The 52,723-nt window shown below is 64.9% G+C and carries 60 protein-coding genes (1 of these 60 only partly in view); 21 read left to right on the plus strand and 39 right to left on the minus strand.

The genetic code is table 11. The annotated features are described in order from the left end of the window. The 4 genes from QQK18_RS27060 to QQK18_RS27075 all read right to left on the minus strand — a co-directional run. A protein-coding gene (locus QQK18_RS27060; RefSeq protein WP_284343537.1) for an ATP-binding cassette domain-containing protein crosses the window boundary here: on the minus strand, nt 1-656 show its 5' portion. 85 nt of this gene lie to the left of the window's left edge; only the first 656 of its 741 coding nucleotides appear in the window; its start codon is at nt 654-656; its stop codon lies beyond the left edge, outside the window. 174 nt (nt 657-830) lie between these two features. Continuing rightward, nucleotides 831-2,138: a xylose isomerase gene (gene xylA / locus QQK18_RS27065; RefSeq protein WP_284343538.1), complete on the minus strand. Its 1,308-nt coding sequence runs from the start codon at nt 2,136-2,138 to the stop codon at nt 831-833. After that, nucleotides 2,135-3,601, minus strand: coding sequence for a xylulokinase (gene xylB / locus QQK18_RS27070; protein ID WP_284343539.1), 1,467 nt, complete (start codon nt 3,599-3,601; stop codon nt 2,135-2,137). Before xylB ends, xylA begins: the two co-directional genes overlap by 4 nt. Before the next feature lie 89 nt (nt 3,602-3,690). Continuing rightward, entirely contained in the window at nt 3,691-4,731 is a 1,041-nt protein-coding gene (locus tag QQK18_RS27075; RefSeq protein WP_284343540.1) for a LacI family DNA-binding transcriptional regulator, read from the minus strand. Between the two features lie 136 nt (nt 4,732-4,867). Between QQK18_RS27075 and QQK18_RS27080 the strand changes: the two genes are divergently transcribed. Next, nucleotides 4,868-5,881 (plus strand): aldose epimerase family protein, encoded by a 1,014-nt coding sequence (locus QQK18_RS27080; protein ID WP_284343541.1) that lies wholly within the window; start codon nt 4,868-4,870, stop codon nt 5,879-5,881. Nucleotides 5,882-5,886: 5 nt separating this feature from the next. Beyond that, nucleotides 5,887-6,426 (plus strand): DUF1697 domain-containing protein, encoded by a 540-nt coding sequence (locus QQK18_RS27085; RefSeq protein WP_284343542.1) that lies wholly within the window; start codon nt 5,887-5,889, stop codon nt 6,424-6,426. Nucleotides 6,427-6,749: 323 nt separating this feature from the next. On the opposite strand, the gene QQK18_RS27090 is transcribed toward QQK18_RS27085, so the two are convergent. Continuing rightward, entirely contained in the window at nt 6,750-7,082 is a 333-nt protein-coding gene (locus tag QQK18_RS27090; protein ID WP_284343543.1) for a hypothetical protein, read from the minus strand. A 168-nt stretch (nt 7,083-7,250) separates the two neighbouring features. Here QQK18_RS27090 and QQK18_RS27095 point away from each other — a divergent pair, with 168 nt between their 5' ends. Then, nucleotides 7,251-7,976 carry a helix-turn-helix transcriptional regulator gene (locus QQK18_RS27095; protein WP_284343544.1) on the plus strand — a complete coding sequence of 242 codons (726 nt, stop codon included), beginning with the start codon at nt 7,251-7,253 and terminating at the stop codon, nt 7,974-7,976. Nucleotides 7,977-8,008: 32 nt separating this feature from the next. On the opposite strand, the gene QQK18_RS27100 is transcribed toward QQK18_RS27095, so the two are convergent. Further along, nucleotides 8,009-9,418, minus strand: coding sequence for a helix-turn-helix domain-containing protein (locus QQK18_RS27100; protein ID WP_284343545.1), 1,410 nt, complete (start codon nt 9,416-9,418; stop codon nt 8,009-8,011). Nucleotides 9,419-9,576: 158 nt separating this feature from the next. Here QQK18_RS27100 and QQK18_RS27105 point away from each other — a divergent pair, with 158 nt between their 5' ends. From QQK18_RS27105 to QQK18_RS27120, 4 genes are all read left to right on the plus strand, one after another. Further along, nucleotides 9,577-9,804: a hypothetical protein gene (locus QQK18_RS27105; RefSeq protein ID WP_284343546.1), complete on the plus strand. Its 228-nt coding sequence runs from the start codon at nt 9,577-9,579 to the stop codon at nt 9,802-9,804. Between the two features lie 106 nt (nt 9,805-9,910). Beyond that, on the plus strand, nt 9,911-11,206 hold the full coding sequence (gene aceA / locus QQK18_RS27110) for an isocitrate lyase (RefSeq protein ID WP_284343547.1): 1,296 nt from the start codon (nt 9,911-9,913) through the stop codon (nt 11,204-11,206). A 122-nt stretch (nt 11,207-11,328) separates the two neighbouring features. After that, nucleotides 11,329-12,444: a cyclopropane fatty acyl phospholipid synthase gene (gene cfa, locus QQK18_RS27115; RefSeq protein WP_284343548.1), complete on the plus strand. Its 1,116-nt coding sequence runs from the start codon at nt 11,329-11,331 to the stop codon at nt 12,442-12,444. An 84-nt stretch (nt 12,445-12,528) separates the two neighbouring features. Then, nucleotides 12,529-13,443, plus strand: a complete 915-nt coding sequence (locus QQK18_RS27120) for a phosphotriesterase family protein (protein ID WP_284343549.1) — start codon at nt 12,529-12,531, stop codon at nt 13,441-13,443. Here QQK18_RS27120 and QQK18_RS27125 read toward each other — a convergent pair. Both QQK18_RS27125 and QQK18_RS27130 read right to left on the minus strand, forming a co-directional pair. Then, nucleotides 13,440-14,150, minus strand: coding sequence for a DNA alkylation repair protein (locus QQK18_RS27125; protein WP_284343550.1), 711 nt, complete (start codon nt 14,148-14,150; stop codon nt 13,440-13,442). The two genes, QQK18_RS27120 and QQK18_RS27125, sit on opposite strands and share 4 nt — an antisense overlap. After that, nucleotides 14,150-15,670, minus strand: coding sequence for a YifB family Mg chelatase-like AAA ATPase (locus QQK18_RS27130; protein WP_284343551.1), 1,521 nt, complete (start codon nt 15,668-15,670; stop codon nt 14,150-14,152). Before QQK18_RS27130 ends, QQK18_RS27125 begins: the two co-directional genes overlap by 1 nt. Nucleotides 15,671-15,875: 205 nt before the next feature. Here QQK18_RS27130 and QQK18_RS27135 point away from each other — a divergent pair, with 205 nt between their 5' ends. After that, nucleotides 15,876-16,712 carry a glycoside hydrolase family 25 protein gene (locus QQK18_RS27135; protein ID WP_284343552.1) on the plus strand — a complete coding sequence of 279 codons (837 nt, stop codon included), beginning with the start codon at nt 15,876-15,878 and terminating at the stop codon, nt 16,710-16,712. Between the two features lie 883 nt (nt 16,713-17,595). Here QQK18_RS27135 and QQK18_RS27140 read toward each other — a convergent pair. The 7 genes from QQK18_RS27140 to rsmI all read right to left on the minus strand — a co-directional run bounded on the left by QQK18_RS27140 (nt 17,596) and on the right by rsmI (nt 22,077). Then, entirely contained in the window at nt 17,596-18,222 is a 627-nt protein-coding gene (locus QQK18_RS27140) for a MarC family protein (protein WP_284343553.1), read from the minus strand. Between the two features lie 84 nt (nt 18,223-18,306). Continuing rightward, nucleotides 18,307-19,149, minus strand: coding sequence for a DUF4037 domain-containing protein (locus QQK18_RS27145; RefSeq protein WP_284343554.1), 843 nt, complete (start codon nt 19,147-19,149; stop codon nt 18,307-18,309). A gap of 92 nt (nt 19,150-19,241) precedes the next feature. Further along, nucleotides 19,242-19,439, minus strand: a complete 198-nt coding sequence (locus tag QQK18_RS27150) for a DUF2283 domain-containing protein (RefSeq protein WP_284343555.1) — start codon at nt 19,437-19,439, stop codon at nt 19,242-19,244. After that, a complete protein-coding gene (locus tag QQK18_RS27155) occupies nt 19,436-19,690 on the minus strand; it encodes a DUF4258 domain-containing protein (RefSeq protein ID WP_284343556.1) in 255 nt (84 codons plus the stop codon). The genes QQK18_RS27150 and QQK18_RS27155 overlap by 4 nt, the downstream gene beginning before the upstream one ends. 38 nt (nt 19,691-19,728) lie before the next feature. Next, on the minus strand, nt 19,729-20,676 hold the full coding sequence (gene gshB / locus QQK18_RS27160) for a glutathione synthase (protein ID WP_284343557.1): 948 nt from the start codon (nt 20,674-20,676) through the stop codon (nt 19,729-19,731). A 98-nt stretch (nt 20,677-20,774) separates the two neighbouring features. Further along, entirely contained in the window at nt 20,775-21,161 is a 387-nt protein-coding gene (locus QQK18_RS27165; protein WP_284343558.1) for a YraN family protein, read from the minus strand. After that, a complete protein-coding gene (gene rsmI, locus QQK18_RS27170) occupies nt 21,130-22,077 on the minus strand; it encodes a 16S rRNA (cytidine(1402)-2'-O)-methyltransferase (RefSeq protein ID WP_284343559.1) in 948 nt (315 codons plus the stop codon). Before rsmI ends, QQK18_RS27165 begins: the two co-directional genes overlap by 32 nt. 55 nt (nt 22,078-22,132) lie before the next feature. On the opposite strand from rsmI, the gene QQK18_RS27175 reads away from it, so the two are divergent. Continuing rightward, the gene (locus QQK18_RS27175; RefSeq protein ID WP_284343598.1) at nt 22,133-23,416 is read left to right on the plus strand and encodes a penicillin-binding protein activator; all 1,284 of its coding nucleotides are present in this window, start codon (nt 22,133-22,135) and stop codon (nt 23,414-23,416) included. A gap of 71 nt (nt 23,417-23,487) precedes the next feature. On the opposite strand, the gene hemW is transcribed toward QQK18_RS27175, so the two are convergent. From hemW to rph, 4 genes are read right to left on the minus strand one after another with little or no spacing between them, the layout of a single operon-like run. Then, on the minus strand, nt 23,488-24,639 hold the full coding sequence (hemW, locus tag QQK18_RS27180; RefSeq protein WP_284343560.1) for a radical SAM family heme chaperone HemW: 1,152 nt from the start codon (nt 24,637-24,639) through the stop codon (nt 23,488-23,490). Beyond that, a complete protein-coding gene (locus QQK18_RS27185) occupies nt 24,636-25,289 on the minus strand; it encodes a non-canonical purine NTP pyrophosphatase (protein WP_284343561.1) in 654 nt (217 codons plus the stop codon). Before QQK18_RS27185 ends, hemW begins: the two co-directional genes overlap by 4 nt. Beyond that, nucleotides 25,286-25,480: a hypothetical protein gene (locus QQK18_RS27190; protein WP_284343562.1), complete on the minus strand. Its 195-nt coding sequence runs from the start codon at nt 25,478-25,480 to the stop codon at nt 25,286-25,288. Before QQK18_RS27190 ends, QQK18_RS27185 begins: the two co-directional genes overlap by 4 nt. Beyond that, nucleotides 25,477-26,193 carry a ribonuclease PH gene (gene rph / locus QQK18_RS27195; RefSeq protein ID WP_284343599.1) on the minus strand — a complete coding sequence of 239 codons (717 nt, stop codon included), beginning with the start codon at nt 26,191-26,193 and terminating at the stop codon, nt 25,477-25,479. The genes QQK18_RS27190 and rph overlap by 4 nt, the downstream gene beginning before the upstream one ends. A 154-nt stretch (nt 26,194-26,347) precedes the next feature. Here rph and hrcA point away from each other — a divergent pair, with 154 nt between their 5' ends. Then, entirely contained in the window at nt 26,348-27,424 is a 1,077-nt protein-coding gene (gene hrcA, locus QQK18_RS27200; protein WP_284343563.1) for a heat-inducible transcriptional repressor HrcA, read from the plus strand. Nucleotides 27,425-27,480: 56 nt separating this feature from the next. After that, the gene (grpE, locus tag QQK18_RS27205; RefSeq protein ID WP_284343564.1) at nt 27,481-28,083 is read left to right on the plus strand and encodes a nucleotide exchange factor GrpE; all 603 of its coding nucleotides are present in this window, start codon (nt 27,481-27,483) and stop codon (nt 28,081-28,083) included. Between the two features lie 63 nt (nt 28,084-28,146). On the opposite strand, the gene pncA is transcribed toward grpE, so the two are convergent. From pncA to QQK18_RS27220, 3 genes are read right to left on the minus strand one after another with little or no spacing between them, the layout of a single operon-like run. Continuing rightward, nucleotides 28,147-28,785: a bifunctional nicotinamidase/pyrazinamidase gene (pncA, locus tag QQK18_RS27210; RefSeq protein ID WP_284343565.1), complete on the minus strand. Its 639-nt coding sequence runs from the start codon at nt 28,783-28,785 to the stop codon at nt 28,147-28,149. Nucleotides 28,786-28,813: 28 nt separating this feature from the next. After that, nucleotides 28,814-30,607: an aminodeoxychorismate synthase component I gene (gene pabB / locus QQK18_RS27215; RefSeq protein ID WP_284343566.1), complete on the minus strand. Its 1,794-nt coding sequence runs from the start codon at nt 30,605-30,607 to the stop codon at nt 28,814-28,816. 42 nt (nt 30,608-30,649) lie between these two features. Then, nucleotides 30,650-31,279 carry an alpha-ketoglutarate-dependent dioxygenase AlkB family protein gene (locus tag QQK18_RS27220; RefSeq protein WP_284343567.1) on the minus strand — a complete coding sequence of 210 codons (630 nt, stop codon included), beginning with the start codon at nt 31,277-31,279 and terminating at the stop codon, nt 30,650-30,652. 230 nt (nt 31,280-31,509) lie between these two features. Here QQK18_RS27220 and dnaK point away from each other — a divergent pair, with 230 nt between their 5' ends. Beyond that, the gene (gene dnaK, locus QQK18_RS27225; RefSeq protein ID WP_284343568.1) at nt 31,510-33,423 is read left to right on the plus strand and encodes a molecular chaperone DnaK; all 1,914 of its coding nucleotides are present in this window, start codon (nt 31,510-31,512) and stop codon (nt 33,421-33,423) included. 347 nt (nt 33,424-33,770) lie between these two features. Continuing rightward, on the plus strand, nt 33,771-34,910 hold the full coding sequence (gene dnaJ, locus QQK18_RS27230; RefSeq protein ID WP_284343569.1) for a molecular chaperone DnaJ: 1,140 nt from the start codon (nt 33,771-33,773) through the stop codon (nt 34,908-34,910). 122 nt (nt 34,911-35,032) lie between these two features. On the opposite strand, the gene QQK18_RS27235 is transcribed toward dnaJ, so the two are convergent. Further along, nucleotides 35,033-36,037 carry an adenosine kinase gene (locus QQK18_RS27235; RefSeq protein ID WP_284343570.1) on the minus strand — a complete coding sequence of 335 codons (1,005 nt, stop codon included), beginning with the start codon at nt 36,035-36,037 and terminating at the stop codon, nt 35,033-35,035. Nucleotides 36,038-36,123: 86 nt separating this feature from the next. Then, entirely contained in the window at nt 36,124-36,735 is a 612-nt protein-coding gene (locus tag QQK18_RS27240; RefSeq protein ID WP_284343571.1) for a TetR/AcrR family transcriptional regulator, read from the minus strand. Between the two features lie 78 nt (nt 36,736-36,813). Between QQK18_RS27240 and QQK18_RS27245 the strand changes: the two genes are divergently transcribed. Continuing rightward, nucleotides 36,814-37,263 (plus strand): DUF2214 family protein, encoded by a 450-nt coding sequence (locus QQK18_RS27245; protein WP_284343572.1) that lies wholly within the window; start codon nt 36,814-36,816, stop codon nt 37,261-37,263. Here QQK18_RS27245 and nth read toward each other — a convergent pair. Continuing rightward, on the minus strand, nt 37,260-37,940 hold the full coding sequence (nth, locus tag QQK18_RS27250) for an endonuclease III (protein ID WP_284343573.1): 681 nt from the start codon (nt 37,938-37,940) through the stop codon (nt 37,260-37,262). The two genes, QQK18_RS27245 and nth, sit on opposite strands and share 4 nt — an antisense overlap. A 50-nt stretch (nt 37,941-37,990) precedes the next feature. Between nth and QQK18_RS27255 the strand changes: the two genes are divergently transcribed. Together QQK18_RS27255 and QQK18_RS27260 are read left to right on the plus strand one after the other, a co-directional pair. Continuing rightward, complete coding sequence (locus QQK18_RS27255; protein ID WP_284343574.1) at nt 37,991-38,497, plus strand: DUF2244 domain-containing protein; 507 nt, start codon at nt 37,991-37,993, stop codon at nt 38,495-38,497. Between the two features lie 23 nt (nt 38,498-38,520). Then, nucleotides 38,521-39,390 carry a bifunctional helix-turn-helix domain-containing protein/methylated-DNA--[protein]-cysteine S-methyltransferase gene (locus QQK18_RS27260; RefSeq protein ID WP_284343575.1) on the plus strand — a complete coding sequence of 290 codons (870 nt, stop codon included), beginning with the start codon at nt 38,521-38,523 and terminating at the stop codon, nt 39,388-39,390. A gap of 129 nt (nt 39,391-39,519) precedes the next feature. Here the strand turns inward: QQK18_RS27260 and QQK18_RS27265 are convergent, their stop codons facing one another. After that, on the minus strand, nt 39,520-40,134 hold the full coding sequence (locus QQK18_RS27265; RefSeq protein WP_284343576.1) for a 2,3-bisphosphoglycerate-dependent phosphoglycerate mutase: 615 nt from the start codon (nt 40,132-40,134) through the stop codon (nt 39,520-39,522). A gap of 24 nt (nt 40,135-40,158) precedes the next feature. Next, on the minus strand, nt 40,159-40,965 hold the full coding sequence (gene dapB, locus QQK18_RS27270; protein WP_284343577.1) for a 4-hydroxy-tetrahydrodipicolinate reductase: 807 nt from the start codon (nt 40,963-40,965) through the stop codon (nt 40,159-40,161). 316 nt (nt 40,966-41,281) lie between these two features. On the opposite strand from dapB, the gene QQK18_RS27275 reads away from it, so the two are divergent. Beyond that, the gene (locus tag QQK18_RS27275) at nt 41,282-41,632 is read left to right on the plus strand and encodes a VOC family protein (RefSeq protein ID WP_284343578.1); all 351 of its coding nucleotides are present in this window, start codon (nt 41,282-41,284) and stop codon (nt 41,630-41,632) included. Between the two features lie 10 nt (nt 41,633-41,642). Here the strand turns inward: QQK18_RS27275 and pyrF are convergent, their stop codons facing one another. Together pyrF and QQK18_RS27285 are read right to left on the minus strand one after the other, a co-directional pair. Further along, nucleotides 41,643-42,380, minus strand: coding sequence for an orotidine-5'-phosphate decarboxylase (pyrF, locus tag QQK18_RS27280; RefSeq protein WP_284343579.1), 738 nt, complete (start codon nt 42,378-42,380; stop codon nt 41,643-41,645). A 32-nt stretch (nt 42,381-42,412) separates the two neighbouring features. After that, nucleotides 42,413-42,766 carry a DUF4260 family protein gene (locus QQK18_RS27285; protein ID WP_284343580.1) on the minus strand — a complete coding sequence of 118 codons (354 nt, stop codon included), beginning with the start codon at nt 42,764-42,766 and terminating at the stop codon, nt 42,413-42,415. Nucleotides 42,767-42,906: 140 nt separating this feature from the next. On the opposite strand from QQK18_RS27285, the gene QQK18_RS27290 reads away from it, so the two are divergent. Beyond that, nucleotides 42,907-43,359, plus strand: a complete 453-nt coding sequence (locus QQK18_RS27290; protein ID WP_284343581.1) for a MarR family transcriptional regulator — start codon at nt 42,907-42,909, stop codon at nt 43,357-43,359. 15 nt (nt 43,360-43,374) lie between these two features. Here the strand turns inward: QQK18_RS27290 and QQK18_RS27295 are convergent, their stop codons facing one another. The 10 genes from QQK18_RS27295 to hisB form a co-directional block, all read right to left on the minus strand. Then, on the minus strand, nt 43,375-43,980 hold the full coding sequence (locus QQK18_RS27295; RefSeq protein WP_284343582.1) for a histidine phosphatase family protein: 606 nt from the start codon (nt 43,978-43,980) through the stop codon (nt 43,375-43,377). Further along, entirely contained in the window at nt 43,980-44,531 is a 552-nt protein-coding gene (locus QQK18_RS27300; RefSeq protein ID WP_284343583.1) for an NADPH-dependent FMN reductase, read from the minus strand. The genes QQK18_RS27295 and QQK18_RS27300 overlap by 1 nt, the downstream gene beginning before the upstream one ends. Before the next feature lie 109 nt (nt 44,532-44,640). Continuing rightward, complete coding sequence (coaA, locus tag QQK18_RS27305) at nt 44,641-45,591, minus strand: type I pantothenate kinase (protein WP_284343584.1); 951 nt, start codon at nt 45,589-45,591, stop codon at nt 44,641-44,643. 2 nt (nt 45,592-45,593) lie between these two features. Further along, on the minus strand, nt 45,594-45,914 hold the full coding sequence (locus tag QQK18_RS27310) for a phosphoribosyl-ATP diphosphatase (RefSeq protein WP_284343585.1): 321 nt from the start codon (nt 45,912-45,914) through the stop codon (nt 45,594-45,596). Between the two features lie 89 nt (nt 45,915-46,003). After that, nucleotides 46,004-46,804: an imidazole glycerol phosphate synthase subunit HisF gene (hisF, locus tag QQK18_RS27315; protein ID WP_284343586.1), complete on the minus strand. Its 801-nt coding sequence runs from the start codon at nt 46,802-46,804 to the stop codon at nt 46,004-46,006. A 92-nt stretch (nt 46,805-46,896) separates the two neighbouring features. Continuing rightward, nucleotides 46,897-47,220, minus strand: coding sequence for a hypothetical protein (locus QQK18_RS27320; RefSeq protein ID WP_284343587.1), 324 nt, complete (start codon nt 47,218-47,220; stop codon nt 46,897-46,899). 2 nt (nt 47,221-47,222) lie between these two features. Continuing rightward, nucleotides 47,223-47,954 carry a 1-(5-phosphoribosyl)-5-[(5-phosphoribosylamino)methylideneamino]imidazole-4-carboxamide isomerase gene (gene hisA, locus QQK18_RS27325; RefSeq protein ID WP_284343588.1) on the minus strand — a complete coding sequence of 244 codons (732 nt, stop codon included), beginning with the start codon at nt 47,952-47,954 and terminating at the stop codon, nt 47,223-47,225. Between the two features lie 160 nt (nt 47,955-48,114). Then, on the minus strand, nt 48,115-48,768 hold the full coding sequence (hisH, locus tag QQK18_RS27330) for an imidazole glycerol phosphate synthase subunit HisH (RefSeq protein WP_284343589.1): 654 nt from the start codon (nt 48,766-48,768) through the stop codon (nt 48,115-48,117). Next, nucleotides 48,765-49,130, minus strand: a complete 366-nt coding sequence (locus QQK18_RS27335) for a DUF2628 domain-containing protein (protein WP_284343590.1) — start codon at nt 49,128-49,130, stop codon at nt 48,765-48,767. The genes hisH and QQK18_RS27335 overlap by 4 nt, the downstream gene beginning before the upstream one ends. Nucleotides 49,131-49,361: 231 nt before the next feature. Further along, nucleotides 49,362-49,949: an imidazoleglycerol-phosphate dehydratase HisB gene (gene hisB / locus QQK18_RS27340; protein ID WP_284343591.1), complete on the minus strand. Its 588-nt coding sequence runs from the start codon at nt 49,947-49,949 to the stop codon at nt 49,362-49,364. A 166-nt stretch (nt 49,950-50,115) separates the two neighbouring features. Here hisB and hslV point away from each other — a divergent pair, with 166 nt between their 5' ends. The 3 genes from hslV to hslU all read left to right on the plus strand — a co-directional run bounded on the left by hslV (nt 50,116) and on the right by hslU (nt 52,584). Continuing rightward, nucleotides 50,116-50,676: an ATP-dependent protease subunit HslV gene (gene hslV, locus QQK18_RS27345; protein ID WP_284343592.1), complete on the plus strand. Its 561-nt coding sequence runs from the start codon at nt 50,116-50,118 to the stop codon at nt 50,674-50,676. Then, complete coding sequence (locus QQK18_RS27350; RefSeq protein ID WP_284343593.1) at nt 50,673-51,173, plus strand: GNAT family N-acetyltransferase; 501 nt, start codon at nt 50,673-50,675, stop codon at nt 51,171-51,173. Before hslV ends, QQK18_RS27350 begins: the two co-directional genes overlap by 4 nt. Nucleotides 51,174-51,270: 97 nt before the next feature. Then, nucleotides 51,271-52,584 carry an ATP-dependent protease ATPase subunit HslU gene (gene hslU, locus QQK18_RS27355; protein ID WP_284343594.1) on the plus strand — a complete coding sequence of 438 codons (1,314 nt, stop codon included), beginning with the start codon at nt 51,271-51,273 and terminating at the stop codon, nt 52,582-52,584. Nucleotides 52,585-52,723 lie beyond the last annotated feature (139 nt).

Raw genomic sequence — 52,723 nt, forward strand, 5'->3', positions numbered from 1 at the left:
CCGCGGCGCATGACGATGACCCGCTCGCAGACGGCAAAGACGTCCGGCATGCGATGGGAGATGAGGATGACGGTAATGCCGGCATCCTTGAGGCGATGAATGAGGCTGAGGACCTCGGCCACCTGCCGCACCGAAATCGCCGCGGTCGGCTCATCCATGAGGATGAGCCTGGCATCGGCGAGCCGCGTGCGCGCGATGGCGACGGCCTGGCGCTGGCCGCCCGACATCAGCCGCACGAGATCGTCGGCGCGCGTTTCGGATTTCAGCTCGGCAAAGAGCTCGGCGGCACGCGCGTTCATGGCGTTGTGCCGCAGGAACCGGAACGGCCCGACGTTGTATTTGAGCTCGCGCCCGAGGAAGATATTGGCGGCTGCGGTGAGGTTGTCGGCGAGCGCCAGATCCTGGTAGACCGTCTCGATACCGAGCCGCCGCGCCTGCGCCGGGCTGTCGATGTGCTCGCGGCTGCCTTCGAAGGTCAGGTGCCCGGCCGTCGGCTGGTAGATGCCAGAGACAATCTTGACGAGAGTCGATTTGCCGGCCCCGTTGTCGCCCATCAGGCCGACAACTTCTCCCGGCTGAACCGAAAAACTCACATCATGCAGGGCACGAATGGCGCCGAAATCTTTCGAGACGCCGTGGAATTCAAGCAAACTCACCGAGTTCCTCCCAGAATATCGGCTCGGGAAGGCCAAACATATCAGATATGTTGCGGCCTTCCTGCTGTTTGACCATTTGCCCGGGTCAACTGAACTGCCTTCAGCGCAGTTTTTTATTGAGGCAAAACTAAGTCAGGAGATGCACGGAGTCCAGTTGCCTCGTGAACCGACGTGTCAGACAAAACGGTTGACGAGGTTTTCGAGGTATTCCTGACGTCCCGAGCGCGGCTGCGGGTTGATATTCTCGGCCTCGACCCAGGCGGCAATCTCCTCGAGCGTGCGTTCGCCCCGCAGCATCGCTGCCGCACCTTGCTGCTGCCAGCCAGCGTAGCGCCCGTCGAGCAGGCTGTCGAATTCACCGTCCTCGATCAGCGCCGCGGCTGCCTTGAGGCCACGGGCGAGGATGTCGAGGCCGCCGACATGACCGTAGAGCAGGTCCGCAGGATCGAGCGACTGACGGCGCACCTTGGCGTCGAAATTGAAGCCGCCACTGCCGAGGCCGCCTTGCTTGAGGATGTAGTAGAAGGCGAGCGCCATCTCGCCCGGATTGTTGGGGAACTGATCGGTATCCCAGCCCGACTGCAGGTCGTTGCGGTTGGCATCGACCGAGCCCAGCATGCCGAGCGAGGACGCGATGGCGAGCTCATGCTCGAAGGAGTGGCCGGCAAGGAAGGCGTGGCCGACCTCGATGTTGCACTTGACCTCCTTTTCCAGCCCATAGCGCTGCAGGAAGCCATAGACCGTGGCGACGTCGTAGTCGTACTGATGCTTGGAGGGTTCCTGGGGCTTGGGCTCGATGAGGATGGTGCCCTTGAACCCGATCTTCTTGGCGTGGTCGATGACGAGATGGAGGAAACGGGCCATCTGGTCGGCCTCCTGGCCGACCTTGGTGTTGAGGAGCGTCTCATAGCCCTCGCGGCCGCCCCAGAGCACGTAGTTGGCGCCGCCCAGTTCGTGGGTCAGTTCGAGGACGTTCTTCACCTGGCCGGCGGCATAGGCGAAGACCTCCGGATCTGGATTGGTGGCGGCACCGGCCATATAGCGGCGATTGGAGAAGAGGTTGGCCGTGCCCCAGAGGAGCCTGGTGCGGCTGGTTTCCATCTTGCGGGCGAAGATCTCACCGATCGCACGCACGTTCTTGTTGCTCTCGGTGAGCGAGGCGCCTTCGGGTGCGATGTCGACGTCGTGGAAGCAGAAGAAGGGCACGTCGAGAAGGTCGAAGAACTCGAAGGCGACATCGGCCTTGAGCCTGGCGCCCTCCATGCCCTTGTCGTACCAGGGCCGATCGAAGGTGCGGCCGCCGAACGGATCGCCGCCTTCGGCCGCGAAGGTATGCCAATAGGCAACTGCGGGCCGGATATGGTCTTCCATGCGCTTGCCGGCGACGATTTCGTCCTTGTTGTAGTGGCGATAGGCCAGCGGATTGGCACTCTGCGGCCCCTCATATTTGACGGGCGAGATGTCTTTGAAGAAGTCGGTCACGAACGGGTCTCCTCGATGGCGGGGTAAAGGGCGCGGTAGCGCGCGTATGCGTCGTCATAGGCCGAAGCGAGGGTCGCATCGGGTGCGATGACGGTCTTGATCCTGGGCATCACCATGATATCGGCGGGGGCAGCCCCGGTCGCGGCGCAGAGCCCGAGACGGGCAGCGCCGAGCGCACCGCCGAAATCGCCGTCCTCGGGCAGGGCGATCTCGGTTTTGAGGTTGGCGGCGATGATCTTCAGCCACAGGGCCGAGCGCGAACCGCCGCCGACGGTGAGAAGGCGGCCAATCTGCGTTCCAGCGTCCTCGAGCACGCGCTGGCAGTCGCGCACGGCAAAGGCAACGCCTTCCATGACCGCCTGGGCGAGCCGGGCGGGGTTGGAAAGGTGCGAAAGACCGACAAAGGCGCCACGCGCCGCTGCGTTGTTGTGCGGCGTGCGCTCGCCCGAAAGATAGGGCAGGAAGATCTCCTCGCCCGGTCCCTTGAACCCGGCCTCGGCGGCGCCGGCGAGATCGGCAGCCCTCTGGCCGGTGATCTTGGCCAGCCAGTTGAGGCTGTCGGTCGCTGACAGGATTACACCCATCTGATGCCAGGTATCGGGGATGGCGTGGCAGAAGGCGTGGACGGCGCCCGCGGTATTGGGGCGGAAGCGATCGTTGGAGACGAACAGCACCCCCGAGGTGCCGAGAGAGACGAAGCCTTCGCCCGGGCGGATGACGCCGATGCCGCAGGCCGAGGCGGCGTTGTCGCCGGCACCGCCCGCGATCACCACCTCGCCGGTCATCCTCCAGCGCTCGATGAGTTCTTTCTTGAGCTCACCCGAGCGCTGCGAGCCTTCAACGAGGCGCGGCATGTGCGAGCGGTCGAGCCCGGTGACGGCAAGCAACTCGTCGGACCAGTCGCGTTTGGCCACGTCGAGCCAGAGGGTGCCGGCCGCATCCGACATGTCCTCGACATGCTCGCCTGTCAGCAGCAGGCGCACATAGGCTTTGGGCAGCAGGACCTTGGCAACTTTCTCAAAGATCGCCGGTTCGTGCTTTCTGACCCAGACGAGCTTGGGCGCGGTAAAGCCGGGCATGGCGATATTGCCGGCGATCAGCCGCAACGCCGGGAGGGCGGCCTCCATCTCGGCGCATTCGGCGGCGGAACGTCCGTCATTCCAAAGGATTGCTAGGCGCAGGACGTTGTCATCGCGGTCGAGGAGCGTTGCACCATGCATGTGGCCGGAAAGGCCGATGCCGCGCACCGACGCCACCGCATCGGGATAGAGCTTGGCGAGTGCATCGACGGCCTCGAGGGTCGCCCGCCACCAGTCGGCAGGATCCTGCTCGGACCAGCCGGGGTGCGGGCGCACCGGCTCCCGGCTGGCCGCGGTCGCCTCCCCCAACGTCTCGCCATTCTCGCCGATCAGCAGCGCCTTGACGCCCGACGTGCCGATGTCGATACCGAGATAGGCGCTCATGAGGTACGTACCTCAAGATCGTCTACAGCAAAGCGCATCACATCCTCCCTTCGCCCTTGGGGCCTCGCCCTGTAGTGAACGGGCGCTTCTTAGCGCAGATTGTCGCGCAGGAAAATGCCGATTTCAATGGGCTCGGCGTCGGCAGGGCCCATGCCACCGAGCGCCAGGGCGCGGGCGGCGGCGATGGCGGTGCGGATTTCTCCGTCCGGATTCTGGTCGAGCACGACGTCGATCGCACCGGACAACAGGCCTGCGCGGGTCGGGGCGCTGAGCTCATGGGCGACGACGCGGATGCCGCCGGCCCGGCCGGATGCATCGAGCGCCGCCACAAGCCCGGCATTGCCGGCGCCCAGGTTGTAGAGGCCGGCAAGCTCGGGGTTGGCGGCGATGAGTTCGGCGGCGCGCCGACGGGTTTCCTCGGTCTCGTCGTGCCCTTCGACAGGCTCGAGCAGCTCGAGATGCGGAAAATCGGCTTCCAGCACCGCGCGGAATCCATCGAGCCGCTCGCGGTGGTCGCGCAGGTGCATGGAGCCGGCAACGACCGCAATTTTGCCGCGAGCGCAAAAGCGCCCAATGAGCGAAGCGGCGGTGCGGCCGGCGGCGACGTTGTCGATACCGACGAAATGGCGGCGGGCGGAACCGGGTAGGTCCGACACCAGGGTCATGACGACGATGCCACGCCGCGCCGCTCGCTCGACGGCGGCAACGACAGGCTCGTCTTCGCTGGCAACGATCACCGCGCAGTCCCAGACCTTGGCATCGAGCGCATCGAGCGTCTCTGCGAGCGCCTGAGGGTCGAGGGCCGGCACCCGCCGCGCCTCGACATGCATACGCTCGGCGCGGGCCAGAGGCGCGCGGCGGCCGACCGCCTCAGCGAGGCTTTCCATGAACTCGTTGGTGCCGCCCGGGATGAAGAACAACAGATTGAGATCGCGGGCACGGGCCAGGAGCGAGGCGGAAAGGTCGCGGTGGAAGCCCAAGGCGGCAACCGCCGCCTCCACCTTCTCGGCGGTCGCCGGGCGCACACCCGGCCGGCCATTCAGCACCCGGTCAACGGTTGCCAGCGACACACCGGCGGCGTGGGCGACGTCGTGGACCGTGGCGCGGCGGCGGACTTCGATCTCGTTCATGCGGCCTCCCGTTCCGCTTACCGGCCCAAACTCGGCGCGGGGAACCGAAAGGTCAAGAGCATCGGCCTAAAACCGGCTTCCCCTTTTTCAATACAAGTTCTAAAGGTTTGCCCCGCATGACGAGGAGGAAACGGGTATGGGCATCGCGGTTACGACGTTCGGCGACTTCAACGGCAAGCGGGTCGACCAGTTTCACCTCACGAGCGACACCGGCGTCGAGGTCGACATCATCGGTTATGGTGTCGTCGTGCGCGACTGGCGGGTACCGGTCGCGGGAAGCCCGCGCAGCGTCGTTCTGGGCTTTGACACCTTCGATGCCTACCCCGAGCACAGCCCGCACCTGGGCGCGCTCGCCGGGCGCGTCGCCAACCGCATCAAGGACGCCTCGTTCGAGCTCAACGGCAAAACCTATCGGCTGCCTGCAAACGAGGGGGCGCTGCACCTCCATGGCGGACGGGAGGGGCTCGGCCACCAGGTCTGGCAGGGTGAAGCGGACGAAGCCAACAACACGGTGCGCTTCACCCATTTCAGCCCGGATGGCGCCATGGGCTATCCCGGCAACGTCAACTTCGAGGCCTACTACACGCTTTCGGGAAACCGGCTGAAGCTCGAGCTGCGCGCAACCACCGATGCGGCAACGCCCATCAGCCTCGTCCAGCACCAGTATTTCAACCTCGGGACCACCGAGACCGTGCTCGACCACATGATGCAGGTCAATTCCAGCGCCTATACCGAACTCGGCAAGGACGACCTCTGCCCAACCGGCGCGATCCTGCCCTCGCGCGGCACGCCATACGACTTGCGCCAGCCGCGCACCATGCGCGATGCGGCCGGCAATCCGGTCGATTATGATATCGGCCTGGTGCTCGACAGCGGCCGCAGCTTCGATGAACCGGTGGCGACGGTTGTCGGTCCCGACCAGGCGCTGACGCTGAAGCTCTGGACCGACCGGCCGGGCCTACAGGTCTACAATGGCGTGTGGACGGACATTCCCGTCCCCGGCCTCAACGGCAAGCACTACGGCAGGCACTCCGGATTTTGCCTAGAGGATCAGGCATTCGCCGATGCGGTGCACAATCCGCACTTCCCCAACGTCATCCACTCGCCCGAGCGCCCCTACAACCACTGGTGCACGATCGAGATCGCCTGACCGCGATGGAGACCTACATTGCGCTGATCCGGGCGATCGGCCCGCTGACCCACCCCAAGATGCCGATGGCAGGGCTGCGCGAAGCCTGCGCCAAGGCGGGTTTTTCCGACGTTTCGACGGTGCTGGCGACAGGTAATGTGCTGTTGCGCAGTGGCGAAAGCCGAGAAACAACGCTGAACAAGCTGCGGGCGGTTATAGACGGCTTCGGTCTCGACAATGCGGTTGTCCTGCGCACCCCGGCCGAGCTCGCCGAGACCGCCGCCGCCAATCCCTTCCCGGATGCGCTCGATCACCCCAGCGACTATGCCGTGTTCTTTCTTGCCGAACCGGCAAAGGACGCGAGGTGGATCGCCAGTCACACCGGCTCGGAGCGGCTGCACCTCAGGGGCATGGACCTTTATGTCGACTATCCCGAGGGCGTGACCGGTTCGAGGCTGATGCCTGCCAGGATCGAGAAGCGCCTTGGTGTGGTGACGACCTTCCGCAACTGGAATACGCTCACCAAGCTCCTCGCCGCTGCCGAAAAGCTTGCCGGCGCCTCCTAGTGGCTCAGCACAGGGGTTGTGACGGCGTTTGATCGAAGTGGCATTTGGCGCGAGGCCACAGAGTAGTGTGGCTTGATCGCCGCGTTGCCGACATGGGCATCCGACAGCTACCGCACTCAGTCTCCGTGCATGTTGCTCCGTGCATGTTGCACGTTCGGCCTGGGTCCTCGCGTCGAGGCGCGAGGATGACAGCGATGGGTGGCCTTGGTGGTCGGCAGAGCCCATCGGCTTGGTCTGGGGCGATGGTGCCAAGATGCCAAGACGCTGCGGCGGCTTTGGCAAGAAGCTTCACCACCCGCGATGGTAGGGGGCACCTTCTGGCCCTACAAATCCCGGACGCGCTGACTGCGGATATCCGCGGCTTCCAGAGAGACCTTTTGAGCTGGCGATGTCCACCGGCTCACCGGGCGACGCGAGAACGCTCGCCAGAAACGCTCATTCTCGATTGCCAGATGAATATCCTGGCGCTCGATGCCAAGATCGACGAGGCGGGCTTGGCTCATCTCGAGCAGAGCGACGAGCGCGCGCCTGCGGGCGCGGGCCGCGCGCCAGGCAGCAGACCACCCGGCGACGACTTTCAATGCGCGGTGGGCCGGGGCGGTGGGCCGCTCAGGTGAATAGAGGACAATCGATTCGGGTTTGACATGCTCGGTCATGGCTCCTCTCCTCGACGGTTCGGCGAAACGTTGTCGTCACCGGAGAAAGAACTTAGCGCGAGGCGCTGACAGGGCCTGTCAGCAGTGGCAGAGTCCCATTGCAATGGGGTTCCCCAGCCGCCTCATCTGCGGTTATTTCGGGCCGTTACGAAGCGAGTCGGAGGCGACATGGACAAGACCGAGCGGCTCTTTGCGGTCATGGATGCGATGAGGCGCCACCGGCGGCCGGTTACGGCGGCACAGCTCGCCGAGGAGCAGAACGTGTCGGTGAGAACCCTCTATCGCGACGTGCAGACGCTGATCGGGCTCGGCGCGCCTATCGATGGCGAGGCGGGCGTCGGTTACATGCTGCGGCCGGGCTTCTTCATGCCGCCCCTGATGTTCACGCCCGAGGAGCTGGAGGCACTGGTCCTCGGCGCACGCTGGGTCGAGGCGCAGCCGGACGACGGCCTGGTCAGCGCCGCACGCAATGCACTGGGCAAGATCGCCACCGCTTCGCCCGAGGACCTGCGCGACCGCATCGCCGATACCGGTCTCTGGCCGGTGATGATGCGCGGACCCGCGGCGCCAAAGCCCATGCTAGCCGAGATCCGCAGGGCGATGCGTTCGGAAAAGGCCGTGCATATCGCCTATACCGACGAGAGCGGACGCGAGAGCGAGCGCGACATCTGGCCGGTGCAGCTCGCCTATTACGAGGGCAAGCAGATCATTGCCGCTTGGTGCTGCCTGAGGCAGGCCTTTCGCAATTTCCGTACCGACCGCATCGTCTCCCTTTTCCCGACCGAAAACCGCTACGGAAAGCGCCGCACGGTCTTAGCGCGCGAATGGGAGGTGGAGTGGCAGCGCCAGCATCCGGATTGGGCCATGGAGCCGGACGTGCGGCCGACTCACTGAAGTGCGGGCGCGTTTGTCGGGCGACGCCCCAACTAACTCATTCGCGCATAAAGACTCTCCGGCCTCACGTCCTCGTCGAGCCGGAAGCGATGATCGGCCGGCGGGTGCGCCCGCTGGCCGCATTCCATGCGCGGGCAAATGCGGCAGCCGACGCCGACGGGCACCACCTGATTGTCGCTCGTCAGGTCAATGCCGTCCGAATAGATCATGTCCCGGGCATGGAGGATCGAGCAGCCGATGCCGATCGAGACGTAGCGGGGTTGGGCGTTGTAATGGTGGTCGCCCTTGGCGATGGTGCGTGCGATGCAGAAGTATCGTTGCCCATCCGGCATCTGCGAGACCTGGATGTTGATGCGCTCGGGCGACAGGAACGCGGAATAGACGTTCCAGCGCGGGCAGGCGCCCGAATGGCGCGGGATGTGGATGCCCGAGAGCGAGAAGCGCTTGGAGATGTTGCCGGCGATGTCGGTGCGCACGAGATGCAGCGGGATACCTTGGGCGCCTTTGCGCTGCAGCGTCGTCATGCGGTGGCAGACCTGCTCGAAGCTGGCACCGAACCGGCGGCCGAGCCGCTCGATATCATAGCGCGTCTCCCGGCAGGCCTGGATGAAGGGCCCATACGGCATCATCAGCGCGGCGGCGAAATAGGCCGAGAGCACGTTGCGCGCAAGGATGGCGGCGTCACCCTCGGGCAGGTCGGCCTCGCCTATGATCGCGGCGATCTCCCGGTCGGCTGCCATCTGGCCGAGCTGGTGGGCAACGAGGAAAGTGGCTGATTCGGCAGGCAGGATATCGGAGACGACGAGCCGGTTACGGGTGGCGTCACGCTGGCGGGCAATGCCGTGGGGCAGGGACCCTAGCCGCACTTCGAGGCCGAAGACGTTGAAGAGGTAGCTCCTCAAACCGTAATCGAAATTGTCGACGCTCGCATCGATATCGGCGCGGATGCGATTGGCGGCCTCTTCGAGAGATGGGAAGTGATTGAGGTTTTCCTGCAGGAAATCCGAGATCGCGTCGGTTGCGAGATGGAAATGTTCCGCCTCGGCGGCGACGGGTTCGCTCGGCCCGCTCTGCTTCAGGTGTCGGTACCGGTCGTAGAGCTTGAGGATGGCACGGGCGGCAGCCGGGTTGGCGTGGGCGAGATCGCGCACCTCGAGATTTGTGACGTCGGAATCGGCAAAGATGTCATCGCCGAAGGCCTCCATCAGGTCGCCGACCAGGCGCCCCTCGTCGCTGTCGACGAGTTCGCCCGGCTCGACGCCGAAATAGCCGGCGATGGAAAAGAGGAGCGGCACGGTGACCTTGCGGCGGTTGTGCTCGATGAGGTTGAGGTAGCTTGCCGAAATGCCGAGCGCGGCGGCAAGGTCGGCTTGGTTCAGCCGCTTCTGCCGGCGCAGGCGCCGGATGCGTCCGCCAAGCTGCATGTCGCCGACTTCGCTCATCTTTCTCCTCCTCGCGGCGCCGATTCTTTACAGACTTTACAGTTGGGACGTCGTCGCTTGACGGCCAATTTGCAGGTTTACTAGCCGATGTCCGCTTATTTCTTGCCTTCCCTGGCTATTTGTCAAATCTTTACCGAACGAAAGCGAGGAGATTTGAAATGACCACCACAGCCACGGAACGCGAGGAATATCTGACCATCATCGCCTCCACCGCCGGGGAGGCCATGGCGCAGTTCAAGGGGCGCGGTCTCGATACCGAGGGCTATTCGATCGCCGGCAAGATCGGGCGGCACCAGTTCGCACTGGTGGCGGGCGACACGACATCCGAGCTGTTCCAGGGCGGCGGCATGTTCGCTGCGACCTTCCGGCGGACCGTCTCGGACTAGCCGGTACCCGGCGCTCTCGCCGGTTTCACGTGAATCACCGTTCGTGCCGACCCCGCCGCGTGCGGGCGCGACGGAGCTTTGCCCCACTCATGAGGAGGAATGACCCATGCTCGACAAACCCAACCAACCCGAACGCTTTCCGACCCCCGACTGGGCGACGGACCGCTGGGCAAGCATCAGGCGCGACTACACCATGACAGACGTGCGCCGGCTCGCGGGCTCGCTGGCGATCGGCCATACATTGGCCGAGAACGGCGCCAGGAAGCTCTGGGAGTTGCTGCACAATGAGGAATTCGTACCGACGCTTGGCACCTTCACCGGTAACCAGGCGGTGCAGCAGGTCAAGGCAGGTCTCAAGGCCATCTATCTCTCCGGCTGGCAGGTGGCGGCCGACGCCAATAGCTCAGGCAACATGTATCCCGATCAGAGCCTTTATCCGGTCGACAGCGTGCCGGCGGTGGTCCGCCGCATCAACAAGGCTCTGCAACGGGCCGACCAGATCCAGGCGATGGAGAAGGCTGACGGCATCGCCACCACCGACCACGACTTCTTCGTGCCGATCATTGCCGATGCCGAGGCCGGGTTCGGTGGCATGCTCAATGTCTTCGAATTGATGAAGGCGATGATCGAGGCGGGCGCCGCCGCCGTCCACTTCGAGGACCAGCTCGCCTCGGAAAAGAAGTGCGGGCACCTGGGCGGCAAGGTGCTGGTGCCGACAGGCCAGTTCGTGCGCACGCTCAACGCCGCGCGCCTTGCCGCCGACGTCATGGGCGTGCCGACGCTGATCATGGCGCGCACCGATGCCGAGGCTGCCCGGCTCATCACCTCCGACATCGATGAGTACGATGCACCGTTCGTGACCGGCGAGCGCACGGCAGAGGGCTTTTACCGCCTCAAGGGCGGCATGGACGCAGCGATCGCCCGCGGCATCGCCTATGCGCCCTATGCCGATCTCATCTGGTGCGAGACGAGCAAACCCGACCTCACCGAGGCACGGCGCTTTGCCGAAGCCATCCGCAAGGAACACCCCGAGCAGATGCTGGCCTACAACTGCTCGCCCTCGTTCAACTGGGCCAAGCATATGGACGAAGAGGCCATGCGCGTATTCCAGCGCGAAATCGCCGCCATGGGCTACAAGTACCAGTTCATCACGCTCGCCGGCTTCCACAACCTCAGCCTCACGACTTTCGAGCTCGCCCGCGCCTATGCGGAGGAGGGCATGGCGGCCTATTCGCGGCTGCAGCAGGCCGAGTTCGCCGCCGAACGCCACGGCTTTTCCGCCACGCGCCATCAGCGCGAGGTCGGCACCTCCTATTACGATGCCGTCTCGCTCGCCGTCAGCCAGGGCGAAAGCGCCACAACGGCCATGGCTGCCTCGACCGAGACAGCCCAGTTCCATTAAAGCCGCCCCCGCTGCCGCGCTGGATATTTTCCGGTGCGGCAGCCATTGAAGCTTTGGACCAATCGGCGTTAACTTCGCACTGACTCTCATTAAATTGGTCAGACTCTTTCGCCGATTTTCTCATGAGCAACCGCGCCAAACGCTTCATCGAGCAGCAGCTCGCCGCAGCCGACATCGGCATCAACGGCGACCGCCCCTTCGACCCGCAGGTGCATGACGAGCGGCTCTACGGTCGCCTCATCGCCCAGGGAACGCTTGCCTTGGGCGAAAGCTATACGGATGGCTGGTGGGACGTAGACGCGCTCGACGAGCTTATCTACCGGCTCAGCATAGCGGCGGTGCACGATGCCTTTCCAAAGGATCTCGCCATTGCCTGGAGCGCGTTGCGGGGGCGGCTTCTCAACCTGCAGCGGCTCAAGGTCCGCGAAGTCGGCGAGAAGCACTACGACATCGGCAACGATCTCTACGAGGCGATGCTCGACAGGCGCATGATCTATTCGTGCGGATACTGGCAGGACGCCGACACGCTCGATGCGGCGCAGGAGGCCAAGCTCGACCTCATCTGCCGCAAGATCGGGCTCGAAAAGGGCATGCGCGTTCTCGACATAGGCTCGGGCTGGGGTGGATTCCTCAACTTCGCCGCCGAGCGGTACGACATATCAGGGCTCGGTGTCACCGTCTCCAAGGAGCAGGCGGCGCTCGCCAACGAACGGCATCGAGGATTGCCGGCCGAGACGCGCCTCATGGACTACCAGGCGCTCGAGGGCGAGTTCGACCGGGTGGTGTCGATCGGCATGTTCGAGCATGTCGGCTACAAGAACTACCGGGCATTCTTTGCAAAGGCGCGCTCGCTGCTCACGCGCGATGGGCTGATGCTGCTTCACACTATCGGCGGCCACCATTCGACCACCCATGGCGATCCCTGGAGCGAGAAATACATCTTCCCCAATGGCATGCTGCCGTCGATCGCGCAGATCGGGCGCTCGATCGAGGATATCTTCGTCATGGAGGACTGGCACAATTTCGGTGCCGACTACGACAAGACACTCCTTGCCTGGTGGGCCAATTTCGATGCGGCGTGGCCGCGACTCGAGGCAAGGTACGGGCCGCGCTTCTATCGCATGTGGCGCTACTATCTATTGAGCTTTGCCGGGCTCTTCCGCGCCCGCAACATCTCGCTCTGGCAGGTTGTGCTGTCGCCCAATGGCGTGCCCGGCGGATACCAGTCGGTCCGCTAAAGCGTTTTCAACAAAAGTGACTCCCTTCGGGGATCTATGGCGCGGCAGGTTGCGGCGCACAGGCGCCTGGGCCAGACTGGCAGCATGAAGCAGCTCTACACGACTCTCGGGCCGAAACGGGCCGACGAACTGGGCATGATCCTGCCGCACGAGCACGTCTTCGTCGACCTGCGCACACCGGACCAGCCCGGCTATGCGCAGGCGGATGCGGCCGACGTCGTCGCCCTGATGGCTCCGCAGATCGAGGCGATCAAGGCGCTGGGCGTCACCGCGCTCGTCGAATGCTCGACCGGCGGCGTCGGGCGGCGAGCCGATCTCGACCTGGCGGTGAGTCTTGCCACCAACTTCCCCATCGTCGTGCCGACCGGCAACTATCGCGAACCGTGGATACCCAGCTGGGTGCGCGAGACGCGCCAAGCGCAGCTTGCCGACTGGATGCTGCGTGAACTCGTCGACGAGATGGATGACAGCGGGGTTCCGGCCGGCTGGATCAAATTGAGCGCAGGGGACGATGGGATCACCGACCTCGAGGTGCGGATCCTCAAGGCTGCGGTCGAGGCGGCCAAGCAGACGGACGCGGTGATCGGCAGCCATACGATCAAGGGCCGGGTGGTGATGGACCAGCTCGACATCATCGAGAAGGCGGGCGGGCGCCCCGACCGGTTCATTTCCATCCACACCCAGACCGAACCGGACTTCGAGATGCACAAGGCGGTGGCGGCGCGCGGCGCCTGGATCGAGTACGACCACATCGGCTCGGTGCCGGACGAGGACGTCGTGACGATGATCCTGCGCGCGCTCGATGCCGGGCTCGAGTCGCAGCTGCTGCTCAGCCACGATCGCGGCTGGTATGATCCGGCGCAGCCGGGTGGCGGCACGCCCAAGCCTTACACGGTATTGAGCGAAAGCATCATCCCGAGGCTACGAGCTGGAGGCGTCGGCGAGGAGGCGATCGTGCAGCTGACGCACAAGAATCCGTTCGAGGCGTTCGCGCGCTAGCCTCTGCCCGACTGCTGCTTCTCGCGCAAACGCTCGAGAATCCTGTCGTCGCGCAATTCCTTCACGGCATCCCGGCCGATCCAGCGCGCGGTCCTGTCCGGGCTGGCAGCCAGCTGCTCGGCGGTCGCCAGCGCGTGCGGATGGAGGTTAAGCGAGCGCTTGCCGATCTGGCGCAACGCCCAATTCACCGCCTTCCTGACGAAGTTGCGCGGGTCCGTCGCCTGTGCCTCGATCAGCGGAAGATAGGCGAGGAATACATCATCATTCGCCGTCTTGTCGCGCACGGCCCGGGCGGCGATGAGGGTGAAACCGGCGCGACGAACAAACTCGCGCTCGTCGGCGACATAGTCGCGGATTGCGTCATCGAGGAACGGGCAGGGCAGGAAGAGATCGGTAACCTGGTCACAGAGATCCCAGGAATCGAAATCGGCGACCCAGGAATCCACGCCGGCGCGCGTCAGCTCTTGCGGTTCGGCGATGTAGCCGGCAAGGATGCGCGCCTCGTGCCGGCCGGTCGCCCATAGGGTTTGCGCAAGCTGATGGTCGCGTCCAAGCCTCTTGGCCATGGTTCGAAGAACAGGGATTTTGACCCCATAGGCGCGATCGGCGTTGACGCCCAAGCGCGCCATACCCGCCCGGCCGGTTTCCGACCCGTTATCGGCCAGTTCCGCCAGGATGCCGACGACGCGCGTGTCGATGCTCTCCATCAGTTCATCGCCATGTTGAGCCTATAGCTCAGCGCCTCGGCGATGTGAGGGCGGGCAACTTTTTCGGAACCGGCCAGATCGGCCAGAGTACGGGCGACCTTGAGGACGCGGTGGTAGGCGCGGGCTGAGAGGTTGAAGCGCTCGGCCGCCTGCAGCAGCAGGGACTGGCTCTCCTTGTCGGGTGCGACGACGGCCTCGATCAGGGTCGGGCCGGCGGCGGCGTTGGTCATCACCTCGGGGTGACCCGCCTCTGCATAGCGACGCAGTTGGCGCTCACGGGCGGCCGCGACGCGCTCGGCGACAATCGAGGAGGATTCGGCTTTGGCCGGGGTCATCATGTCGGCGGCAGAGACGGCCGGCACGTCGATGCGGATGTCGATGCGGTCGAGGAAGGGGCCGGAAACCCGCGCCTGGTAGTCGGCTGCGCAGGCCGGGCCGCGCTTGCAGGAATGGCCGGGTGTGCCGGCCATGCCGCATTTGCACGGGTTCATGGCGGCAACGAGCTGCACACGCGAGGGGTAGGACACGCGGGCGTTGGCGCGGGCGATGACCGTCTCGCCCGATTCCAGCGGCTGACGCAGGCTATCGAGCACCTGCGGCGAGAATTCCGGCAACTCATCGAGGAAGAGCACGCCGTTGTGGGCGAGGGAAACCTCGCCCGGCCTCACCTTCAAGCCGCCGCCGACCAGCGCGGCCATCGAGGCCGAATGGTGGGGAGAGCGGAAGGGGCGGCGGTCGGAGATGGCGCCGCCGGCGAGTTCGCCGGCGATCGACTGGATCATCGACACGTCCAGGAGCTCGCGCGGGTTGAGGGGCGGCAGGATCGAGGGCAGGCGCTGGGCCAGCATGGACTTACCAGCACCAGGAGGTCCGATCATCAGCATGTTGTGCCCGCCGGCCGCCGCGACCTCGAGCGCGCGGCGCGCCACTTCCTGGCCGCGAATGTCGGCAAGGTCCGGCAGCGAGGATCCCGGCAGCCAGCGCTTGGGGGAGGGACGCGGGGCGAGCTGCCGGCCGGTCAGGTGGTTGACGAGCGCGAGGAGGCTGTCGGCAGCAACGATGTCGATCTCCTCGCCCGCCCAGGCGGCCTCCGGCCCGCAAATGGCGGGGCAGATCAGTCCCATGTCGCGTCCGTTGGCGGCGATTGCTGCCGGCAACACGCCGGTGACGGGGGAGAGGCGTCCATCGAGCGCCAGCTCGCCCAGCACCACGTAGCGCTCGAGCGTATCGCGCGGAATGGCGCCCATTGCCGCCATCAGGCCCAGCGCGATGGGCAAGTCATAATGGCTGCCTTCCTTGGGCAGATCCGCCGGCGCAAGGTTGATGGTGATGCGCTTGGGCGGAAGGCCGAGACCCGACGAGGTCAGCGCCGCCCGCACGCGCTCGCCCGATTCCTTGACCGCCTTGTCGGGCAGTCCGACAAGGAACAGCTTGGGTTCTCCGGGGGCAATCTGCACCTGCACGTCGACCGGCACCGCGTCGATGCCCTGAAAGGCAACGGTCTGAACCCGCGTCACCATGCTTTACGCCCCCGAACCCACCTCGGGCGAAGCTAGCAGGGTTGACCCCACCATACAAGAACGTTTGGAGAACATATGCGTGTAAGCCGCTGGTCTCCATCATGGATTAACCATGCGCCGCAGCGGCCAAGCTTAACGCAAGCTTTCCTTAACCGGGCGATGTTGAATCAAAGGCTCCAGTATTGCGTATCCAAAGAGCCCCTGAATGCCCGCTGCCGCACCCGCGACACTCTACTCCCGCCTCCTCAAGGGCTTCGGAACGGTTCTCCTCATTGCGGCATTGGCCGCTTGCGCACGCGGCGGTCTCTATGGGCCTATTCCCGGCGACAACCGGCCGCACGCCGCGGTCGACCGGGCGCGGTCCATGCCGATCCAGGGCATTGACGTGGCGCGCTACCAGGGGGACATCGATTTCAACCAGGTCCGCGCCGCCGGCATGCACTTCGTGTTCATGAAGTCGACGGAGGGCAAGGACTACATCGACCCAATGTTCTATACGAACTGGGAGAAGGCGCGCGCCGCCGGCATCCCGCGCGGCGCCTATCACTTCATGACCTGGTGCTCTCTCGCCTCCGAGCAGGCCGCCTGGTTCGCCGCCAAGGTGCCGAACGACTACGACGCGCTGCCGCCGGTGCTCGACCTCGAATGGAACAACCATTCGAGCTGCCGCAACAAGCATCCCAAGGCGGACGTCCTCGAGAAGGTGCGAGTGATGCTGGCGTCGATGGAGGCCCATACGGGCAAGCTCCCGATCATCTACACCGACATGAACTTCTACAACGAGATCCTGCGAGGCGAGCACTTCCCCAATGCGCTCTGGCTGCGTTCGACGGCCGCCGAGCCGCATGAGCGCTACCAGCGTCACGACTGGACGTTCTGGCAGTACACGCAGACCGGCGTGGTGCGGGGCGTGCGGAACGAGGTCGACCGCAACGTCTTCTATGGCGACCAGAACGCGTGGGTGAATTTCCTGCTGACCGGGTGCGATCCGCGTGCGGTCCATATCCTCGGCCCGACGGGCCGATGCCGGATCGAAAAGTAGCTGGAGCGCGACGCGATTTGATGCGCGCGCTTTAGTCCTGTGCCGTGAACGGCACCAGAATCTCGGAATGGGCGACGGTCGTCGGCGCCGTAATGGCCATGATGGCGAACATCATCAGAATAATGGCTGCCGCGATCCGCATGTCCCTGCCTCGTTGTCCCTCTGGATGAGAGGGTTCTAGCGCAAGCCGGTGACGGGTCAACGACAGGGTAAAGAGATGCTTAACCTTTGATTTATCGTTAAATTTTACCGACCAGAGCATGACGCGATTCGATCGAATCGGTCTCCTCCCTAACCCTTTGCTCTCACAGAACTTCTCGCGAAAAGCCGGGGCCCGTCCCGGATCAAGTCCGGTTGCCACCTTTCCGCATCCCGCTCTAGTGGCTCTGCACAGGAGTTATGACTCTTTGGTGGTTGGTTAAGTCCTCTGTGCAGAGGTGCTGGCTGCCACGCATTGCGCCAGCGCCGTCACATGGCATCCAACAGCTACCGCACCCTCGTCCCGTGTTGCACGCTCCGCCTGGGTCCTCGCATCGAAGCGCGAGGATGACGGCGGAGGGGGTGCGGTCTTGGTGGCCGGCGGAGAGATCGGAAGTGCGCATCCGCGGGCCTCAGGTGATGATGTGGAGACGCCGCGGCGGCTTTAGCACCGCCGCCCACCACCCCACGATGTCATCCTCGCGCTTCGACGCGCTTCGACGCGAGGACCCAGGCGGTGTGCGCAGCTGTGCTCAGAGGGTTGGGCGCGGTAGCTGGTGCGTGCCGAGCGCCGTGGCGCGAGGATGACAGGTCGGGATGTTGGCAGGTTAGGGCAACTGGGAGGTTGTCAGAGGACACGCGCCGTCACTCTTGGGCGATTGGTCAAATCCTCGGGGCACAGGTACTAACCCAGCAGGCCGCTCTGCTTGATGCCGTCGAAGACGAACTGGACGGCAAGGGCGGCCAGAAGGATGCCGACGACGCGCGAGACCACCGACAATCCCGTCAGCCCTAAGAGCTTTTGGATGGGGATGGCTATCAGCAGCGTCAGCCAGGCGGCGATGAGGATGAGGGCAAGGGCGAGGAGTACCGCCCAGAACTCGAGGTCGGTCCGGGCACCGGTGGTCAGGAGGATGACGGCGCTGATCGCGCCGGGTCCGGCAAGCAGCGGCATGGCGAGGGGAAAGACCGAGATATCCTGACGCTGGCGCGACTCGCGCTCCTCCTCGCTCGTCGTGCCGGTGCCGCCCGAGTGGCGGGCAAAGACCATGTCGATAGCAATCAGGAAAAGCAGCAGGCCGCCGGCCGTGCGCAGGGCCGGGATGGTGATGCCGAACAGATCGAGGATGACGTTGCCGGCAATGCCGAAGAAGAAGAGGATGACCGCGGCGATGACGACGCCGCGCGTGGCGAAGGTCCGCCGCTCGGCCGGCGTATTGTCCTTGGTCAGCCCGGCAAAGATGAAGGCGATGTCGGCAACGCCGACAGTCGCGAACAGCGTTGCCAGCGCAACGAAGAAGGTGTTTGTCATTGGTTCCCCGCAACCTCGAAACCAAGGTCTAGCCGCTTCGGCCCTGTCTGCCCACCCCCGGCGGGGCTGCGACGAACGAAGCCGTCAGCGCGACGACATCATAGTGGACGCAAGCTTCTCCTGTGCTTCGAGGAGCACGTCGAGGCGATTCAACGCTGCTTCGAGTTCGCCGTCGCCGATGCGGCGCCACATGTCACGCACATCGCTCTCGAGGCCCGACAGGGTGGAGGGCAGGGTTGCCGCTTCGGAGAACGCGCCCTTTTCGTTGATGAGGTAGCGGCGGTTGAGCGCGAACAGCACCTGCGCCAGCGAAGAGAGCGCGCGGAAAGCGCAGCCGGCGACATAGGTCGCGTCCTGCCGCTCGAGGGCCTTGCGCGCATTTGCCAGAGCAAAGCGCGCTTCCCAGGCAAAGCGTTCGACGAGGGCACGCCGCAGCGCTTCGGGATAGGGCAGCACGCGTGACTGCAGGGCGGCAAAGGCGCCGGCCGGATCATGGAGTGGCACGGCCACGGCAGCTTCGCCCATCCAGATCGTGCTGGCGAATACATGCGGGTGGCCGGCCTGATAGGCCATGGTGAACTCGCCGCGCTGCGCCGCATCGACGACCGCATTCACGGCGGCAAGGTCGCGATAGAGGAGATCGACCGCCGATCCGGCAACGGTGATCCAGGCGCCGCCATTGATCCACGGACCCCAGCCGCCGATCGGCGTCAGCTCGACGGCATCACCCTCATCGGCGATTCGCGCCACCGCAGAAGCCAGGGCCGGAACCTCGAACGGATCGGCCGGATCGTAATAGAGACCGATGTCGTAGTCGGAGCCCTGATGGGCGGTACCGCGTGCCCGCGAGCCGCCAAGCACGATAGCGGCAATGCCGGGAACTCCCATCAGGACCGGCAGGAGACGGTCGATGATCGGGTCGGTCACGCTTCTAAGATTTAGTTGTCGCGGGTGTCGCGAAGAACCGGTTCCCATTTTCGCTTCCCGCTGGCCTTGAGCGGTCGCGCTCTCGAGCCGCTCTAGGCAGCCTGCTCAAGTACATCGGGCGGCAGGTGCTGGCGGGCGTTAAGAACCTCCATGCCGACAATGCGACCCTCTTCATCATAGTCGAGCACGATGCCCGCTGTGACCTCTTCGCTCTCCTCGACCTTGCCGGTCGAGAAGCGAATGTAAGCGGCATTAACCTCGGGATCATAGGTGACAGTTGGTTTGATCACTTCGGCCTCGCTCGCCTGTCGAAGAATGCGGACAGTATACGGAATTCGGCCACCGTTTCCACCAGAGCTACGCGAAGGTAGCGGCCACCGTGTTCCGGTACCGAGCGAAAGTGACGAACCACCTCCGGATCATCCGGATCCGCCTCTACCCATTGCGGGTTGCGCACCGATGCTTCGACCCATTCCGGGTCGAGACCGCGCTCGCTCATGGCAACCTTTGCGTGCTCGGTATAGGCGATCGGCTTTTCCATCACTCAGCCCCAGAGGCCCTGGCCTGCGGAGGCGGTAGTCAGGCCGCCCGCCGCTTCTCGATCGCGTCCCAGATCAGCACGGCGATGTCAGGACCGCCGAAGCGCTTGATCTCGCGGATGCCGGTCGGGGAGGTGACGTTGATCTCGGTGAGATAGTCGCCGATGACGTCGATGCCAACGAAGATCATGTCGCGTTCCTTGAGCGCCGGGCCGATGGCCGCGCAGATCTCGCGCTCGCGCTCGGTCAGATCGGAGAGTTCCGGACGTCCGCCCACATGCATGTTGGAGCGCGCCTCACCCTCGGCAGGAACACGGTTGAGGCCGGCGACCGCCTCGCCATCGACGAGGATGATGCGCTTGTCGCCCTTCCTCACCTCGGGCAGATATTTCTGCACCATGAACGGTTCGCGGAAACTCTGCTCGAAGAGCTCGATGAGGGATGCCAGGTTATGGTCGCCCTCCTGGATCAGGAAGACGCCGGCCCCGCCATTGCCGTAGAGGGGCTTGACGATGATGTTGCCGTGCTCGCGCCGGAAGTCGTGGATCTGCCGCCGGTCGCGGGTGACGAGCGTCGGCGGCATCAGCTCGGGAAACTCCGTGACCAGGATCTTTTCGGGCGCATTACGCACGGCCGCCGGCGGGTTGACGACGAAGGTCTGCGGATGCAGGCGCTCGAGGATGTGCGTCAACGTGATGTAGTTCATGTCGAAGGGCGGATCCTGGCGCATCAGCACGACGTCCTGCGTTGCAAGGTCGAGGCGCGAGAATTCGCCGAGCTTGAAGTGCGCGCCTTTTTCCTTGTCGAAGACCGCGACGGGCGCTGCATTGGCCGAGACCATGTTGCCGGAAAGCGCAAGGGTGTCGGGCGTATAGTAGACGAGCTCGTGCCCGCGGGCCTCGGCCTCGAGCATCAGGGCGAAGGTGGAATCGCCCTTGGGGGTGATGGTCTCGATGGGGTCCATCTGCACGGCGATCTTCAAAGACATGAATGAATTCCGGAGTTTGAGGTCTCGCACTTAAGCGCGCTATTTGGTCGAGGATTCTTGCGAAAAACCGGGGCCCACTTTTTCGCATCCCGCTCCAGTTAGCTGGCGTCGAAGGCATTGATGATGTGGCGCGGCCAGGCGAACGGCGCAAGGAAAATCACATCGAACCGTTGGTCGGCATGGGCAAGGTGGGGGTGGCGGGCGACGTAGAGGCTGGCGGCCCTGACGATGCGGCGGCGATTGACCGCCGCCAGCGCCTCGGCTTCCTGATGCGAGAAGGCTCGGGCCTTGACCTCGACGAAGACGGTGACGCCGGAACGGCGCGCGACGATGTCGATCTCGCCGAGCGGCGTCTTCACTCGGCGCGCCATGATCCGGTAGCGCTTCAGGCGCAGGTAGACCGCGGCCCAGAACTCGCCGCGATGCCCGTCACGCCAGGCATTGAGCTTGACCTTATTCTTTTGCCTTGAGGGCGAGCGCGGCATTGTAGACGTCTTTCCTCTTGAGGCCGAAGCGGGCGGCGATCTCGTCGACGGCGGAGCGCAGCGGCTGGCCGGCGAGCGCCTCGGCGAGCACGGCCTTCCAGTCAGCCTCGTTCGCGGCGGCCGGCTCGGGCGCACCGGCAACGAGAATGACCGCCTCGCCCTTGGTGTCGCCCTCGGCAAAGGTCGCCGCAAGCTCTGAAAGCAGGCCGCGATGTACGCGCTCGAAGCGTTTGGTCAGCTCAAGGGCAACGGCCGCCGGCCGGTCGGGCCCGAAGGCATCGGCCATAGCCAGAAGCGTCGCCGAAAGGCGCCTCGGGCTTTCGTAGAAGACCAGCGTTTCACGTGAATCGGCGAGATTCGCCAGCGCCTTGGCGCGCGCGCCGGCCTTGGTGGGTAGGAACCCATGAAAGCAGAAGGCGTCGGTCGGCAGGCCGGCAACGACAAGTCCGGACAGCAACGCCGAAGGGCCGGGCACGGCAAAGACCGGCAGGTTCTCTTCGGCGATCGCCCGCAGCAGCGGAAAGCCGGGGTCGGAAAGAAGCGGCGTGCCGGCATCCGAGATCAGAGCGATGGCCTCGCCTTTGCCGATGCGCTCGAGAATCTCGCCGATGCGGGCGCGTTCATTGTGCTCGTGCAGGGCCTGGCGACGGGCCTTGATACCGTAGTGGTCGAGCAGGCGCGCCGAGGTGCGCGTGTCCTCGCAAAGCACGAGATCGGCGGCAGCGAGGGTCTCGAGGGCGCGAATGGTGATGTCCCTGAGGTTTCCGATGGGTGTGGCCACCACATGAAGGCCGGCCGCCAGCGGCGGGGCGGCGAAGCCGGTCCCGGCGACGAAATAGCGGGCGGCTTTCCCACCCGTGATCTCCTCATCGGCCGGGCTGGTCGAGGTGCTTGGCGTTGAGGAAGACTTAACCATAAGGGGCGAGGCTTTGCGGCGAGCTCAAGAACAAGGGATCAGTCGTTTGGCGACCATGCCGCGCGCAGGCACCATCCGCAAGGTCGGTCTTGCCGCACTGGCGGTCGGGGCCGCCGTGCTGGCCGCCTGTACACCGACCGAGTTCGCCATCGGTTCGCGCACGATCACCCTGCCGTTCGGCGGGGGAGGTCAAGTGCAGCCGCAGCAGGCGGCGAGCTTTCCCACGACTCAGCCCGCGATGGCCTCGGGCGTGACCCAAAGCGAACTGCCGCCGCTGCAGCAGGCAAGCGGCGAAAGCATCGGGCGCGGGCCGGTTCGCGTGGCACTGCTGCTGCCGCTGACGGGCGATGCGACGCTCTCATCGACCGGTCATTCCATGGCCAATGGCGCGCGCCTGGCCATGAGCTATATCGAGACCAATCCCAATATCGCCGAGAACACCACGATCGTCATCAAGGACACCGGCGTGAGCATTGCCGGCGCAACGGGCGCCGCCGCCGATGCCGTCAGCGAAGGGGCAAGCCTGATCCTCGGGCCCATGCGGGCCGACCAGGTGACGGCGGCCGGAGCGGTGGCGCGCTCGGCGGGCATTCCGCTTATCGGCTTTTCCAACACCCCGGCAGCGGCGGGGCCGGGCGTCTACCTCCTCAACATCCTGCCCGAGACCGAGCTCAGGCGGTCGCTCGCGTTCGCCCAGAGGCAGGGGCGCAGGCGCTTTGCCGCCATCGTGCCGACCACGACTTTCGGGCAGGCGCAGGAGGCGGCGTTCCGCCAGACGGTTGGCGCAATGGGGTTTACCCCAAGCGCCGTGCACCAGTTCGCCAGCGCCACGGACGCCAGACGTATCGTCGACAACCTCGAACCGCGCATCCGTTCGGGCGAGGTCGATGCGCTGTTCCTGCCGGACCGGACAAGTGCGCCGCTCTTTGCCGGGCTCATCTCCAGCACAGGCGTAGCACGCCAATCGATCGCCATCATCGGTTCGGCCGACTGGGAAGGCGACCCGACCATCGCGGCAACGCCCTTTCTTGCCGGGGCGCTCTATCCGGCCGTCGACGAGGCAGGCTATCGCGCCATTCTTGCCGACTATCAGACGCGGTTCGGCGGTGTTCCGCATCGGCTGACGACGCTCGCCTACACCGCCACCATCCTTGCCAATGCGGCGCCGCTGTCGATGGCCCAGCCCAAATACAACGCGGGCGCCCTCACCAATCCGCAGGGCTTCAACGGCCGCGACGGGCTCTTCCGCTTTGCACCGGACGGAAAGGCGCAGATGGCGCTGGTGATGAAGGAGGTGCGCGTCGGTGGCGCGGTGACGGTCGACGGAGCGCGGCTCTAAGGTTTTTGTTGTCGCGGGATATTTCGCGAAAAACCGGTTCCCACTTTTTCGATCCCGCTTTGAGGCCGCCCTCAAGCCGCGAGGTCAGCCACCACGGCGTCGAGCACGGGCCAGCCCTTGTCGGTGACGCGGATGTTGCCGTTGGGCAGGGTCTCGACGAACCCGTAGCCCTTCAAGTCGGCGATCTGCCGCTCGGCGATCCGGCGGCCGGAGATGGCGGTGAAGCGCGCGGGCGAGATGCCTTCCTTCAAGCGCAGGCCCATGACGAGGAACTCGTCGCCCTGCTCCTCCCAGGTCAGCACCTCGTCGGTGACGACGCCGTGGCCTTTTTCCATCACGCGCTTCTGCCAATCGAAGGGCAGTTTCTCGGCGGCCGTCGCGTGGCGCTGGTTGTTGACGACGAGCCGGCCATGGGCGCCAGGTCCGATGCCGGCATATTCGCCATAGCGCCAGTAGAGCAAATTGTGGCGGCTTTCCTGGCCGGGACGGGCATGGTTGGAGATCTCGTAGGCGGGCATGCCCGCCTCGGCGGTCAGCTCCTGGGTCAGTTCGTAGAAATCGGCCGAGAGATCCTCATCGGGCATAACGAGCTTGCCGGCCCGGTGCAGGTCGTAGTAGCGCGTGCCCTGCTCGATGGTCAGCTGATAGAGCGAGACATGGCCGCGGGCGAGCCAAAGGGCTTCCTTGAGCTCGTCCTCCCAGTCCTCCAGCGTCTGTCCGGGGCGCGCATAGATGAGGTCGAAGCTCGAGCGCTCGAAGATCGACTGGGCGAGGCGGACGGCCGCCACCGCTTCCTCCACCGTATGCAGGCGCCCAAGCGCGGCCAGCGGCTCGGGCTTCAGGGACTGGACGCCCAGGGAGACCCGGTTGACGCCGGCGGCACGGTAGCCCCGGAAGCGGTCGGCCTCGACACTCGTCGGATTGGCCTCCAATGTGATCTCGGCGCTCTTGTCCAGCGTCCAGTGGCGGGCGACGGCATCGAGAATTGCCCCGACTGCCGAGGGGCTCATCAGGGACGGCGTGCCGCCGCCGAAGAATATCGAATTGACGACGCGACCGGGAACGAGGCCGGCGGTCGTCGCGATCTCGCGCTCATAGGCGGCAACGAAAGCGGCCTCGTCGAAGGAACCGCGATGGACATGCGAATTGAAGTCGCAATAGGGGCATTTGGCCGCGCAGAACGGCCAATGCACATAGACGCCGAAGAGTTCGTTGGCGCTCAATCGAAATCCTCCACGACAGCGGCGACGAACTTGGCAAAGGCGCGGGCGCGGTGGGAAAGACCCGGCTCGCCGGGCGCCCAGGAATGCTTCATCTCCGCGGGCATCTGGCCAAAGGTGATGTCGTAACCCTCGGGCATGAACACCGGGTCGAAGCCATGGCCCAGCTCGCCGCGCGGTGGCCAGACGATGGTGCCGTCTACCCGGCCCTCGAACAGCCAATCATTGCCCTCGGGATCGGCAAGGCAGAAGGTTGCCATGAAGTGGCTGCGGCGCTCGGCCGGCGAGGTGGCATTGGCCGCCTGCAGCGCGTCCTCCACCCGACGCATGCCCAGGGAAAAGTCGCGCTTGGGACCGGCCCAGTTGGCCGTGTAAACTCCAGGCTTGCCGCCGAGCGCATCGACGCAGAGCCCGGAATCGTCGGAAAGCGCCAGCATGCCCGATGCCTCGGCCGCCGCATGCGCCTTGATGCGGGCGTTCTCGGCAAAGGTCGTGCCGGTCTCCTCGGGCTCGGACAGATCCAACTCACCGGCCGAGACGATCTCGAGCCCATAGGGCTCGAAGAGGTCCTGGAACTCGGCGAGCTTGCCTTTGTTGTGGGAAGCGAGCAGCAGCCGGTCGCCGGCGCCGAGCCTCGGGATGGGAGCGGTCATCGGCGGGCTCCCTTGAAGCCGTCGCCGGACCTTGCCCGACGCTTTTCATCGGAGGCCGCGGCGCATTCGTCGAGCGCGCGCGCGATGTCGTGCCAGAGGCGTGACGCTTCGCCCGACGCAGCTGCCGCCCGGTCCTGCCGATCGGCGGACCGTTGCAACGAGGCGGCGAGCTTGCGGATCAGGCCGATCATGAGGAGAGCGCTGCCAGCTGGATCTGTGTCAGGTCGCCGATACCCTTTTCCGCCAGGGCCATCAGGCTCTCGAGTTCGGCGCGGGTGAAGGGTACCTGCTCGGCGGTGCCCTGGATCTCGACGAAGCGGCCGGAGCCGGTGAGGACGAAATTGGCGTCGGTATGGGCTTCGACGTCCTCGAGATAATCGAGATCGAGAACGGGCGTGCCGCGATAGACGCCGCAGGAAACGGCGGCAACGGTATCGCGCAGCACCTCGCCCTTGGTGAGCTCGCGCTCGGTCAACCACTTGACCGCGTCGGCGAGGGCCACATAGGCGCCGGTGATCGAGGCGGTACGGGTGCCGCCGTCGGCCTCCAGCACATCGCAGTCGACAATGACCTGATTCTCACCGAGCGCGGCCATGTCGACCACGGCGCGCAGGGACCTGCCGATCAGGCGCTGGATCTCCTGGGTGCGGCCGGACTGCTTGCCGGCCGTCGCCTCGCGGCGGGTACGCGTGCCGGTCGCGCGCGGCAGCATACCGTATTCGGCAGTGACCCAGCCGAGCCCCTGTCCGCGCCGCCAGGACGGAAGCGACGTCTCGACACTCGCTGTCACCAGTACCTTGGTCGCTCCGAAGCACACCAAGCACGAACCCTCGGCATTGCGGGCGACATTGCGTTCGATGGTCACTGCCCGCATCTGGTCGGGTTGGCGGCCGGAGGGACGCAAAAGGGTCATCAGGGCAAATCACCTGGTTTCTTGGCGTTAACCGCCTCTTAACCCTCACAGGCGCCGCTCACAAGCGTCGGGCGCTTGGCGCGTTGCGTCTTTACCCTTAAATGATGAGAGACGGTTAAAGCGGACAAGTTTATCGATGGCGCAGATGACTAGGCTGCCTGAGGATTTTCTAGCGGTACTCAACAGCCGCAGCCAGGAGATCTTCCGCAAGATCGTCGATCGGTATATCGAGACGGGTATGCCGGTCGGCTCGCGGGACGTCTCCAGGATGCTGGAGATGGAGCTGTCGCCCGCCTCGGTGCGCAACGTGATGGCAGATCTCGAAGATCTGGGACTGATCGCGGCGCCCCACACCTCGGCCGGTCGGGCGCCCACCCAGCAGGGGCTGCGGTTCTTCGTCGATGCCATGCTCGAGGTCGGCGCTCTCGACGAGCGCGAGCGTGAGCAGATCGCACGCCATATCGAGGGGCAGGCGGGCCAGAGGCAGGTCGAGGATGTCCTGACCGAGGCCAGCCAGCTGCTCTCGGGTCTGAGCCAAGGCGCGGGCGTCGTCATCGCGGCCAAATCCGACATGGTGTTGAAACACATAGAATTCGTGCGGCTCGATACCGACCGGGCCATGGGCATCCTCGTCAGCCAGGACGGACAGGTGGAAAACCGCATCGTGTCGCTGCCGCCGGGGCTGACCGCCAGCGCACTGACGCAGGCGAGCAACTACCTCTCGCATTACGTGGTCGGCCGCACGATCGCCGAGGCGCGCAAGGCATTGGCGGAGCGGCGTGCCGAGCAGCGCGCCGAGCTTGACGAGCTGACGCAAAAGCTGGTCGATGCGGGCGTTGCCACCCTCGCCCAGCCCTCACCGGCCGGGCATCCGACGGTGATCGTTCGCGGCCGGGCCAATCTCATCAACGAAGCCATGGCCTCCGAGGATCTCATCCGCGTGCGCCAGCTCTTCGATGAGCTCGAAAGCAAGGACGGGCTGCTCGAGCTGCTCGGCGATGCCGAGAAGGCGCAAGGCGTGCGGATCTTCATCGGTTCGGAGAACAAGCTCTTCTCGCTCTCAGGCTCGTCGGTTATTCTTTCCCCCTACAAGGACGCCAACGACAAGGTGGTGGGGGTGCTCGGCGTCATTGGTCCGACCCGGCTCAACTACGCGCGCATCGTGCCGGTGGTGAACTACACCGCCAACGTCATTTCCGCCATGATGGCCCGCAAGGCTTGAATTGTCGCCGTCTTTGGCCGATATGCGGGGCAAATCCCACGCATGCGGAAGAAATGATGAGCGACGAGAACGCGACGCCCGAGCAAGAGCCCGAGACCGCCGTGACCCCGGAGGCCGAAACCCCGGAAACCGATCCGGTCGAGACCCTACGGCTCGAGAACGCCGAACTGCGCGACAAACTGCTGCGCATGGCGGCCGAAATGGACAATTTGCGCAAGCGCACCGAGCGAGAGATCGCCGACACCCGCGCCTATGCCATCGCCGGCTTTGCCCGCGACATGCTTTCGGCCACTGATTCGCTGTCGCGCGCACTGATGGTGTTGCCGGCGGATGCGCGCACCAACGCCGACGGCACGACCACGTCGCTGATCGAAGGCATCGAGATGACCGAGCGCGAGATGCAGCGCCTGCTGGCAAAGCACGGGGTGCGGCCGATCGAGGCCGAAGGGCAGAAATTCGACCCCCACAAGCACCAGGCGATGTTCGAGGTGCCCGATCCCACCCGACCGGCAGGCACCGTGGTGCAGGTGGTGCAGGCGGGCTTTGCCATCGGCGACCGCGTGCTCCGGCCGGCGATGGTCGGTGTGGCCAAGGGCGGCACCGCGGCCAGTTCCGAGATTCCGGCTGAAGGCGAAGGCGGGGTCGACAAGGAAGCCTGAGAGGGCTTGCAGACGAACATCAAGGGCGCCCAGCGGCGCCCTTTTTGTTTGGATCCGCCTCGGCTACCCGAGGATCTCTTTACTCATGATCCGTGTCACGCCGGCGGCGGCCATGTCGGTTCCTGCTATCTCCAGCGAGCCGTTGGCATCGATGGCGCGGGTCGCGTCCTCGACGACGACGGTGGCAAAGCCCTCGGCACGGGCATCGAGCGCCGTCCAGGCCACGCAGAAGTCGGTCGCGAGGCCGACCACATAGACAGTTTCGAGGCCGCGTTCCCGCAGGTAGCCGGCAAGGCCGGTGCGGGTCGCCCGGTCGGCTTCCTGGAAGCCGGAATAGGAGTCGACCGCGCGATTGTAGCCCTTGCGGATGACGAGCTGGGCGTGAGGAATGTCGAGGCCGTGGCTCAACTCGGCCCCGTGCGTGCCCCAAACGCAGTGATCGGGCCAGAGCACCTGCGTGCCGTAGGCGAGCTCGATGGTCTCGAAGGGAGCCATGCCGGCATGCTGGCTGGCAAAGGAGATGTGATCAGCCGGGTGCCAGTCCTGGGTGAAGACGACGTTGGCAAAGCGTTTGGCCAAAGTATTGACCAGGGGCACGATCTCGTCGCCGCCCGTAACGGCGAGATTTCCGCCGGGCAGGAAATCGTATTGGACGTCAACGACGACCAGCACGTCCCTGGGAGAAATGGCTATCGTCGTCATCGTATGTACCTCAATCCATCCATCGCATTTATGTCTCCGGCCGCGACCAGCGGGCTCGCATCAGGCCGCGCACGGAGTTGCCCAGATAGATTGCCTCGGCCGTTTCAAGATCCGCAAGGGTCAGCCGCGCTTCTCTTGCCTGTCCCGTCGCGATCAGTTCGGCACGCAACGTTCCCGGCAGCAGGCCCGCGGCAAGCGGCGGGGTGAGGAGGACATCGTCGCGCTCGATGAACAGCGAGGTGATGGAGCCCTCGGTCAGCTCATCGTGCTCGTTGAGGAAAACCACCTCGTCGACCCCGTGCAACGCCTGCGCGCGCTGGCGCGGCTCGTCGAGACGGGCGCGATTTGTGGTCTTGTGGGCGAGCCAGGGGCTCTGCGAATCGAGGCGTTCCCGGGCAATGACGAAACGGAATTCCGCATCGGCGGCCGGTTCCGGCAGGGGAGTTGCGGTGAGGGCCAGACCTTCGGATTCATCGAGAGTGAGGCGCACCCGGTAGCGCAGCTGATCAACGCTCGCTGCCCATTCGGTCAGCAGGGTGACAACGTCCGAGCGCGATATGGGAATACCGAAATACACAGCCGAGGATCCGAGCCGGTCGAGATGCCGGTCGTGGAGATAGAACCCCGACTCACGGGTCCAGAGCATGGTCTCGATGAGGCAGACAGGCTCGGCCGGGTCGGTCAGGAACTTCATCTTCAAGAGCGCCTCGCGGTATTCGTCGGCGGCCCGGCTGTCGGCCACGATGCCACCGCCGATGCCGATCTCGCCACTCCCGTCGTTGCCGATGCTGGCGGTGCGGATGGCGACGTTGAAGGCGAGGTCGCCGGATGGCGCAACATAGCCGACAGCGCCGGTATAGAGGCCGCGTGGCTCGGTCTCGACCTCGTGGATGATCTCCATGGCGCGCAGTTTAGGGGCGCCGGTGATCGAGCCGCAGGGAAAGAGATTGGCGAGGATATCGACCGGAGAGAGACCGGGCTTGCCTCGCGCCTCTATCCCCGAGGTCATGGTGTGAAGCGAGCGGTAGGTCTCGACGGTGAAGAGGTCGGTGACCCGGACCGAGCCGATCTCGGCAATACGGCCGAGATCGTTGCGCAGGAGGTCGACGATCATCAGGTTCTCGGCCCGGTTCTTCTCGTCGGCGGCGAGGCTCAAACGCTGCGTGGCGTCTTCGGCGAGGGTGCGTCCGCGCCGCATGGTGCCTTTCATGGGGCGGGCGAAAAGACGATCACCCTTGCGGGCAATGAAGAGCTCGGGCGAGCGCGAGAGCACCCAGTGATCCTCGGTCCGGATCAAGGCGCCATAGGCGACGGGCTGCTTGCGGGCGAGATCGCGGTAGAGGGCGACGGCATCGCCATCGAGGGCGAAGCGCGCCTTGAAGGTGAGGTTGACCTGATAGGTGTCGCCGGCGGCGATCAGCGCTTCGACCCGGTCGAAGGCACGTGCGTAGGCGGCCTCGTCGAGGCCGGCAACCACATCGACCGCCTCGCCCGCGGGTCCTGCTTCGGCAACCAGCCACGCATCCGCCTCGGCACGGGTCAACTCGGCCACCGCGCCATAGAGGCCGAACCAGAGGAGGGGCGTGGCAGTCCGTTCCGGCAGCAGCGGGGCGAGGCGCTCCTCGAAAAGAAAGCCGAGCTCATAGGAAAGGTATCCAGCAGCCCACAGGCCCTCGCGCCCCGCCGTGTCCAGCCGGGCGAGCGCATCGCGCGCCTCGGCGGCGGTGTGGGCAATCAGCACCTCGCGCGGCACCTCGAACAGCATGTTGCGCCCTGCAGGATTGAGCGTGTCGTGCAGCAGGACTGTGCCGGGCCGGATCATGGCGCGGTTGTAGTAGTGGCGGAAGGATTTAGGAAGTGGGCGCTATCGCGGCTTGGTCACCCGTCTCATAGTGAGGTTGATTCGGCCCCCGTCGGGGAAGAGATCGGGATGAGCCTCGAGCAACCGGGAGGAGCCCGTGAGCACGCGGTCGACGCCGTGATAGGCCAGCCGCCGGTCGCCGGCCAGGAGCATGACGTCGCCGGAGCGCAGGAGGAAACTCTGCGTCGGGTCCTTCCGGTCGGTGCCGCCGAGCCGGAAGCGAGCGGTATCGCCGAGGGAAACCGAAAGCACGGGAGCCGAGAAGTCCTCTTCGTCGCGGTCCTGGTGCAGGCCCATTCGCGTGCTCTGCCCATAATAGTTGACGAGGCAGGCCTGCGGCTCATGGGGGTAATCGGCGAGCTCATCCCAAAGAGCAAGGAGCATCGGCGGGATCGGCGGCCATGGCCCGCCGGTCACCGGATGCTGCGCCTGGTAGCGATAGCCCTCGCGGTCGGACACCCAGCCGAGAGGGCCGCAATTGGTCATCAGCACCGAGAACGGCTTGCCGCTGCGCGGCATGACCGGCCTGTAGAGCGGCGCCGCGCGAATGACCGCGACGATGTCGGCGAGCAGGGCGGCGGTTTGCGATTGATCGAGGGTCCGGTACAAAAGGGAAGTGGGCAGGGGTATCATGGCGGCCAGAGTAGACGCGCTCCGCGCACAGATGAAGCCGGTTCTGTCCGACCGACCACAGTCACATTTTGCTGCCTTACGTGCTTGCAGGGCCCATGCACCCCCCCTATATAGCCGGCAAGGCCGCGTATCGGCCAATTCCAAACCCGGGGAGCCCGGCCCGAGGGCCGCGGAGCCGCCTGCCTGCAGGGACTCCACAGGGCTTGCTGAGACAAGAGGTAGACAGACAAATGGCAAAAGTAATCGGTATCGACCTCGGCACCACCAACAGCTGCGTTGCAGTGATGGATGGCGCGAGTGCCAGGGTCATTGAGAATGCCGAAGGCGCCCGAACCACCCCGTCGATGGTCGCCTTCACCAAGGATAGTGAGCGGCTCGTCGGTCAGCCGGCCAAGCGCCAGGCAGTGACGAACCCCGAGGGCACGCTGTTTGCCGTCAAGCGCCTGATCGGGCGGCGCTTCGAAGACCCGATGGTCGAAAAGGACAAGGGCCTCGTTCCCTTCCGCATCGTCAAGGCCGACAATGGCGATGCGTGGGTCGCGATCAACGGCGACAGCTATTCGCCCAGCCAGGTCTCGGCGATGGTCCTGCAGAAGATGAAGGAAACCGCCGAGAGCTATCTCGGCGAGACCGTGACGCAGGCCGTCATTACCGTTCCCGCATACTTCAACGATTCTCAGCGCCAGGCGACCAAGGATGCCGGCAAGATCGCCGGCCTCGAGGTCCTGCGCATCATCAACGAGCCGACGGCGGCTGCACTCGCCTATGGGCTCGACAAAAAGAATACCGGCACGATTGCTGTCTACGACCTCGGCGGTGGTACCTTCGACATCTCGATCCTCGAGATCGGCGACGGCGTCTTCGAGGTGAAGTCGACCAATGGCGACACGTTCCTTGGCGGTGAAGACTTCGACATGCGCCTCGTCGATTACCTCGCCGACGAGTTCAAGAAGGAGCAGGGGATCGACCTCAGGAACGACAAGCTCGCCCTGCAGCGCCTCAAGGAAGCGGCCGAGAAGGCCAAGATCGAGCTCTCGTCCTCGACGCAGACCGAGATCAACCTGCCGTTCATCACGGCGGACGCGAGCGGTCCCAAGCACCTGACGCTGAAGCTGTCGCGCTCCAAGCTCGAAAGCCTCGTCGACGATCTCATCCAGAGAACCATCCAGCCCTGCCGGCAGGCGATGAAGGACGCCGGCGTCACCGCCGCGCAGATCGACGAGGTGGTGCTGGTCGGCGGCATGACCCGCATGCCCAAGGTCCAGGAGGCGGTCAAGCAGCTGTTCGGCAAGGAGCCGCACAAGGGCGTCAATCCGGACGAGGTGGTCGCCATGGGCGCCGCCATCCAGGCCGGCGTCCTGCAGGGCGACGTCAAGGACGTGCTGCTCTTGGACGTGACCCCGCTGTCGCTCGGCATCGAGACGCTGGGCGGTGTGTTCACGCGCCTCATCGACCGCAACACCACGATCCCGACCAAGAAGGGCCAGGTCTTCTCGACCGCCGAGGACAACCAGTCGGCCGTGACCATCCGCGTCTTCCAGGGTGAACGCGAAATGGCCGCCGACAACAAGCTGCTCGGCAATTTCGACCTTGCCGGCATTCCGCCGGCCCCGCGCGGCGTGCCGCAGATCGAGGTGACGTTCGACATCGACGCCAACGGCATCGTCAACGTCTCGGCCAAAGACAAGGGCACCAACAAAGAGCAGCAGATCCGCATCCAGGCGTCGGGCGGCCTTTCGGACGCCGATGTCGAGCGCATGGTCAAGGAAGCCGAGGCCAATGCCGAGACCGACAAGAAGCGGCGCGAGACGGTCGAAGTCCGCAACCAGGGCGAGAGCCTGATCCACTCGACCGAGAAGTCGCTGAACGAATATGGCGACAAGGTCACTGAGGCCGAGAAATCGGCCATCGAGACCGCGATCGCCGACCTCAAGGGCGTGCTCGAAGGCGAGGATGCCGAGGCGATCAAGCAGAAGACCGGCGCGCTGGCAGAAGCCTCGATGAAGCTTGGCGAGGCCATGTACAAGGCCAGCCAGGAAGAGGCCGAAGCCAAGGCCTCGGGCGACGCTGGCAATGACGAGGACGTGGTCGACGCGGACTTCGAGGAAGTCAAGGACGACGACCAGGGCCAGAAGTCTGCTTGAGGCTCGACGTTTCACGTGAATCGAAGGCCCGGGAGCGATCCCGGGCCTTTTTGTTTGCCGGTGCCCCCTTTTGCCACTCCCTTTGGAGGAGAGGTCGGATCGCAAACGATTCCCGGCGAGGACGCCTCGTGCTCTTTGGGCTGTCAAAGACTGCCGGGTGCGGTTGAATCGTCACACCTGCCTTGCTAAGGGAGCGGTCGGTCCTGGTTTCTAGGGTTTTCGGGCCGCGCTGCCCCTTGCAGGCCGGGCGTTTCGTTGCCATCTAGGCTGGAGATTTCGACGCGACGGTCTGTCCGGCGCGAGAGTGGTGTTACGCGCTGCAGAAGACGGTGCGAGGAGAGCGGTTCTTGTCCAAACGCGATTTCTACGAAGTTCTTGGGTGTCAGCGGCAGGCTGACGAAGCAGCCCTCAAGAGCGCCTACCGCAAATTGGCCATGCAGTTCCACCCGGACCGAAATCCCGGCAATGCCGATGCCGAGTCCAAGTTCAAGGAAGTCAACGAAGCCTACGACACCCTCAAAGATCCGCAAAAGCGTGCCGCCTACGACCGGTTCGGCCACGCCGCCTTCGAGAACGGTGGGCGCAACGGCTATTCCGGCGGGTTCGGACCCGAATTCACCTCGTCGATGTCGGACATCTTCGAGGACATCTTCGGCGACTTCATGGGCGGCGGCGGCACGCGCGGCCGGCAGGGCGGTGCCTCGCGGCTGCGCGGCTCGGACCTCAGGTACAATCTGGAGATCACCCTCGAAGAGAGCTTCCTCGGCCAGACGGTCGAGATCGACGTGCCGACACTCGTTTCCTGCACCACCTGCGAGGGATCGGGGGCCAAGCCCGGCACCGGCACCCATACCTGCCGGCAATGCGGCGGCCACGGCAAAGTACGCGCCGCGCAGGGGTTCTTCACCATCGAGCGTACCTGCCCCGTTTGCCAGGGGCGCGGCGAGATGATGGACGAGCCCTGCACCGATTGCGGCGGCCAGGGCCGGCGCCAGCAGAGCCGCAAGCTTTCGGTCGACGTGCCCAAGGGCATCGAGGACGGCACGCGCATCCGCCTTGCCAATGAGGGCGAGGCCGGCATCAGGGGCGGTCCGCCGGGCGATCTCTACATCTTCGTTTCCATCAAGCCGCACGAGCTCTTCCACCGCGACGGGGCCGACCTCTATGCGCGCGTACCGATCGCCATGGCCACGGCGGCGCTCGGCGGCGAGTTCGAGGTGCCGACGCTCGACGGGGCGCGAGCCAAGGTCAAGGTCGCTCCCGGTACGCAGCCAGGCCAGCGTGTGCGCCTGAAGAGCAAGGGCATGCCGGTCCTGCGCAGCAAGGATACCGGCGATCTCTACGTGCAGCTCGACATCGAAACCCCGCAGAATCTCTCCAAGCGCCAGCGCGAGCTGCTCGAGGAGTTCGCGCGCCTGACGACCGAAGAGACCAACCCGACCTCGGACGGGTTCTTCGACAAGCTCAAGCGCATGTTCGAGGCTTAGCTTCCGCTCCGCTGAGAGACCTCTCGGACGTGCGGATGTGCATGATATGGCCACAGGCACCGAGTTCACCTCGCCCCTTCGGGGAGAGGTCGGTCCGAAGGACCGGGTGAGGGGCCCTTCCGCTACCCCGCCAGCCCGTGCTCTCTCGTCAACTCCTCCAGATCCACCAGCGGACGCGCGCCGATGTGGGAGATGACTTCGGAGGCGGTGAGGCATCCCATGCGCAAGGCGGACTCCAGCGGCTGGCCGCGGGCGATCCCCAAAAGGAACCCGGAGGCGAAGAGGTCGCCGGCGCCGGTGGCATCGACGACCTTGTCGACCGGGAAGGCCGGCACCGAGACGATCTCGCCGTTCATGACCGCCATGGCGCCGTCGCCGCCCATGGTGACGGCGGCAAGCTCGGCGTCCTGGGCGATGGCGCGCACAGCCTCGCCGAGGTCATCGGTCTGGTAGAGGGATTTTACCTCGTTGACGTTGGCGAAGACGCAGTCGATGGTTTTCGAGCGGATGAGATCGAGGAACTCGGCGCGGTAGCGGTCGACGCAGAACGGGTCCGATAGGGTGAAGGCGGCCATGCGCTCGTGCTTGTGGGCGTAGTGCGCGGCAAGAACGAAGGCCTTCTTGGCCTCGATCGGGTCCCAGAGGAATCCCTCCATATAGGTGATGGAGGACGCGCCGATCTCCTCTTCGAGGATGTCGGTTTCGGTGAGCTGGTGGCAGGCGCCGAGATAGGTGTTCATCGTGCGCTCGCCGTCGGGGCTCAACAGGATCATCGAACGGGCGGTGGCGGCGCCATGGATGAGGCGGCTGGTGGTATAATGGACACCGATGAGATCGAGGTCGCGGGCGAAGACGTCGCCGAGCTCGTCCTCGGCCACCTTGCCGACAAAGGCTGCGCGCCCACCAAGGCTGGCAACGCCTGCTGCGGTGTTGGCGGCGCTGCCGCCGGAGATCTGCTGCTTGACGGCAGGCATGCGCGAATAGAGATAGGCCGAGCGCTCGACGTCGACCAGGTGCATGATACCTTCCGAGAGGCCCTCGGCTTCGAGGAACCCGTCCTCTATGGGCGCGATGACATCGACGATGGCGTTGCCGATGGTCAGGACGTCGAAGCGGGTTCCGGCCATGCGGCAACTCCTCGGCTGTCAGAAAACCCTCATGGGTTTAATGCAAAGCGGCAGGCGCCGCAACGCAAAGGGTTCCGGCTGTTCGCTCATAGCCTCGCGCGCAAACCCCTCACGAACTGATCCGTGACAGCGGCAACCAGCGCCTCCTCATCGACCGCATCGATCCGGGGGATCTGCCGGTCGAGAAGAAGCATGGCAAGGCCGTGGACATGGGCCCAGGCACTCACGGCAGCGATACGGGCAGTATTTTCCTCGAGGGCCCCGCCCTCGGCAATGGCGGCCTTGAGGCGGGCGAAGGCTTCCCGGCCGGCCAGCCCGATGGGACTGTCGGGGCCGGCATCGGTCGCAGCGCCGAACATCAGCCGGTAGAGCCGTGGATTGGCGCGGGCAAAACGGACATAGGCGCGCCCGAGCGCCGGCAGTGGGTCCCCGACGGCCTTGCTCCACGCATCGTCTAGATCGGCGGCCAGCTTGCCGAACCCGTCAGCGGCAACGGCGGCGAGAAGCTCGCCGAGGCCGGCGAAGTGTCGGTAGGGCGCGGCCGGCGACACCCCTGCGCGCCTGGCGATCTCGCGCAGGCTCAAGCGCTCGGGCCCACCTTCATCAAGCATGTTGCGGGCGGCGGCGATGAGCGTTCGGCGCAGATCGCCGTGGTGGTAGGGCGGTATTACTGGTCCAGGCCGGTCAGATGTTGACACTGCTAACTTTCGCTGCCATTTATGCTAACACTGTTAACATCAATGCGGTCGTCGCAACAACCGGAATGTGGAGAACTCATGCTCGACCTGGTTCTCGCTTATGCACACCACCTGGCAGTGTTCAGCCTCGTCGGGCTGATCTTTGCCGAATTCGTCATCCTGCGCCCCGGTCTCTCGGGCAAGCGTCTCGCGCATCTGGGCGGGCTCGATGCCGCCTATGGCGCAGCCGCCATGCTGGTGCTGATCGCCGGGTTCTCCCGAGTCTTCTGGGGCACGGCGGGTTCGGGATACTATTTCCCCAATCCGGTGTTCTGGACCAAGATCGCGCTCTTTATCGCCGTCGGCATCGTCTCGATCTTCCCCACGCGCGCCATAACACGCTGGCGCAAGGCGGCCCGGGCCGATACCGGATTCGAGCCCCCGGAGGCGGAGGTGCGATCGGCGCGACGGCTGATCCACATCGAGATGGGGCTCCTGGCGCTTATTCCGCTGGCTGCGGCCGCCATGGCGCGCGGGTTCGGGCTTTAGGAGGCCCTCGCCTTGGACAATGGTGTCTTGGGCTCATAGCGGCACCATTGCGCAATGGCACAGCGCCAGCATTCTGGCTTTCGCGCCTTGCACACGTACCGCCCGTGCAGAATCAGCCAGTGGTGGGCGTGGAGAAGGTATTTTTCCGGCACCGTCTTCATCAGCGCCTGCTCGACGGCGAGCGGAGTGCTGCCAGGCGCCAGACCGGTTCGGTTGCCGACACGGAAGAGGTGGGTATCGACGGCGATCGTCGGTTGCTTGAAGAAGATGTTGAGGACAACGTTGGCGGTCTTGCGGCCAACGCCGGGCAGGGCCTCCAGCGCCTCGCGGGTCGAGGGCACCTCGCCGCCGTGCTCGTCGATGAGCTTGCGGCTCAAGAGAAAAACGTTTTTCGCCTTGTTGCGATAGAGCCCGATGGTGCGGATATGCGCCTCGATGCCCTCCTGACCCAGAGCAACCATGGCGGCGGGCGTCGGGGCGATCTGGAACAATTGACGCGTTGCCTTGTTGACACCAACGTCGGTCGCCTGCGCCGAGAGGACGACGGCGACCAGCAGGGTGAAGGCGTTGATATATTCCAGCTCCCCCTTGGGCTCCGGATCGATGCGCTCGAAGGTTGAGAAAATCGATTCCACGTCGTCCGCCGGAAGCGGGCGGGGTTTTTTTACCGATGCCATTCTCTCGCCTTCAAAGTTGGGGCTATACTGATTTCGAAAGTTGTTTGGCAATGCAACCCACCTCCGCTCCGCTGTTCGCCGCCGTCCTGACACCGCACCGGTCGATGAGCCCGAAAGGGATCGCCGTAGTGACGGGGCTGGTGCTCGTACTCGTGGCGTTGCCGGGTCTGATGCTCCTCTCGATCGGCGCATGGCCGGTGATCGGCTTCATGGGGATAGACGTCCTCGCCATTGCGGCCGCGCTCTGGTTGTCTCTGCGGCAGGCCAAGCGGCGTGAGGAGGTCACCGTCTGGCCCGGCCGGCTGGAGATCGTTTCCATTACGCCCAAGGGCGACGTCGCCAAGGCCAACTTCAAGCCCACGGCGGTCAGGCTCGTCATAGAGCGCGATTACGACGAGCGCACCACAGGTTTGAAGCTCAAGAGTGCTGGGGCCGATACCGAGATCGGCGCTTTCCTCACCGCCGACGAAAAGGCTAGCTTTTCCAAGGCACTCGGCACGGCTCTGCGTCGGGCACGAGCTGAGTCGGTGACGTCAAAACCGGGTCGCCAGCACTAGGCCTGTTCCCTTAAAGTGGTGGCATGAACAAGCTCATGACTGCCATACCTCAAACCGACTACGAGACCGTGCAAGCCGCGATCCGCTATCTCAGCGAGAACGGGCCGGACGTCGCCAACCTCGAGCGATTCGCCCGCGCCATCGGCCTTTCCGAACGGCAGCTGACCGACCTCTTTCGCCGTTGGTGCGGGTTGAGCCCCAAATCCTTCGCCCAGGCGGTGGCCCTCGACCACGCCAAATCACTGCTTGCCGCGCAGGAAAGCGTGCTCGACACGACCTACGAGGTCGGACTCTCCTCGACTTCGCGCCTGCATGATCTCTTCGTTGCCTATGAGGCCATGCCTCCAGGCGCCTTCCGCGCCAAGGGGGAGGGCATCGACATGGTCTGGGGCGCCGCGCCTTCGCCCTTCGGCACGGCCGTTGCCACCATGACCGACTACGGCATTTCCGGCCTCGGCTTTGCCGACGAAAAGGTGACGGTCGAGCAGGCCTTCGAGGACCTGGCCAACCGCTGGCCCAATGCGCGCTTCACCCGCGACGACGCCAAAGTCGCCCCGGTCATTGCCCATATCTTCGATCCATCGCGCTGGTCGGCGGACCGCCCGGTGCGGGTGGTGCTGATCGGCACCGACTTCGAGGTCCAGGTCTGGGAGACGCTCCTCAAGATCCCGGTCGGCAAGGCGACGACCTACGCACGGGTCGCCAACCATATCGGCCGTCCCACGGCCTCGCGGGCGGTCGGCGCAGCAGTCGGCAAAAATCCGATTTCCTTCGTCGTGCCCTGCCACCGCGTCGTCGGCACCTCGGGCGCGCTCACCGGCTACCATTGGGGGGTACCGAGGAAACGTGCCATCCTTGGCTGGGAAGCAGGTGTGGTGTCGGCCGCCCACTGAGCCAGCGATTCACGTGAAACGCTCCGCGTCAAGCGGAGCGAATCACTGTTCCACGTGAATCAGCGTCCTCGCGCACGGCGCGATTCGACCGCAAACCGCATGCGCCATCTGCCTGTCTCGCATCCCGGCCTAAGCCGCCACCTTCTCGGCCAGCTCACCCTTCGCGCCGATCCGATAGATGGTCGGCTCGCCAGTCGCGATCTCGCGCTTGACAATCTCCTCGGGCGACAGACCCTCGATGTCCATGACCATGGCGCGGAGCGAATTGCCGTGGGCGGCGATGAGCACGGTCTTGCCGGCCTTGAGGTGCGGCAGGATTTCGGCCTCGTAGTAGGGCAACGTCCTGGCGGCGGTGTCCTTGAGGCTTTCCCCGCCTGGAGGGGCGACGTCGTAAGAGCGGCGCCAGATATGCACCTGCTCCTCACCCCATTTGGCGCGGGCGTCATCCTTGTTGAGCCCGGCGAGATCGCCATAGTCGCGCTCGTTGAGCGCCTGATCGCGGATGATGGTCACGTTCTCGATGCCCATCTCCTCGAGCATGAGGTCGAGGGTCGACTGGGCGCGCTTCAACGCCGACGTATAGTAGAGGTCGGGCACGATGCCGCGGGCCTTCAACAGCTTGCCGGCGGCGCGGGCTTCCTCCACGCCCTTCTCGGTCAGGTCCGGATTGCGCCAGCCGGTGAAGAGGTTCTTCAGGTTCCACTCGCTCTGACCGTGGCGCACGAGGATCAGTGTTCCGCTCATCTCAAATCTTTCCTTGATGCGTTGTTAGAGACCGAGCACATCGGCCATGGAATAAAGCCCTGCGGGCTTGCCGACCGCCCAGAGCGCTGCCTTGACGGCCCCGTGGGCGAAGATCGTCCGGTCTTCGGCGCGGTGGCTGAGTTCAATGCGCTCGGCGGGACCGGCGAGGATCACCGTATGGTCGCCGACCACCGTGCCACCTCGCAGCGTTGCAAACCCGATAGTTCCTTCCCCGCGGGGACCGGTATGGCCATCGCGCACCCGCACGGATTTTTCAGCCAGCGCGATCTTGCGCCCGTCCGCTGCCGCCTCGCCCAGAAGCAGGGCGGTGCCCGAAGGTGCATCGACCTTGCGGGCATGGTGCATCTCGAGAATCTCGATGTCGTAGTCCGCGAGTGCGGCGGCAGCCTTCCGAACGAGTTCGGCGAGGAGGTTGACGCCCAGGGAGAAGTTGCCGGATTTGACGATGACCGCGCCGCTTTCTGCGGCCGCCGCGATTTCGGCGTCCTCCTCGGGGGTGCAGCCAGTGGTGCCGATGACGTGGATCAAGCGGAGTTCCGCGGCCCGGCGGGCAAGCGCCACGCTCGAGGTTGGGGTGGTGAAATCGAGAATGGCGTCGGCACCGGCAAGGGCGGCTTCGACGTCGCCGGTGATCGGAACGCCCAAGGGCGCGATGCCGGAGTGGCTGCCCGCATCGGCGTCGAGGGCCGAGGATTCGGGGCGGTCGAGGGCTGCGTGGATCGCAAGCCCCGGCGTTGCCGCAACTGCCTTGATGTTGGTGGCGCCCATGCGCCCGCCAGCTCCTGCCACCACCACCTTCAGTTCCGCCACGCGTCCACTCCTATGTGTCGGAGCGCAATGCGATTTGATGGAATCAAATCGCGCGCTCTAGCTTGTTGTTGTCGCGGGATTGTCTGCAAAAAAACCGGTTCCCATCCCGGATCAAGTCCGGGACAAGCTTTTTTTTGCATCCCGCTCTGGGCCGCTATAGCAGCGGTGGGGCGGAACGCCAATCCTACCCTGCTCATGTCGCGCCGAACATGTTATCTCTTGGGCATATCACCGCAATTTTCCGGCACGTCCTGCGCCGCGGTCCGGCGCGGCCAAGGGTCCGCAAGGTGCCGCAGAAGAAACGGAGAGGATGCCCATGCCGATCACCAATGCGCTCGCTGGAATCGCGGTCGAGGACATCGCGGCGGCGATCGTCTTCTACGAGCGACTGTTCGGACGGCCGGCGGATGCGCGGCCGATGTCCGAGGTCGCCGAATGGAAGTTCTCGACCGGCGGTTGGGTGCAGGTATTCACCGATGCCGATCGGGCAGGGTCCTCGCTCGTCACTCTCATCGTCTCGGACCTCGCCGAAGTGCTCGATGATCTCTCCATCCAGGGCATCACCCCTGTTGCCAAGCGCACTGGGGACTTCGCCAAGACGGCGATCTTCCGCGATCCGGACGGCAACCAGCTGGTGTTCAGCCAGACGCTGCGCAACACCTATTGAGGTTCAAGCTTCAAGCCAGCCGCGTGCCGCCAGACATCTCATCCAGGATCGCGCGCGCGGCCGCCGCCGGATCGGACGCGGCCACGATCGGGCGAGCGACGACGAGGTGGCTAGCGCCGGCGGCAATCGCTTCGCGCGGGGTCATCACCCGCTTCTGATCGCCGGCCGCCGAACCCGACGGACGGATGCCGGGTGTGACGATGGCGAGCCTTTCCCCGACAATGCCGCGCACCATTTCGGCCTCGTGGGCGGAGGCAACCACCCCGCCGACGCCGATATCGCGCGCCTGGGCGGCGCGCAGCATGACAAGCCCGGCCGCATCGCGGCCATAACCCGCCTCGGCAACGTCGGCGTCGTCCATCGAGGTCAACACGGTCACACCGAGAACGGTCAGCCCCGAGCCTTCGGCGCCGCGGACGGCGGCCTTCATGGCCTTGGGATAGGCGTGAACAGTGAGCATCGCCGCACCCGTTCCGGCGACGGCGGCGACGCCCTTTTCCACCGTGTTGTCGATGTCGAGGAGCTTGAGATCAAAGAACACCTGCTTGCCGGCGGCGATCAGGGCCTTGCCCAGAGCCAGGCCGTCGCCCCCGTAGAAGAGCTGGTAGCCGATCTTATATAAAGAGACTGTCTCCCCAAGCGCTTCGACCACCGCCTCCGCCTCGCCGCGTGTGTCGACGTCCAGCCCGACTATGAGGTGCGCGCCCAAGATTGCCTCCGATGTGATGGATCGGACAGTCCCTGTCATATTCGCGGCCGGGGCGCAATCCCCCGGGGGTGCTATGAAGGCATAGAAAGCCCGGCCTTTGCCCTACCGACGGGTCCGAGATGCGTGTGGCCGAAGGCGGTCGGATATTTGAGGCCGTCGGACCCGAGGGACCACCCGGCCAGCGCCAGCAGCACGGGCAAAGCATAAGAGTGGAAGACGTTGTAGGCGACGGCACCGAGCCTGGTTCCGGCCGCATAGGCGAGGAAAGAGAGGTCGGGGGCAAGGAACAGCACCAGGTAAAGCCACCAGGCGCCGCCGTCGAAGAAGAAACCGATGGTCGCCGCGAGAAAGACCGCGAGCCCCTCCGCCCGCACGATCTCGCGCGCCATGCCCGTCACGTAGCCATTGCCGCCATTCGCGCTCATGCCGTCCCCCTTTGCTCTTTGCAGTAACAATAGCGGCAGGCGGCGGAAAGTCACCTGGCCTCACTCGGCACCGCTGGACATCGCGCACGAGCGCGCTTACCAAGGCGCCTTCTCGTTCTTATGGCACCATAGTATCTTTCATGCAGGCCCAAGCCCTTTCCGCGACCGTTGCGTGGCTCCGCCTCGAGCGCGCCTATGCCGAATACGGCAATGCTTTGCGCAGGGCATTCGGGGTGACGCCGCTGCAGCTCTCAATCCTCGTCATTCTTTCCGAACGGCCGGCGTTGCCGCTTGCGGCCCTGCGCAAGGCCCTGGTGATGCATGCGGCAACGTTGGGTCAGGCGGTCGACGAGATGCGCCGGATGGAGCTCGTCACCGTGCGCTCCAACCCGGAGGACCGGCGGGCGCGGATGGTAGCGATGACCGACAAGGGCCGGGAAGTGCTGGAGAACGCGCCTAAAGCCGGGCCGGTGCGCCTGCGAGCGGAAACGACCGATCCGGCGCGGCTAGATGCCTTAACCGCGGCGCTGACCGACGCGGTCGACCTCTTCGGGCTCGCGGCGTGGCTGCCGGAGACCGCTGACGGCCGGTAATCCCCTGCTATGGCGTCATAGTAACGCCGGATCGAGGGCTTCCATCGCCACCCAGTCGCAGACGAGGGCAGGGACGGCAAGATCGAAGACGAAGGCATTGCCACCGCCGGGATCGGCCATGCGGCGCTGATCCTCATCGCGGGCGATTGCGCGACCGCCGCAATGGCATTTGAGCAGAGTTCCGACCGCGCCGTGGCCGCAAAAGACGGTGATCGCGCCGTCGGGCACCGTTGCCAAAGCGCGGCGAACGGCGGCAACGATGCGGGCTTGCGCGTCGCGTGCGCGCTCCCAGCCCTCGATGCTCTCATCGGGATGAGCAAAGAAGCGGTCGGCGGTTTCCTCGAAGCGCTGCGGCTCCATGTAGCCGGTTGCCGAGCGGTCGTTCTCGCCCATGGCCTCGTCGAAGGCGATGCGCGCGCCGATCGGCGCGGCGATGATCCGCGCGAGTTCCATCGCCTTGGCTTCGGTGCTGGAAAAGATCGCGGCGTTGGCGGGCAGGATGTTGCGGGCGGCGAAGGCCTGCGCCCGCTCGCGACCGCGATCGGAGAGGCCCCAGCGCGGAGTCGGCACCGCCGGGTCGATCACGACCTGCGGGTGAGTGATGTAGAGCGCGCGGGCCATCAGGCGCTGCCGCGGCTGAACTGGGTCAGCTCTTTGACCATGGTATCGACCTTGCGGATGATAGCGGGCTCAACCGGATCGCCGTTCTCATCGAACGCCTCTTCGGCTGGACCGATGCCGAGAAGGGTCGGGACGATCAGGGTGCCGACTTTGGTCAGCGAATCACGCAGGTGCGAGAGGGACCAGATGGTGCCGTACTTGCCCGATGACACGCCGCCGATACCGAAGACGGCGTGCCGGAAGGGGCTAGGCCTCTGACGGGAGAGCCAGGTGACCATGTTGACGGTCAAGGGCGCGACCCCGCCATTGTACTCAGGTGTCGCGATAAAGACGATATCGTGAGTGCGCCAGAGTTCGGCGAGGCGCACGGCCGCCTCGGGCACGTTGTCGGGCTCGAAGTCCTCGTTGAAGAGCGGCATGTCGAAATCGGCAAGGTCGAGCTCGCTGACATCGACCCCGGCTTGCGCCAGCTTCCTGCCCACATGCTTTTGCAGAATGCGGTTCCACGAGCCCTGGCGGATGGAACCGGAGAGTGTGAGGGCGGTCGGCATGGATGTTCCCAGCGGCGTTTAAAGGGACAACCTTCTTGCCCTGTTCGTCCACACCGAACAAGTGCGCCAGGGTGAACGGTGCTTTGAACATGCGCGATAGGTCGTCCGGTCACACCCGGCGCAGCCGCACCTCTTCGATGAGATGGCTTTTTCCTTTCTTGAGGATCAGGTCGGCACGCCCGCGTGTCGGCTGCACGTTGTCCTTGAGGTTCTTGAGGTTGATCGTCTCCCAGACACGCCGCCCATAGGCGCGGGCCTCTTCCTCGCTCAATTGGCTGAAGCGGTGGAAGAAGGAGGACGGATCGCGGAAGGCCGTCTCGCGCAGCCGGAAGAAGCGTACCATGAACCAGTCGAAGAGGTCGTCTTCGTCGGCGTCGATATAGACGGAAAAGTCGATGAAATCGGAAGCGAAGAGGATGGACTTGCCGGTCTTGGGCAGCTCACCGGGCTGGAGGATGTTGAGGCCCTCGACGATGAGGATGTCCGGCCGGTCGACAATGACCTCTGCCCCCGGCACGACGTCATAGACGAGGTGGGAATAGACGGGCGATGCGACATTGGGCTTGCCCGACTTGATATCGGCGAGGAACGAAACGAAGCGGGCGCGGTCGTAACTCTCGGGAAAGCCCTTCCTTTGCATCAGCCCGCGCTCCTCGAGCACGGCATTGGGGTAGAGGAAGCCGTCGGTCGTGACGAGATCGACCTTGGGCGAGGACGGCCAGCGGGTGAGCAGGGCCTGCAGGATACGGGCAGTGGTGGACTTGCCGACGGCGACCGATCCGGCAACTCCGATGATGAACGGCACCTTCTCGACGGGTCGGCCGAGGAAGCGGGTCGAGACTGAATGCAGACCCTGGACCGCCTCGACGTAAAACGAGAGGAGGCGCGTCAAGGGCAGATAGATCTCTTCGGCCTCCTTGAGGGAGATCGGATCGGAGAGCGAACGCAGCCGCTCGAGATCGGCCTCGTTCAGCGTCATCAGTTCGCCGTCGCGCAGCTTGCTCCACTCGGCCTTGGTGAAATGGTGGTAGGGCCGAAACCCCGAGGCGCTCTTATCCATCTTCACTCCGGCTTGCGGGCGGCTTTTTCGGCAAGGCCTGATTGGGCGGTGCGGGTTTCGAGCTCGGCCATGACCTGCGCCAGCGGCACATCGGCGGCGCGCAGCACGACGGTGAGGTGGTAGAGCACATCGGCCGCTTCCTTGACGAGCTCGGGCTTGTCGCCGGTGACGGCGGCGATCACCGCCTCGGTCGCCTCCTCGCCGAGCTTTTGGGCACATTTGGCGACGCCCCGCGCTAGGAGCTTAGCCGTGTAGCTCTCTTCGGGCGAGGCGGCGGCGCGCACGGCAATGCGCGCTTCGAGGTCTTCGAGGGTGAAGGACATGCTGGCTATCCCCTTCTTGCCGGGGTCACAGGATGGTCATGGAGGGGTTAGAGCAAAATCGGCGGAAACCGTCACGCGCTTCTTTGGTCTCACGCAGCGAGCTTGTCCATGCGCACCGGGATGCCATGGTCGGCAAGGTACTGCTTGGCCTCGCCGATGGTAAAGGTGCCGAAGTGGAAGATGGAGGCGGCGAGCACGGCACTGGCATGTCCCTCGCGCACGCCGTCGACCAGGTGGTCAAGGGTGCCGACGCCGCCCGACGCGATGACCGGCACATCGACCGCATCGGCGATCTCGCGGGTCAGCGCGAGGTCGAACCCGGCCTTGGTGCCGTCTCGGTCCATGGAGGTGACGAGGAGCTCGCCAGCGCCCAGCTCGACCATACGCGTGGCGAACTCGACGGCGTCGAGCCCGGTCGGGTTGCGCCCACCATGGGTGAAGATCTCCCATTCGGACCGGTTGTCGCCGCCGACCGCTTGGAAGAGGCGCTTCTTGGCATCGACGGAGACGACGATGCACTGGTTGCCGAACTTGTCGGCGGCCCGGGCGATGAAATCGGGGGCGTTGACCGCCGCCGAATTGATCGAGACCTTGTCGGCGCCCGAGAGCAGGAGCTTGCGGATATCCTCGATAGTGCGCACCCCACCGCCGACGGTCACCGGCATGAAACAGTGCTCGGCGGTGCGCGCGACAACGTCGAAGATGGTGTCGCGGTTCTCGTGGCTGGCGGTGATGTCGAGGAAGCAGAGTTCGTCAGCCCCGGCCGCGTCGTAAGCGATGGCCGCCTCTACCGGATCGCCGGCATCGATAAGATCGACGAAGTTGACGCCCTTGACGACGCGGCCGTCCTTGACGTCGAGACAGGGGATGATGCGGGTCTTCAAACTCATGAACAGGGCTCCGCGTGGATAATCACGCCGACTGGGCGCCGGTGCGGCTGACGGAGTATATAGGCGATCCGGCGTCGTCTGTGAAATCCCGGTCACGCGACCCGCTGCCGGCGACGCCAGACAAGATAGTGGGCGACAAGGACGAGGAGCCAGATGGCCAGCCCCATCGCACCCATCGGCAAGGTCGCCAGCATGAACCAGCCCATGACGAACATGGTATAGAGCGTCGGGCCCCAGTCGCCGTCACCGATCATGCAGACATGGATGCTGCCCTCGTCGAGATCGCAACCATTGGCCTCAGCCAGCCAGCCGGCAATCGCCACACTCGCCACCGGCGAGAGGGCGAAGGCGAGAATGAGGACAAGGACAAGCACATAGACGATCCACGGGAACCGCCGGCGTTTGGTCCCCGCCACGCTCACACCGCGGCCTTCAGCATGGCCAGTGCTTCACGTGAATCAATGCGCCCGTCATAGAGGGCGCGTCCGGAGATGGCGCCTTCCAGTACCTGGTATTCGGGCCGCGTCATCGTCTCGATGTCAGCCATCGAAGCAAGACCGCCCGAGGCGATGATCGGAATGGAAACCGCGCGGGCCAATTCGAGGCTTGCCGGCCAGTTGATGCCGGCAAGGATGCCGTCGCGATCGATGTCGGTATAGATGATCGCGGCCACCCCTGCGCCTTCGAAGCGCCTGGCGAGCTCGATCACCGAAAGCTCCGAGGTCTCCGCCCAGCCCTCGACGGCGACCATGCCGCCGCGCGCGTCGATACCGACGGCAACCTGGCCGGGAAAGCGCCGGGCGGCTTCCTTCACCAGAGCCGGGTCACGCACGGCGACAGTTCCGAGGATCACGCGGGCAAGGCCCTTGTCAAGCCATGCCTCGACATGGTCGAGGGTGCGGATGCCGCCGCCGAGCTGGACGGGCAGGCGCACTGCGTCGAGGATCGCATCGACCGCCTTGCCGTTGACGCTCTCGCCGGCGAAGGCGCCGTTGAGGTCGACGACGTGAAGATACTCGAAGCCCTGATCCTCGAAGCTCTTGGCCTGGGCGGCGGGATCATCATTGAAGACGGTCGCTTGCGCCATGTCGCCGAGCTTCAAACGCACGCACTGGCCGTCCTTGAGGTCGATGGCAGGAAAGAGAATCATCCGGCGTAGCTCCGCGCGCCTGGCTCCACCCCCTCCCATCCTCCCCCATCATGGGGGAGGTGTCCGGTCGGTGGCTCACGCTCAATAGCGCCACATACACAGCATCCCACCTCCCCCCTTGTGGGGAAGGTCGGGAGGGGGAACCTCAAGGAACGCACAATCATGGTGCCCACTTCAGAAAGTTTTCGATCAGCTTCAAACCCAGGGCCTGGCTCTTTTCCGGGTGGAACTGCGTGCCGAACAAATTATTGCGGCCAACGCACGCGGTCACCGGACCGCCATAGTCCGCGGTGGCGAAAAGCGTCGAGTCATCGGCGGTCTTGAGGTGATAGGAGTGGACGAAATAGGCATGGAGGCCCTGCGGTCCATCGGCGATGCCGGCGAGCAGGGGGTGCGGGCGGGTGAAGGACAGGGTGTTCCAGCCCATGTGCGGGATCTTCAGGTCCGGATTGGCCGGCGTCAGCTTCTCGACTGCACCGGCGATCCAGCCGAGGCCGGGGGTCACCACCTTCTCGCGGCCCTCGTCGGCCATAAGCTGCATGCCGACGCACACCCCGAGAAAAGGCGTGCCCCTGCCGATGACCTTTTCCTCAAGGGCCTCGCGCATGCCTGAGACGGCGTCGAGCCCGGCCTTGCAGTCGGCGAAGGCGCCGACGCCGGGCAGCATGATGCGGTCGGCCGAACGCACGGCGTCGGGATCGGCGGTGACGAGGATCTGCGGTCCGTTGTCGAGATCCGCGGCGACCCGCTCGAAGGCCTTGGCCGCCGAGCGCAGATTGCCCGCGCCATAGTCGATAATGGCGACGACGCTCATCGCGGCGCCCCGAGCTTCAGCCAGACGAGGCGCGCTGTGTCGGCGGCAGGAGCGGTGAGATCCTCGCGATAGCGCCAACCGCTGCGCTTGAGAGCTGCCCGCCGGATGGAGGAAGCGGCAAAACCGAGCCAGGCGGCGAGGAGCACGTAGAGCCAGAAGACTGCGCCCGACCCGATATAGAGGCCGGCATATTCGAGAGCGACGACCGCGAGAACGAAAGCGATGAGCTCGAGCCAGAGACCGTGTCGAACGAAGAACACCGGCGGGAGGAGCGCCGCGAGCCAGGAGAAGCTCTCGGCGACCGCGACGGGGGCTTCATCGGGCCGGCCGAACCGGGACTCGAACATGGCGTAGAGGGTCATTGCTTGTCTCCGATGACGGGCTTCCGGCCGGCAACTGTGGTGCACTTAGAGCAAAAATCCCAGGGGTTAAAGGCCCCCTCACCCTGTCCCTCTCCCCGAAGGGGCGAGGGGACCCTGTGGATGTGCACGATAAAAGCACGAACACCGAGTTCACCTCGCCCCTTCGGGGAGAGGTCGGCCCTTGCTACGCAAGGGACGGGTGAGGGGACCTTCGCCGGATTAGCAGGAGTGCTACAGCGTGCCCTTGGTCGAAGGGACGCGATCGCTGGCGCGTGGATCGATCTCGACGGCCTCGCGCAGGGCCCGGGCGAGCGCCTTGAAGCAGCTCTCGGCGACATGGTGGTTGTTGTCGCCGTAGAAGGTCTCGAGATGGAGCGTGATCCCGGCATTCATGGCGAAGGCCTGGAAGAACTCGCGGAAGAGCTCGGTATCCATCTCGCCGACCTTGTCGCGCGTGAACTCCACCTTGAAGACGAGGAAGGGCCGGCCGGAGACGTCGACGGCGCAGCGGGTGAGGGTCCCGTCCATCGGCAAGTCGCAGCTCGCATAACGGCGGATGCCGGTCTTGTCGGCGAGCGCCTGGCGGATGGCCTGGCCGAGCGCAATCCCCACATCCTCGGCGGTGTGGTGGAAATCGATATGGAGGTCCCCCTTGGCGCGCACCGTGATGTCGACCAGCGAGTGCCGGGCGAGCTGGTCGAGCATATGGTCGAGAAAGCCGATACCGGTTTCGATGTCGTGCGTGCCGACGCCATCGAGATTGACCTTGACGGCGATGTCGGTCTCGTTGGTCTTGCGGACGATCTCTGCGGTGCGCATCGGGTTCCCCTTGCAGGCAGGCGCGTGGTGCTTAGCATTTGCGTGCCAAGGGATAAAGATCGAGTGAATAGGTAAGTGCGGTTGATGCTGCGCGCACAGTTGCCGAAGTTGCATTCGCGCGGACCGCGCCTAAATAGGTGACAACAGTTCAGGAGTTTTCCCCCAGATGAGTGACAGCAATTTCCCCGGCTGGCACGGGACAACCATCGTCTCGGTGCGCAAGGGCGACAAGGTGGTGATCGCCGGCGACGGGCAGGTCTCCATGGGCCAGACGGTGATGAAGCATGGCGCCAAGAAGGTGCGCCGGCTGGCCGGCGGCAAGGTGATCGGCGGCTTTGCCGGCGCCACGGCCGACGCCTTTACCCTGTTCGAACGGCTCGAAGCCAAACTCGAGCAGTATCCCGAGCAGCTGATGCGCGCGGCCGTCGAGCTCGCCAAGGACTGGCGCACCGACCGGTACCTGAGGCGCCTCGAAGCCATGATGATCGTTGCCGACAGGAACGAGACGCTGGTCTTGACCGGTACCGGTGACGTGCTGACCCCCGATCACCAGGTGACTGCCATCGGTTCGGGCGGCAACTACGCGCTTTCGGCTGCGCTTGCGCTTGCCGAGTCGACGGAGCTCGATGCCGAGGAGATCGCGCGCCGGGCGATGAAGGTCGCCGAGCAGATCTGCGTCTATACCAACGGCAATGTGACGCTGGAAGCGATCGAGCTGAATACGTGACCCAGGCGATCCGCAGGCTGACGGGCGATGATGTCGGAGCCTATCGGGCGATCCGCCACGAGGCGCTCGTCAACCATCCGGAAGCCTTTGCCTCGACGGCCGCAAACTTTGCCAAGCGGAGCGACGGACAGCTCAAGGAGCTCCTCGACAGTCTTGCATTTTTCGCGGCCGAAACCACTTCTGGAGAACTCGCCGGGATCGTCGCTTTCATGCGCAACGACGGCGAGAAGGAATTGCACCGGGGCTGGATGGTCCAGGTATATGTGCGCCCGCAAATGCGCGGCACCGGCTGCGCGCTCGCCCTCGTCGAGAGGCTTCTCGACCACGCCCGGCACCACGTCATCCAGGTGCATCTGGGGGTGGCAACCCACAACGAGCCGGCGCTCCGGCTCTACAGAAAGGCCGGTTTCGAAATCTACGGAACCGAACCGCGTTATCTTTTCGTGAACGGTCGATTCATCGACGAACACCTGATGGTGCGCTTCCTGGACCGTTAGCGGCACGCCGAAAAGTGGAAGCCGGTTTTCGGCGGAAGCGACGCGGCACACAACACCTACCGGTCCAACAGCAAGGCACCGCGAGAAAGCGACACACATGAGTGAAACCAATTTTTCCCCGCGCGAGATCGTTTCAGAGCTCGACCGCAATATCGTGGGTCAGAAGGACGCCAAGCGCGCGGTCGCCGTGGCGCTGCGCAATCGCTGGCGCCGCCAGCAGCTCTCGCCGGAGTTGCGCCAGGAAGTGACGCCCAAGAACATCCTGATGATCGGGCCGACCGGCGTCGGCAAGACCGAGATCTCGCGCCGGCTCGCCAGGCTCGCCCAGGCGCCCTTCGTCAAGGTCGAGGCCACCAAGTTCACCGAGGTCGGCTATGTCGGGCGCGACGTCGAACAGATCGTGCGCGACCTCGTCGAGGCAGGCATCTCGGTGCTGCGCGACAAGCGGCGCCGGGACGTCGAGGCGCAGGCGCACCAGAATGCCGAGGAGCGGGTGATCGATGCGCTGGTCGGCCAATCCGCGACGCCCTCGACGCGCGATTCCTTCCGCAAGAAGCTGCGCAGCGGGGAGCTCGACGACAAAGACATCGAGATCGAGATGGCCGCGGCTCCCGGCGGCATGCCCATGTTCGACATTCCCGGCATGCCCGGAGCCAATGTCGGCATGATCAACCTCTCCGACATGTTCGGCAAGGCGTTCGGCCAGCGCGGCGTCAAGCGCAAGATGAAGGTCAAGGACACCCACGAACTGCTCGTTGCCGAAGAGGCCGACAAGCTGCTCGACCAGGAGCAGTTGAAGAGCGAAGCCATTGACCTCGTCGAGAACCACGGCATCGTCTTCATCGACGAGATCGACAAGGTCGCCGCCCGCGAGGGCGGAGTCAGCGGCGGGCCCTCGCGCGAAGGCGTGCAGCGGGACCTCCTGCCCTTGATCGAGGGCACGACCGTTGCGACCAAGTACGGACCGGTCAAGACCGATCATATCCTCTTTATCGCTTCGGGCGCCTTCCACGTGTCCAAGCCTTCGGACCTGCTGCCCGAGCTGCAAGGGCGTTTGCCGATCCGTGTGGAACTGAGGGCCCTGACCCGCGAGGATTTCATCCGCATCCTCAGCGAGACCGACAACAGCCTGATCAAGCAGTATGTGGCGTTGATGGGGACCGAAGGCGTGACGCTCGACTTCACCACGGACGCGATCGAGGCCATCGCCGACGCGGCGGTCAGGGTCAATTCCAGTGTCGAGAACATCGGAGCGCGACGCCTGCAGACAGTGATGGAGCGGCTGGTCGAAGACATCTCGTTCGAGGCCCCCGACAAGGCGGGCGAGACCGTCGCCATCGACAAAGCGTTCGTCGAGCGGACCGTGGGCGCGCTCGCGGCCGATACGGACCTCTCCAAGTTCGTGCTCTAGAGCTTTTCCTGCTCCGATTGTATCGGAGCGGGAGCTCTAAACTATTGAATCATCGCGTTCGAACCGCAAAAGTGGTGTCCACTTTTGCTGAAAACGCTCTAGGTCGTAGTGACAATTTAATCGACCTAGGGATTCCCCT

Origin of the sequence: Devosia nitrariae (assembly GCF_030160115.1) — a bacterium.
In the GTDB taxonomy this organism is placed as follows: Bacteria; Pseudomonadota; Alphaproteobacteria; order Rhizobiales; family Devosiaceae; genus Devosia; species Devosia nitrariae.

Excerpts from the sequence above, each read along its gene's own strand:
- xylB (WP_284343539.1), bottom strand. The coding sequence starts at position 3,601 with ATGAGCGCCTATCTCGGTATCGACATCGGCACGTCGGGCGTCAAGGCG.
- QQK18_RS27075 (WP_284343540.1), bottom strand. The coding sequence starts at position 4,731 with ATGAACGAGATCGAAGTCCGCCGCCGCGCCACGGTCCACGACGTCGCC.
- QQK18_RS27080 (WP_284343541.1), top strand. The coding sequence starts at position 4,868 with ATGGGCATCGCGGTTACGACGTTCGGCGACTTCAACGGCAAGCGGGTC.
- QQK18_RS27085 (WP_284343542.1), top strand. The coding sequence starts at position 5,887 with ATGGAGACCTACATTGCGCTGATCCGGGCGATCGGCCCGCTGACCCAC.
- QQK18_RS27090 (WP_284343543.1), bottom strand. The coding sequence starts at position 7,082 with ATGACCGAGCATGTCAAACCCGAATCGATTGTCCTCTATTCACCTGAG.
- QQK18_RS27095 (WP_284343544.1), top strand. The coding sequence starts at position 7,251 with ATGGACAAGACCGAGCGGCTCTTTGCGGTCATGGATGCGATGAGGCGC.
- QQK18_RS27100 (WP_284343545.1), bottom strand. The coding sequence starts at position 9,418 with ATGAGCGAAGTCGGCGACATGCAGCTTGGCGGACGCATCCGGCGCCTG.
- QQK18_RS27105 (WP_284343546.1), top strand. The coding sequence starts at position 9,577 with ATGACCACCACAGCCACGGAACGCGAGGAATATCTGACCATCATCGCC.
- aceA (WP_284343547.1), top strand. The coding sequence starts at position 9,911 with ATGCTCGACAAACCCAACCAACCCGAACGCTTTCCGACCCCCGACTGG.
- cfa (WP_284343548.1), top strand. The coding sequence starts at position 11,329 with ATGAGCAACCGCGCCAAACGCTTCATCGAGCAGCAGCTCGCCGCAGCC.
- QQK18_RS27120 (WP_284343549.1), top strand. The coding sequence starts at position 12,529 with ATGAAGCAGCTCTACACGACTCTCGGGCCGAAACGGGCCGACGAACTG.
- QQK18_RS27125 (WP_284343550.1), bottom strand. The coding sequence starts at position 14,150 with ATGGAGAGCATCGACACGCGCGTCGTCGGCATCCTGGCGGAACTGGCC.
- QQK18_RS27130 (WP_284343551.1), bottom strand. The coding sequence starts at position 15,670 with ATGGTGACGCGGGTTCAGACCGTTGCCTTTCAGGGCATCGACGCGGTG.
- QQK18_RS27135 (WP_284343552.1), top strand. The coding sequence starts at position 15,876 with ATGCCCGCTGCCGCACCCGCGACACTCTACTCCCGCCTCCTCAAGGGC.
- QQK18_RS27140 (WP_284343553.1), bottom strand. The coding sequence starts at position 18,222 with ATGACAAACACCTTCTTCGTTGCGCTGGCAACGCTGTTCGCGACTGTC.
- QQK18_RS27155 (WP_284343556.1), bottom strand. The coding sequence starts at position 19,690 with ATGGAAAAGCCGATCGCCTATACCGAGCACGCAAAGGTTGCCATGAGC.
- gshB (WP_284343557.1), bottom strand. The coding sequence starts at position 20,676 with ATGTCTTTGAAGATCGCCGTGCAGATGGACCCCATCGAGACCATCACC.
- QQK18_RS27165 (WP_284343558.1), bottom strand. The coding sequence starts at position 21,161 with ATGCCGCGCTCGCCCTCAAGGCAAAAGAATAAGGTCAAGCTCAATGCC.
- rsmI (WP_284343559.1), bottom strand. The coding sequence starts at position 22,077 with ATGGTTAAGTCTTCCTCAACGCCAAGCACCTCGACCAGCCCGGCCGAT.
- QQK18_RS27175 (WP_284343598.1), top strand. The coding sequence starts at position 22,133 with ATGCCGCGCGCAGGCACCATCCGCAAGGTCGGTCTTGCCGCACTGGCG.
- QQK18_RS27185 (WP_284343561.1), bottom strand. The coding sequence starts at position 25,289 with ATGACCGCTCCCATCCCGAGGCTCGGCGCCGGCGACCGGCTGCTGCTC.
- QQK18_RS27190 (WP_284343562.1), bottom strand. The coding sequence starts at position 25,480 with ATGATCGGCCTGATCCGCAAGCTCGCCGCCTCGTTGCAACGGTCCGCC.
- hrcA (WP_284343563.1), top strand. The coding sequence starts at position 26,348 with ATGACTAGGCTGCCTGAGGATTTTCTAGCGGTACTCAACAGCCGCAGC.
- grpE (WP_284343564.1), top strand. The coding sequence starts at position 27,481 with ATGAGCGACGAGAACGCGACGCCCGAGCAAGAGCCCGAGACCGCCGTG.
- pncA (WP_284343565.1), bottom strand. The coding sequence starts at position 28,785 with ATGACGACGATAGCCATTTCTCCCAGGGACGTGCTGGTCGTCGTTGAC.
- pabB (WP_284343566.1), bottom strand. The coding sequence starts at position 30,607 with ATGATCCGGCCCGGCACAGTCCTGCTGCACGACACGCTCAATCCTGCA.
- QQK18_RS27220 (WP_284343567.1), bottom strand. The coding sequence starts at position 31,279 with ATGATACCCCTGCCCACTTCCCTTTTGTACCGGACCCTCGATCAATCG.
- dnaK (WP_284343568.1), top strand. The coding sequence starts at position 31,510 with ATGGCAAAAGTAATCGGTATCGACCTCGGCACCACCAACAGCTGCGTT.
- QQK18_RS27235 (WP_284343570.1), bottom strand. The coding sequence starts at position 36,037 with ATGGCCGGAACCCGCTTCGACGTCCTGACCATCGGCAACGCCATCGTC.
- QQK18_RS27245 (WP_284343572.1), top strand. The coding sequence starts at position 36,814 with ATGCTCGACCTGGTTCTCGCTTATGCACACCACCTGGCAGTGTTCAGC.
- nth (WP_284343573.1), bottom strand. The coding sequence starts at position 37,940 with ATGGCATCGGTAAAAAAACCCCGCCCGCTTCCGGCGGACGACGTGGAA.
- QQK18_RS27255 (WP_284343574.1), top strand. The coding sequence starts at position 37,991 with ATGCAACCCACCTCCGCTCCGCTGTTCGCCGCCGTCCTGACACCGCAC.
- QQK18_RS27260 (WP_284343575.1), top strand. The coding sequence starts at position 38,521 with ATGAACAAGCTCATGACTGCCATACCTCAAACCGACTACGAGACCGTG.
- QQK18_RS27265 (WP_284343576.1), bottom strand. The coding sequence starts at position 40,134 with ATGAGCGGAACACTGATCCTCGTGCGCCACGGTCAGAGCGAGTGGAAC.
- QQK18_RS27275 (WP_284343578.1), top strand. The coding sequence starts at position 41,282 with ATGCCGATCACCAATGCGCTCGCTGGAATCGCGGTCGAGGACATCGCG.
- pyrF (WP_284343579.1), bottom strand. The coding sequence starts at position 42,380 with ATGACAGGGACTGTCCGATCCATCACATCGGAGGCAATCTTGGGCGCG.
- QQK18_RS27285 (WP_284343580.1), bottom strand. The coding sequence starts at position 42,766 with ATGAGCGCGAATGGCGGCAATGGCTACGTGACGGGCATGGCGCGCGAG.
- QQK18_RS27290 (WP_284343581.1), top strand. The coding sequence starts at position 42,907 with ATGCAGGCCCAAGCCCTTTCCGCGACCGTTGCGTGGCTCCGCCTCGAG.
- QQK18_RS27295 (WP_284343582.1), bottom strand. The coding sequence starts at position 43,980 with ATGGCCCGCGCGCTCTACATCACTCACCCGCAGGTCGTGATCGACCCG.
- QQK18_RS27300 (WP_284343583.1), bottom strand. The coding sequence starts at position 44,531 with ATGCCGACCGCCCTCACACTCTCCGGTTCCATCCGCCAGGGCTCGTGG.
- coaA (WP_284343584.1), bottom strand. The coding sequence starts at position 45,591 with ATGGATAAGAGCGCCTCGGGGTTTCGGCCCTACCACCATTTCACCAAG.
- QQK18_RS27310 (WP_284343585.1), bottom strand. The coding sequence starts at position 45,914 with ATGTCCTTCACCCTCGAAGACCTCGAAGCGCGCATTGCCGTGCGCGCC.
- hisF (WP_284343586.1), bottom strand. The coding sequence starts at position 46,804 with ATGAGTTTGAAGACCCGCATCATCCCCTGTCTCGACGTCAAGGACGGC.
- hisA (WP_284343588.1), bottom strand. The coding sequence starts at position 47,954 with ATGATTCTCTTTCCTGCCATCGACCTCAAGGACGGCCAGTGCGTGCGT.
- hisH (WP_284343589.1), bottom strand. The coding sequence starts at position 48,768 with ATGAGCGTCGTCGCCATTATCGACTATGGCGCGGGCAATCTGCGCTCG.
- QQK18_RS27335 (WP_284343590.1), bottom strand. The coding sequence starts at position 49,130 with ATGACCCTCTACGCCATGTTCGAGTCCCGGTTCGGCCGGCCCGATGAA.
- hisB (WP_284343591.1), bottom strand. The coding sequence starts at position 49,949 with ATGCGCACCGCAGAGATCGTCCGCAAGACCAACGAGACCGACATCGCC.
- hslV (WP_284343592.1), top strand. The coding sequence starts at position 50,116 with ATGAGTGACAGCAATTTCCCCGGCTGGCACGGGACAACCATCGTCTCG.
- hslU (WP_284343594.1), top strand. The coding sequence starts at position 51,271 with ATGAGTGAAACCAATTTTTCCCCGCGCGAGATCGTTTCAGAGCTCGAC.